Below are 57,671 nucleotides of genomic sequence, written 5' to 3'. Positions count from 1 at the left end.
AGCCAGTATAGCTCAGTTGGTAGAGCAGCGCACTCGTAACGCGAAGGTCGTAGGTTCGATTCCTATTACTGGCACCACAAAAATTCATTAGATCAATTATTTGTGACAATTCTGCGTCACTTATTCCAATTTCAACTTAAATTCCCTTAATTGTATCGTCATTCTTTGAATTAAGCATTTTATATTTATCGCAACCATCAACGTGATGATAAATATACTGAATGTGTTCTAATTACATGCAAAGAAACCACAAATATTTCTTATTAAAACAGAAATTTGTGCTAATGGTAAGCTGACTATTAAACCTAAAAGTTGTATTTGAATGCATCTGAAAAACTATTACTCATTTGGCTCAGTTTTTCTAAAATGAAAAATATTTAAACCAATTATAATCTGTCGCAATAGTACTGGGTAACAGTTATGAAATTGGTTTATTTGTGCGAGCATAGCGTTGCGCCAGTACAGCGCAAATCATCAATTGTAGCTGGTGAAAAATCATCAATGGTAAGAGCATTATACCTACCATATTGGCAGGAAACAGAACATTGGCCATAGGTACGCCATTGGCCAAGCTTTTTTTGGAGCCGCAAAACACAATTGTAATTTCGTCGGCTCGTTTAAAACCTAATAACCGTGCTACCAGTGTATTGATCGTAATCACCAGAAATAGAATCACTAGGCTCAGCATCACAATCATACCAATTGAACCCAGATTTACTTTGTGCCATAAGCCTTCAACCACTGCATCACTGAAAGCCACATACACCACCAGCAGAATGGAACTACGGTCTGTACGGTTAATCCATACTTTGTGCTGATGAATCCAATTGGCTAATAAAGGGCGTGCAAGGTGTCCGATTACAAAAGGTAGCATTAACTGCATCAAAATGGATTCTATCGCTGCTGCGGTATCAACGCTGTTGCCACTGGTTGGCATCATCAGTCCAACCAGAACAGGTGATAGAAAAACACCGAGGATACTTGAGGCAGAAGCACTGCAAACAGCAGCAGCCACATTTCCGCCAGCAACGGAGGTAAAGGCAATGGCGGATTGCACAGTGGCGGGTAGGGCGCATAAATATAGAAAGCCAAGATAAAGCTCGGGAGAAAGCCAGTTTGGTACCAGTATTCTTAGACATAGACCAATTAGCGGAAACAGGATAAATGTGCTGCAAAAGACCAATAGATGCAACCGCCAATGTTTGATTCCTTCAGTAACAGCCTGTCGAGACAGCTTGGCACCATGCATAAAAAAAAGTAGTGCAATAGCGATGGTAGTTAGATAGCTAAAAAAAGTTTTGACGCTGCCCTGACACGGAAGAATAGTAGCAGTACCGACAACCAATAGCATAGCCAGTAAAAACGGGTCTATATAAAATTTTTTAAGCAAATTGTTCATGGCAGCTCAGCGTTTGCGTTCGTAATTACAAAAGGCAATATTTTAACGAAAAGTCACTATCACATACAGCTGCTAGCTGAGTTAAAAAGCATTAATCCGATTACATAATTGCTTTTAATTACCTTTAAGATAATCACCAAATGTTCAAGGCAACCAATTTAGAAATAGATTTAAAACTTATGATAGACAAGATAATTGATGAAATAAATAAATTTTCAACAATGGTTTAATTTTGATGTGGATGAACAAAAACGCCAGCCTGTATTTGACTGGCGCGCTATATTATTGCTGAGGTCAGAAAAAAGAATTCAGTCCGAGAAAAATCAAAACCGACAGAATTGCTGCAGAAGGAAGGGTAATAACCCAGGCAAGTGCTATTGGTTTCATCAGCTTCCAGTTGGCATTATGGTTAACCAGTCCAATTCCAAGTACAGCACCGACTAAAATATGTGTACTGGATACCGGTAAGCCCATTAGCGTAGCCAGCATTACAATGGCTGCTGAAGATAGTTCGGCGGTAAATCCTGAAGCCGGATGCATTTTAGCAAGATTGGTGCCCACAGTTTGAATCACTTCTTTACCGATAAACCACAGGCCGACAATCAGGGCAACACCAAAAGTAATCATCACAGGTGCTGGAATCATGGCATTGGCATCCATAGCAATATCACCAGTTCTAATTATGTCCATAATGGCTGCAAACGGGCCTACTGCATTGGATATATCATTGGCTCCATGGCTGAAAGCAAAACCAGCAGCTGTAAATACTTGCATCCAACTAAACATTAAAAAAGTGGATTTGCTTAAATCTTTACGCTTCAGTGTTTTGGCATAAATAAATGTTGCCATCCAGATCAGGGCACCAATCATGATGATTAGCAAAAAATTGGTTACTACGGACAAGCCCAGATGCAGATTGGTTAATCCCTTGAATAACAGCATAGCTGTAATCATCATGCCACCGCAGGCAGAAATCAGAGGCACCCAGCTATGTAGAGCTTTAAACGCATCTATACTGTTTTTACGGCTTTCTATATCAGCTAGCTTTTTATAATAATCCGATTCTAGTTCATCTACGCTGTAGTCTGGATCACTATAATTTTCCGCATCGCGTGCAATGGCAGAAGAAATTTTGATTTTTTCTGTCTCACTCAGTTGTTCAAACCACGCTTTGTGCTTTTCCTTGTACGCTTTTTTTTCTTGTTTGATTTCTTTCAGAGCTATGTTCATACGCTCATTGTAATCAAGTACATGCTTTTTAATTTGGTTGAAAAGAATGAATGACAATGCTCCGCCAAGTACAGGAGAAATCACCCATGATAGACCGATTTCGCCCATTTTGTTCCACTGGATTAAATCTAGTGCACTGCTGTTACCGGTGACCAGATAGCCCAGACACAGTCCGGCACCAACCAGACCGCCAATTAGAGAGTGGGTAGTTGAAACCGGAAGTCCTTTTTTCGAAGCAATCAGTAACCAGATGGCTGCTGCCAGCAATGCAGCTAGCATTACATTTATACATTGTGACGGTGTCAAATGCATGGCACCAAGGTCTATAATACCGTGTCTGATGGTTTTAGTTACTTCGCCACCGGCAATGACGGCACCAGAAACTTCAAACACTGCAGCTATACCCAGAGCTTGTGGTATTGTAAGCGTACCGGCACCTACGCTGGTGCCAAAAGAATTGGCTACATCATTGCCACCGATATTGAAAGCCATAAATGCACCAAAGAGGGTAGCTACAATGAATAATAGCGGTGCATGATGATTGGTATAGCCTAGTCCCCAGTAAATGAAATAGGCAATGGTGCCAAGTAGCAATGCAGCAAAAGCGTAATTAACCCGTGTAATCAAGGGCGAACGTGCAAAAGATGTGTCTGCGGCCATAATGTATTTTAAAGTGGAAAATTCAGAGCCGGCACGTAAACAAGCTATCCGACGTGTGCCATGCTACGTAAAAAAGTGCCATTATAAAGATTTTTGTTTCAAAAGGAGTAAATTATGTTTACGAATCCGTTTTTACCCATTGCCGCTCCGCTTAAATTTTATGCAGTTGTTCCTTCTGCAGACTGGGTAGCCCGAATGGTGGATGCAGGCGCTAATACCGTGCAGCTACGCAATAAAAGCCAGATAGGTTCGTCATTGTACCGTGATATTGAACGAAGTGTGGCCTATGCAAAGGATTCACCTACACAATTATTTATCAACGATTATTGGTGGGAGGCGGTAGATTGTGGTGCCTACGGTGTACATCTTGGACAGGAAGATTTGGAAAGTGCTGATTTGGTGATGATACAGAGTGCCGGTTTACGGTTAGGAGTAAGCACTCATTCTTCTGAAGAGCTTGCTCTTGCACTTTCAGTAAAGCCAAGCTATGTAGCTTGTGGGGCAATATTTCCTACCAAAACTAAGACAATGCCTACACAGCCTCAGGGATTAGATAAACTTAGACAATACGTGCTTCAAGCCGGAAGTACTCCGACGGTAGCCATTGGTGGCATCGATCTGAGTAATGCGCCTGATGTTCTGGCCACAGGTGTTAGTTCTCTGGCAGTAGTGCGAGCAGTAACAGATGCGGTTGAACCAGAAAAGGTGGTAAAAGCTTTTCAGGCTCTTTGGAAAGAATAAAGAGCGGTACAATTTTTGTCAGTCTTACCCAATTGAAGAGAAAGATTATTATGAATAAATTGATTATGAAGCAGCATAAGTAGTGATAACGTAATCAGCTATACTTGTGAAGCTCAATCATAAACCTGCTTATCCTTTGCCGGCGCTCTTATTATGTCAAAACCATTTCTTAGCGAACCTGAAACATCTATCACAGAAACAGGTGTATTACTACTGAATCTTGGTACGCCCGAAGCACCAACACCTCAGGCTGTACGTCCCTATCTGCGTGAGTTTTTATCAGATCAGCGTGTGGTTGAGTTGCCACGTTTTTTATGGCAGCTGCTATTACGTGGCATTATCCTGCCTTTAAGGTCAAGGAAAAGTGCTCATGCTTATCAAACCATTTGGCAAGACAATGGTTCTCCGCTTCTAATTGGTACACAGTCGCTCACTCAAGCATTGTCTAAAGCTTTACCTGAAAGTGTGATCACCCGTTTTGCAATGACTTATGGTCAGCCATGTGTGGTGGATGTGGTGCAGGAAATGAAGAAGCAAGGTGTAGCAAATCTGCTGGTAGTACCCTTGTATCCACAATATGCAAGTTCAAGTAGTGGTGCGGCACTTGATCAGCTATGGCGTGTTTTACTTAAACAGCGTGTGCAGATGGCGGTACGAAGTATCACTAGTTTTTGTGCAGATACCAATTATATAAAGACCTTGGCAGCTCATATCCATACGCACTGGAAACAGTATGGACGCGGGGAATGTTTGTTGTTGAGTTTTCATGGTATTCCATTAGCTCAGCAACAGGCAGGTGATATTTATGTTGAGCATTGCCACACCACTACCCAGCATCTGGTTAGTGAGCTCGGATTGAAAGATAATGAATACCGACTGGCATTTCAGAGCCGGTTTGGTTATGCGCCATGGGTTGGTCCCAGTACTCAGGATTTATTCAACCAGCTACCACAGGCTGGAATAAAAAAACTTGATGTAGTATGTCCTGGATTTGTTACAGATTGTCTGGAAACACTAGAAGAGATTAATATTAGGGGTAAAGCTGATTTTCTGGCTCATGGGGGTGAACAATTTCATTATATTCCATGTATGAGCAGTGAAGATGAATGGGTAAAAATACTGATACCTTTAATCAATCAGAATCTGCAAGGCTGGCTGTAAGTTTCAGGTATCCAATAAAAAGCCATAGAATTTGAGTCTATGGCTTTTTGTTTATTTGTTTAAACTGCTTCGTTCTGCATCATAATTCGTGCGATCAAAGCCTTGTCTTTACCATGCATTTGTGGAATTTTCACTTCGAAACCATTTCCAGCAGCCACTTCTATCGGATACCCTTTACGTGTCATTTGTTCTAGCCGAATAATTTGATTACCGCTGGGGTGAATAATTTCCAACTGATCACCTACACTGAATTTATTTTTTACCTCAATCGTTGCCCACCCATCAGCGTCAATAGCCGTTACCTTGCCAACATATTGGCTTTGTTTGGATAAAGAGTGGCCGGATAAATAATTCTGATATTCCTGAGTCTGATGACGTTCCAAAAATCCAGTGGTATAACCACGATTTGCCAGCCCTTCAAGTTCGGCCAGCAGTGAGTAATCAAAAGGTTTTCCAGCAACTGCATCATCAATGGCACGCCGATATACTTGTGCAGCACGGGCTACATAATAAACCGATTTGGTGCGGCCTTCTACTTTCAGTGAATCTACACCGATCTCAGCTAGTTTCGCAACTTGTTCCACTGCGCGTAAATCTTTGGAATTCATGATATAGGTACCGTGCTCATCTTCCATAATCGGCATCATATCACCGGGTCGATTAGCCTCTTCGATTAAATATACTTTATTAGCTAAGGGGTGGCGTTGCTGCTCATTCGGGCCCAACAGGCTCTCATCTGCCAGAGATTGAGCTTGATTGAAATCAAAATCGCGTAATAACTGGGCGTCACCGCTGTCACTATCCGACGTATTATGTACTTTATAATCCCAGCGGCAGGCATTAGTGCAGGTACCCTGATTGGGATCACGATGGTTAAAGTATCCGGATAGCAGACAGCGGCCGGAATAGGCGATGCACAAAGCACCGTGCACAAATACTTCTAGCTCAATATCTGGACATTGCTGCCGGATTTCAGCAATCTCATTGATACTTAGCTCACGTGATAAAATAATACGTTCAATACCGATGCTTTGCCAAAACTGTACACCCCAAGCATTAGTCGTATTGGCCTGTACGGACAGATGCACCGGTATTTCCGGCCATTTTTCGCGCACTTTCATAATCAGCCCAGGGTCGGCCATAATCAGTGCGTCTGGCTGCATGGCAATAATTGGTTCCATATCAGCCAGATACGTTTTCAGTTTGGCATTGTGTGGCAGAATATTACTGGCCAGAAAAAATTTCTTGCCACGAGCGTGTGCTTCAGAAATTCCCTGCTCCAGTACTGGAAGATGGGCAAATTCATTATTGCGTGCACGTAGAGAATAGCGTGGCGTACCCGCATAGACTGCATCTGCGCCGTAATCAAACGCAGCACGCATCCGTTCCAGACCGCCAGCAGGTAATAATAATTCCGGTGCTTTCATGAGTGTGCAAACTTTCCTGATAGTTTTGAATGCTTTCAGGCAGCCGGCTGAAAAAAACCGGCTGCCTGAAAGTAAAATATCTATTTTTAAAGGAATTATCCGCTTTTTGGCGAATATGGTCAATTGTCATGCCATATCGGGCTATAATAATCAGCAAATCTATCCGATGTAACAACTACTCATGTCTGATAATCGTATCAATCATCAACCAGCTTTTTTGCTTTCATCACGTCCGTGGAGTGAAAGCAGTCTTCAAATAGAAATATTTTCACGAGACTATGGCAGAGTGGTGATGTTGGCTCGCAGTGCACGACGGCGCCAAAGTGAACTGCGCGGCGTGTTGGTACCATTTGTACCTTTGCAGATTTCTTGGTATGGCAATAATGAACTGAAAACTCTTCATCGTGCAGAATGGGTAGGTGGGTGGCCTCAGCCACAAAATCAAGCTTTGTTCAGTGCAATGTATGTGAATGAGTTAGTTTTGAAACTTACAGCACGCGAGGATTCTTTACCATCTATCTATCATGCCATGTACGCCGTTTTGCAAAGTATCTGCGGTGGTGAGCATCTGGCAGCTTTACGTTATTTTGAGTGGAGCCTTCTGCATACTTTAGGTGTGGCTCCGGATATCTCGCAGGACAATCTAGAACAAGCAATTGTCTGTCATGAACGTTACTGGTTGCGTGCTGAGCACGCACCGGTATTATTGATGCAGGCACAGCAGCTATCTGCTCAAGAGAAAGGCATTGTGGTCCATGGACATACTCTTAATGCGCTAACCAACCAGTCTCTGGCATCACAACCTGAATGGCATCAGGAAGCTCTTCGGCTGACTCGCATGCTACTTGATTTCCGTCTACCAGACGGTATCCTCAGTAGACAGATATTGAAACAGCTGCAGCAATTAACAGGTTAATAATCTTATTATTTAAGCATCTGATTGAATAAATTATTGCAGTTTATTGGACTAGTAACGGGCCTTTGAGAATTTGGAATGAATTGCTAGAATTTTAATAAGCAAAGAATTGGATTTTCTTTTTTAACATCTTTATTGATTCGAAAGCATATTATCTGAATTTTTATTTTGATACTGTGAGAATCTGATACTGATATTTACTCTATTTGTATAAAAAAATACAGCCCTTCTAGGCTGTATTTTTAATTTTGGTCGGAGTGAAAGGATTCGAACCTTCGACCCCTTGCACCCCATGCAAGTGCGCTACCAGACTGCGCCACACTCCGACTCTGTAAAGGAGGCGATTATAAAAGTAATCGTTTTACTTGGCAAGTACGCTATTCAGGTTGTCCATTATCTTCTCAATGTGCTGCCGTGTTTCTAGAGCATCAATGGCCGGATTACCTTCAGCATCCACCTGATTACGTGTAAATGGATCGATATAGGGAGTAAAGCTATCGCGCAATTGTCGAATTTTAATTACATCAGCACGGGTATAATGCTGGCCGCCATAGCCAATCACTACGCCGTGAATCTGCTGCCATGCAGTAAACTGCTCCTTACTAATGTCAGCAAGCTGGCACAGCTCTTCTAGGGTAAAGTACCGCTGTGCTGGAATGGGTAACAGTTGCTTAGGCTTGTTTTCCATTATAGTGATCAACCATGCCTTTCAATTTTTGTGATGCATGGAATGTTACCACGCGTCTAGCAGAAATAGGGACTTCTTCGCCGGTTTTGGGATTACGGCCAGGGCGCTGCGGTTTATCGCGCAGCTGGAAGTTACCAAAACCAGAGATTTTGATTTGTTCTCCTTGTTCTAGGGTACTGCGAATTTCTTCAAAAAACAATTCTACTATTTCTTTGGCATCGTGTTTGCTCATGCCGGCTACTTTTTCTACCAAAATATCTGCAAGTTCAGCTTTTGTCAGCGTCATATTAAAGTTTCTTTCATTAAAGAGGGCGATATTATCCACAAATTGATTTGTGTTATCAAGTAAGTAAAATTTTAATCGTTTAGGATGTCTGGGTAAAATTCTAAACGCGTAATTTTGCGTCAATTGTACCTGCTGTATCTATGAGTTTTGTTATTACTGAGTCTACTTCTTCATCGGTCAGTGTTTGCTCAGGGCTTTGCAGAATAATTTTTACAGCCAGACTTTTCATGTTTTCAGGGACACCTTTACCTCTATAAACGTCAAAAATAGCGATTTCCTGTATGGAAGAATGTTTAACACTGGTCAGAGTGTTAAGTAAGTGTTCAGCAGTTATTTGCTCTGGGAGGATAAAAGCCAGATCACGTCGTACGGGCTGAAATTTGGATACTGGTTGGTAAGTAATTCTGTCTTGCGATAATACAGCACTTAGATTTAGCTCAAATAGAATCGGTGATTGAGGTAAATCGTATTTTTGTGTCCAGCGTGGATGCAGTTCTCCGATAACACCGACTACTTTATCAGCAATGATGATTTTTGCCGTTCTGCCCGGATGCAGTGCCGGATGTTCTGCTGCGCGATATTCAACAGTATCAGCACTGATTAAACCGGCAATATCGTTTTTGACATCATAGAAATCCACATTACGTGTGGTTGCGGCCCATTGTTCTGGCAGGGCAGAACCATAAGCAAGACCAGCAATTTTTTTGGTCTGGACATATGCTTCATTCTGTTTGTGAAACACGCGTGCCACTTCGAATAATCTTACCCGGTTTTGTTTACGGTTTAGATTATTGTGCAGAATTTCTATCAAGCCACCAAACAAGGTAGAGCGCATGACACTTAGCTGACTGGCAATCGGGTTTTGCAGGCGAATCGGATTAGTATTGCCGGCTAAATCTTGTTCCCATGCTTCTTCTACAAAGGCGTAGCTGACAACTTCCTGATAGCCGTTATTGGCAAGCTGGTGGTAGACACTGAATAATGGTTTCTGTGTTTCCGGCAGGGCTACCATGTTCAGTTTGCCATTGGTATGGTTGTCTGGAATATTGTCATATCCGAAAACGCGGCCGATTTCTTCAATAAGATCTGCTTCAATTTCAATATCAAAGCGAAAGCTGGGTGATGTAACCGTGAAACCGTCTTCGCATATTTGTGGATTCAGGCCTAGATGTTGCAGAATAATTCCTATATTCTCTGCAGAAATATTTACTCCCAGTACTTTGGCTACTCTGTTGGTGCGTACTCGGACTTTTTTGGTGTCAGGCAGGTTTCCTGTTGCTTCAGTGATATTACCGATATCACCTCCGCAGATTTCTTGTATCAGGGCTGTGGCACGTTCGATGGCTTGTTGCTGTAAATTGAAATCCACACCTCGCTCAAAACGAAATGATGAGTCTGAACCAAAACCATACTGTCGAGCTTTGCCGGCAATGATGTCTGGAGTAAACCATGCACTTTCGATGACTACATTATGGGTATCGTTAGTAACTGAGCTTTCTATACCACCCATCAGCCCAGCAATGCTCAATACCTGTTTTTCATCAGCTACTACAAGTGTATTGCTGCAGAGGGTGACAGTTTTGTCATTAAGACAGGTAATAGTTTCACCATCATGAGCACGACGAATATTCAGCTTACCGGTAATTTTATCAGCATCAAACATGTGCATTGGCTGCCCAAGCTCTAGCATGACATAGTTGCCGATATCAACTAAAGCATTGATACTCCGCAATCCACTGCGTTCCAGTCGTTGTTTTAGCCATGCCGGTGTAGCTGATTGTGAATTAACGCCACGGATAACTCGGGTAAGAAAGCGGCCACAGTCTTGTGGTGCTTCGATGCTGGCTGGTTGGCTAGCTTCGATGTTTGCTTGGACAGGCACAATTTCAATCGGATGTAACTTAGACTGAGTTAATGCACCTACTTCACGTGCTATTCCTTTTATACTGAGGCAGTCTGCACGGTTAGGTGTGATTTTGAGGGTGAGCAGATGATCATCTAATTCCAGATAGTTGCGGATGTTTTCACCGATAGGTGCATCTGCAGGCAGAATCAGCAGACCATTAACTTCATCTGGCAGACCTAATTCTTTTGCTGAGCACAGCATTCCATTGGATACTTGACCGCGCATTTTGGTGGGTTTGATTTTAAAATCGCCTGGCAAAATGGCGCCTGGTAACGCGCAAGGTACTTTGATTCCTGGCTGTACATTGGGAGCACCACATACAATTTGTATCAGTTCGCCTGTGCCGGCATCTACTTGTGTGATATTGAGCCGGTCAGCATCAGGATGTTTAATGACTGATTTTACTTCAGCAATTACTACACCTGTGAAGGTGGGAGCAGCCAGTCTGGTTTCTTCTACTTCAAGTCCGGCCATGGTGAGTAAATGTGCCAGCTGGTCTGCTGACAGGTCTGGATTGACCCATGAATATAACCATTGTTGAGAAAATTGCATAATGCTTCCAGTATGTATTCTGTTGCAGTTTCATCCAAAAGTGTTGGGTTTGCTGGTCTGCAGTTGTTACAGGATTGTTTAATCTGTAAATTATGTAACTTCGCTTTTGGAATTCGTATTAGGTTAAGATGAATTATTCTAGTTTGTTATAGGGTGAATAATTTTTTAACCATAAAAATTCATCAGTCGTTCACTAGTGAGATGATTACGCTTTGATGTTAATCTTATATCAGTGGTAATGAATGTTGTTTTGTTTCGGCTATGCCTGAATTGGATAATTCAGGGATTGGCTTAAAACAAGTTCATTACTTTTAACAGACACTTTGTAGTTAATCCTGAAACTGTTTCAGAAAATTCAGGTCATTGTCGAAAAAAAGGCGCAAATCATTAATTCCGTAGCGCAGCATGGCAAATCTGTCCAGACCAATGCCAAAGGCAAAACCTGTATATTTTTCAGCATCTATATTGACGTTTTTTAATACATTTGGATGCACCATGCCGCATCCGCCGACTTCGAGCCAACCTCGCTCACCCATGATATCAATTTCAGCTGATGGTTCGGTAAATGGGAAAAATGAAGGGCGGAAACGTACCTGTAAATCATCACGTTCAAAAAAGCGACGGATAAAATCGGTAAATACCGCTTTAAGGTCGGCCATGGTCACACCTTCCTCAATCCACAATCCTTCTGCCTGATGAAACATTGGTGAGTGGGTGGCATCTGAGTCTACCCGATATACGCGTCCTGGAGCAATAATGCGAATCGGCGGCTCTTTTTTGTCCAGCATGTAGCGTATCTGAATAGGAGATGTATGGGTACGTAGTACGTTGCCATTTTCGACATAGAATGTGTCTTGCATGGCGCGAGCAGGATGGTTTGGTGGAATATTCAATGCCTGAAAATTATGAAAATCATCTTCGATTTCCGGCCCATCGGCTACGGTGAATCCCATGCTGTGAAACAGTTCTACAATCCGCTGTAAGGTTAAGGTTACGGGATGTAAACCACCTATATTTTCGCCGCGACCGGGCAGAGTCACATCCAGTGCTTCGGCCGCCAGCTGTTGTTGCAGTTTGGCTTCGTTCAGTGCATCACGTTGCTGGTTATAGGCAGACTGAAACTGATTTTTGCACTCATTTATGTGCGCACCGGTGGTTTTGCGTTCTTCCGGTGTCATTTTTCCTAGTGTTTTTAATAGGGCGTTGAGTTCACCTGTCTTGCCCAGATAACGGGCTTTTACCAATTCTAATGCAGGTAAATCAGTAGCTGATTGAACAGCAGCGATGCCTTCGGCAACGATGCGGTTGGCGTTTTCCATAACAAGATTCTTTACTTAAATATAAACCGAAGAGATGTGTAATGCTTTGTCTTGCTTTTAAAAATGCTGGAATTGTAAATAATACCGAATCTGAAGCGGACAAAACGAGGTATATAACACGCTATAATATATTTTTTGCTAAAAGCTTATTTTAACGCGAAATTCATGCGATAAACAATGTTAAGCCATCAGTTTAAATATAATTAAAAAGTTTGATAAAACAGGAATGAAAAAAAAGGAAACCGAAGTTTCCTTTTTTCCAGAATCTGCTTATCAGGCTAAAGCAGCTTTTGCCTGTGCGGCCAGCTGAGCAAACGCAGCTTGATCAAATACAGCCAGATCAGCCAGTACTTTGCGGTCGATAACAATAGCCGCCTTTTTCAGGCCATTCATGAATTTGCTGTAAGACAAACCGTTCTGACGTGCAGCGGCATTGATACGTACAATCCATAACTGGCGGAATTGACGTTTGCGTTGACGACGGTCACGATAGGCGTATTGACCGGCTTTCATTACTGCCTGTTTGGCAATACGATAGACGTTTTTACGACGGCCGCGGTAGCCTTTGGCTAGCGCTAAAACTTTTTTATGACGTGCACGAGCGGTAACACCACGTTTTACGCGAGGCATAGTTCAAACTCCTTAAGCGTAGGGTAACATTTTGTGGATAGAAGCCATATCGCGTTCATTCACCAAAGAGGTGCCACGCAATTGGCGTTTGTTTTTAGTGGTTTTTTTCGTCAGGATGTGACGTTTGAACGCATGAGCGCGTTTTACACCACCGTTACCCAATACTTTAAAGCGTTTTTTTGCGCTAGATTTGGATTTCATTTTCGGCATGGGAAAACTCCATTGTTGTTTGATCAGGCGAGGGGTGGCTGTATACAGCACTTTGACCCGCACACCACGGTTTTTGCCGCCTGAATATTCTTTGCGCACAGCGGCGATGCACAAGGACGAGGATTATAATATATCTGCGTCGTTAAGACAATATCGCTGTGGTATGCTTCTGCTGACACAGTCCTGTTGTGATTATTTAGGTTGCTTGAGTCAATATATGAAAAACCTCATTTCAGGTGAGTAAAATGAGGTTTTTATAAGACAGGCTGAGTTTAATAATTATTTCTTTTTCGGTGCGATTATCATCACCATTTGGCGACCTTCCATTTTTGGAAACTGCTCAACAGTGCCGATTTCAATCAAATCAGCTTGAATGCGTTTGAGTAGTTCTGCTCCTAAATGTTGATGAGCCATTTCACGTCCACGAAAGCGCAGCGTGACTTTTACTTTATCGCCATCTGTTAAAAAGCGAACAATGTTGCGCATTTTAATCTGATAGTCACCTTCATCAGTACCAGGGCGGAATTTGATTTCTTTTACCTGCACCTGTTTTTGCTTTTTGCGCTGTTCGTCGCGTTTTTTGGATTGTTCGTATTTGTATTTACCAAAATCCATTAATTTGCAGACGGGTGGTTTGGCGGTAGGGGCAATTTCCACCAGATCCACATCGTTCTCTTCAGCCAATTTCATGGCCTGCTGAGTAGATACTACACCCAACTGTTCGCCAGTTGGACCAATCAAACGCACTTCTTTAATGGTGATTTCACCGTTGATGCGTGCTTCGCGTTCTTGAGCGATGGTCGTACTCCTTATTCACGTTTAATGAAGAGACAAGGCTTCTTGTTTCAGCTGGCTAATGAATGTTTCAATATCCATCTGACCCAAATCTTCGCCGCCGCGTTTGCGTACGGCAACCTTGTTGTCCTGTTTTTCTTTCTCGCCTATAACCAGTTGATAGGGAAGGCGTTGCGTACTGTTATCTCGGATTTTGTATCCAATTTTCTCATTACGCAAGTCTAAATGCACGCGGAAGCCTTCTGCGGTTAATCGCGTGGCAAGTTGTTGACAATATTCTGTCTGTGCTTCAGTGATATTCATAATCACCATTTGTACCGGTGCTAACCAAAGCGGAAATGCGCCGGCATGATGTTCAATCAGAATACCAATAAAACGTTCTAATGAACCTAAAATGGCTCGATGTAGCATTACTGGTCGGGCGCGGCCGTTTTCTTCGGTGACATATTCAGCACCAAGACGTTCTGGTAATACAAAATCCAGCTGGATAGTGCCACATTGCCACGAACGGCCTAATGCGTCTTTAATGTGATATTCTACTTTCGGGCCGTAGAATGCGCCTTCACCGGGTAATTCTTCCCATGTTACGCCACAGGCAGTCAGAGCTTCGCGTAAACCCTGTTCCGCTTTGTCCCATATGGCATCAGAACCGGCACGTTTTTCAGGCCGAAGGGATAATTTAACCGATACATCATTGAATTCAAACTGGCGGTAAATGCGCATGACCAGTTCGTTAAATGCTTTGGCTTCACTGACTATCTGGTCTTCGGTACAGAAAATATGAGCGTCGTCTTGTGTAAAGCCACGTACGCGCATCAGGCCGTGTAGAGCGCCAGAAGGTTCATTTCGGTGACAAGAACCGAATTCGGCCAGACGCAAGGGAAGGTCGCGATAAGAGCGTAAACCCTGATTGAAAATTTGGATATGACCAGGACAGTTCATGGGTTTTACTGCGTAAACACGTTTTTCCGATTCGGTAATAAACATGTTTTCTTTGTAATTATCCCAGTGACCGGATTTTTCCCAAAGGCTGCGATCCATAATCATTGGGGTTTTGATTTCCTGATAGCCAGCAGCTGCTAGTTCACGACGCAGGTGTTGTTCGATTATCTGCCATAATGACCAGCCCTTTGGATGCCAGAATACCATACCCGGTGCTTCGTCCTGCAAATGGAATAAATCCATTTGTTTGGCCAGTTTGCGGTGGTCACGTTTTTCTGCTTCTTCAATACGCTGGATGTAGGCGTTCAAATCTTCCTTGGTAGCCCATGCGGTGCCGTAAATACGCTGTAACTGTTCGTTTTTAGCATCACCACGCCAATAGGCGCCTGAAAGTTTTGTGAGTTTGAAGTTTTTAAGAAAGCGGGTGTTGGGAACATGTGGGCCGCGACACATGTCTACATATTCCTGATGATAATATAGACCCATGGCTTTTTCATCAGGCATGTCTTCAATCAGGCGCAGTTTGTAATCTTCGTGCCGCTGAGTGAATACTTTGATAACTTCATCCCGCGGTGTAACTTTTTTGATTACGTCATAATTCTGTGCAATCAGTTCTTTCATGCGGGCTTCAATTGCTGCAATATCTTCGGGCGTAAAGGGACGTTCGTACCAGATGTCGTAATAAAATCCATCTTCGATTACAGGGCCGATAACCATTTTGGCTTCAGGGTACAGTTGCTTTACAGCATGGCCAACCAGATGAGCACAGGAGTGACGAATAATTTCGACACCTTCTTTGTCTTTGGCAGTAATGATGCTGACTTGAGCATCTTCTGTTACTTGATCACATGTATCTACCAATTTGCCATTAACTTTACCGGCAATGGCGGCTTTGGCTAAGCCTGTACCTATGGAAGCGGCAATGTCGGCAATGCTTAAAGGCGCTTCAAACTGACGAACTGAGCCGTCTGGCAAGGTAATGTTTAACATGCATACTCCACAAACAACAGACCGGTCTCGTTTGTTACGAGTGAGAATATCAGATGGCCGCTTTTGTTTATATTTATAAATTAATGGGATAATTTAATGCGTCAGTTCTGATGAACTTTCGCTTCAGTTAAGGAATTTATTTTAACGATTTGGTTTTTGCTTGGCAATGCTTGCCCGGCGAAATGTGTAGGTTTGGGCTATAATGGGAAATTCTGTCATATTTTTTGATATTAAATAAGTTATATGCTGAAATTTACTTTACAGCGTACGGATGGTTTTGCGCGCCGTGGTACGCTTGAATTGAATCATGGTACGGTGGAGACGCCGGTTTTTATGCCGGTGGGAACTTATGGTTCAGTAAAGGCAATGTCGCCACGTACTCTAGAAGAAATTAAGGCGCAGATTATTCTGGGTAATACGTTTCATCTTTGGCTGCGACCGGGTTTGGATGTTATCCGTGATTTTGGTGGTCTGCATGATTTTATAGGTTGGAAGCGGCCGATATTGACGGATTCAGGTGGTTTTCAGGTATTTTCGCTAGCGCAAATGCGGAAGCTAACAGAAGAAGGGTGTACTTTCCGAAGTCCTATTAATGGCGACAAGCTGTTTTTATCACCTGAAATATCCATGCAGATTCAGACGGTGCTGAATTCTGATATTGTGATGCAGCTGGATGAATGCCCTGATGGAAATGTGGATGCAAGAGAAGCAGAAAAATCTTTGCAGATGAGTTTGCGTTGGGCGGAGCGTAGTAAAAACGAATTTGAACGTCTGAATAATCCGAATGCTTTGTTTGGTATTGTGCAAGGCGGAATGTATGAAGACCTGCGTGAGCAGTCGCTTGCTGGTTTGGAAGAAATCGGTTTTCCTGGTCTCTCTGTAGGTGGTCTTTCGGTGGGAGAGCCAAAACCTGAGATGTATCGTATTTTACGTGCTATTGGACCTAAACTTCCGGCGAATAAACCACACTATCTGATGGGTGTGGGTACGCCAGAAGATTTAGTATATGGTGTGGCGTATGGTATTGATATGTTTGATTGTGTGATGCCAACACGAAATGCGCGTAATGGATGGCTGTTTACACGCTTTGGAGATGTGAAAATCCGTAATGCTATCTATCGCCATGACCAGCGCCCGCTGGATGAAAGCTGCGATTGTTACACTTGCCAGCATTTCAGTCGTGCTTATCTGCATCATTTGCAGCGTGTGGGTGAGATTCTGGGTGCTCAATTAAATACTATTCATAATTTACGCTATTATCAGATTCTGACTGCAGAAATGCGTCTGGCTATTGAAGCGGGTAAATTTAATGAATTTCAAATGCGTTTTCATGCTGATCGTGCCCGAGGTGTTTTGTAGGTTTATTTCTGTCGAGAGTGGTGCTGTTTTGTAAGTGTATATATTTTGTTGCTGATAGCTGAAATTTGTCAGCAATGTTTTGTGTTTTTATAGAATATAGTGGAGAAAGTTGTATGGGTGAAAAAGCCTGGTCGGGCCGTTTTCATGAGCCGGTTAGTGAGTTGGTAAAGCAGTACACTGCATCGATTACTTTTGATCAGCGTCTTGCTCAATGTGATATTGAGGGTTCTCTGGCACATGCGCAGATGTTGCAGCAGGCTGGTGTGCTTAGTGCGGAAGATTTGAACGCAATTCAGCAGGGTATGCGGGAAATTCTACATGAAATTGCTGCCGGTAAAATCAACTGGTCAGTTGATTTGGAAGATGTTCATATGAATGTGGAACATCTGCTTACGCAGAAAGTCGGTGATGCCGGTAAACGTCTACATACCGGTCGAAGTCGCAATGATCAGGTAGCGACGGATATCCGTTTATGGCTGCGTGAGGAAATTGACCGTATTGTGTTGCTTATCAATGATTTGCAGTCTGCGCTGGTTGATTTGGCTGAAAAAAATGCAGAGGTGGTGATGCCTGGCTTTACGCATATGCAGGTGGCTCAGCCTGTGAGCTTTGGTCATCATATGCTGGCGTATGTGGAGATGCTGGGACGAGACTGCGAGCGAATGCAAGATTGCCGCCATCGAGTTAATCGGATGCCTCTGGGTGCGGCCGCGCTGGCAGGGACAACTTTTCCGATAAATCGGGAAGTGACAGCGCGATTACTGGGCTTTGAGGCTATATGTCAAAATTCTTTGGATGCGGTATCAGATCGGGATTTTGCTATTGAGTTTACTGCAGCCGCATCGATTCTTATGATGCATCTTTCAAGGCTGAGTGAAGAACTGATATATTGGATGAGTCCGTGCTTCGGCTTTATTGATATTGCCGACCGTTTCTGTACAGGGTCGAGCATTATGCCGCAAAAGAAAAATCCGGATGTACCGGAACTTGTGCGCGGAAAAAGTGCGCGGGTGGTCGGACATTTGATGGGGCTGATCACCTTGATGAAATCGCAGCCATTGGCTTATAACAAAGATAATCAAGAAGACAAGGAACCTCTTTTTGATACGGTAGATACGTTGGTTGACACACTGAGGATTTATGCCGATATGATGCGTGGTGTGAGTGTGAAGCCTAAAAATCTTCGAGCAGCGGTTTTACAGGGTTTTGCTACGGCAACTGATCTAGCTGATTATTTGGTGAAAAAGGGTTTACCATTTCGTGACAGTCATGAGGTGGTGGCACGTGCTGTACGTCTTGCTGAAGAACAGCAAAAAGAATTAAGCGAATTACCTCTGGATGTGCTGCAGTCTTTCTCTGGTTTGATTGAGGAAGATGTTTATCAGGTATTATCGCCGGAAGGCAGTTTGAATGCTCGTAATCATATAGGTGGTACGGCACCTGAGCAGGTTCGGGCACAGGTGGCTCGCTGGCGTAAGTGTTTACAGAGTAGTTAGTTCTAATTGTATGGGCTGATATGTCTTATTGAAAAAAACAGGCAGATTTTTCTGTCTGTTTTTTTATATCCGGAAAAAAAATTATACTATTTTTATGTCATATTTTTATGATTATGAGCAATTGTCGGTTTTTAATCTATCGTGATTGATGAGTGCCATTTTATGATGTATGCGAAAATCAGAAATAAGGGGACAAGGTGTGTATTGATGTCATTGTTTAATGCAGTCAGAAGCTATAAGTAAATGATGTTTCAGGTAATTTGCTGTTTATTAGGTATTTATTAAATATAATTACAGATAGGTTTGTTTGTAATTAATTATATGGTGATAAATCATATTTGATTTTAGCCATACATGAAATTTATGATTTGCTGGTATAGTTTGCGTATATCATTTACAATAATTAACGTATTTAAATTTTTTTGAATTTTGTTTTCAAGGGAAAACTATGCAATTACAAATGACTAAATTAATTTTGGCGCTTACTGTGGGCGGATTGTTATCTGCATGTGGGTATTCTAAGATAGAACAATCTCCTGATAAGATGGTTCGCGCTGGTATGCAGCGGATGATGAAGGAGGACAATCAGTACAATTTTTCGGGCACGCTTAAACTAGATGTACCAAATCAGGTTAATGCAGATATAGCTGATAAAAATTCTGATGTAATTGAACATAACGCAAGTGATGCCTTTGACGTGGATTTAGATTCGAATTCGGATGAAGAATCAGAAGCTGCAGATGAAAGAGATTTCTATAAGAAGCAAATGAAGTCGTTAAATAGGGTACTAAATTTATTGAGTAAATCTTTTACCATTCCTTTCACCGGTGCAGTGGATATGCCGAAAGGACGTGTGGAAGTTATTCCGGAATTGCGCTATGAAAACAAAAATGCTTTAGTTTCTTATAAATTTCCAACCTATATTGATTTTAATAATTTCGCAGTGTATGTGGATGCCTCTGCGATAACTAATATCTCAGATATTATGAATGAGCAATCAAATCCTACTCGAGTAGTGGGGGACAGATATTTGCAAGTAGCCGTACCACAAGAACGACTGGTGCATTTACCGGTTGAAGATTTGCTTAAAAGCCTACCTAAATCTGTAGATGATGGTTATGCTGCTATGGATGCAAATGCATTTACAAAGGTTGATTTAGATGAATTCGGTAAAAATCTGGAAGCTAAATATCAGGTTAGGCTGAATTCAAACTATGCAATGAGTTTGAAGTATGATATAGCTATGCTGAAAAGCATTTCTGAAAGTTTGAAGCAGGCTGCTGCTAAAGCCGGATCGGATAGTAAATATCAACCACAGGATTATGCGGTTTTACAAAATGTTGTTGATGGTTTGACGGCTATCTATACTGGTGATGATAATGGCAGGCTTGGTGTACCAGCTGCTTATTTTATTCAGCAGTTGAAAAATAACTCTTCACCGATTATATATAATTTTTATCTGGATTCTAAGGGACGTATTACTGGGATGAGAACTGAAATGGAAATCCCTTTGGAAAAAGTTAAAGAATTTAAGCAAGCAATTAAAATGGACTATCGGATCAAGTTTGACTATACCGGAAGTCCGAAATTTACGATGCAGCCTACGCCACAGAATTCTGTGAATATTGGATCTGGCTTAGGTTTATTTTAATATTATTTGGTGTTTATATTATTAGTTCGAATACAGTGTGGCCAGTATGCAATGCGTGCTGGCTATTTTATTGGATGATGCATTATGTGTCCGTTTGGGATCAGCATAAAAAAATGTTGGAGTAAGCAGGTTAAATAAAAGATTTTAATAGTTAGCTTCTAATTATTTTTTGATGTCATTATGATGTATTAGATAAACTGATTCCGGCGCTTTCAGATTAGGCAACTAGTTGACTGATTGGTAAGATATTTATATAAAATAAAATTTTCACTTGAATATAAATTGTTTTAGCCACGTGGGTGGTGCTCATGTACCAGTTGTTTCAGGCGTTCATTGGCAACGTGAGTATAGATTTGGGTGGTCCCTATGTCTGCATGTCCCAGCAGAAGTTGGACGACGCGCAAATCGGCTCCGTGGTTAACCAGATGTGTGGCAAAGGCATGGCGTAATCCATGCGGACTAAGGTGATGAATACCGGCAGCGCTTGCATATTTGGTTACAATCATCCAAGCAAGCTGGCGGCTGATGGCGGTTTTTTTCTGGCTGACAAATACGGCATCACATGCTTTTCTTTTAAGTAAGGCAGGTCTGGCATGTGTAAAGTAGTTTTGTAGCCAGTCTGTGGCTTCTTCGCCAAGAGGTACCATGCGTTGCTTGTTGCCTTTACCGATGGTGCTAAGTAAGCCGTTTTGTAAATCAATTTCGTTTATGTGCAGGTTGACAGCTTCGCTGACACGTAATCCGGTGGCGTACATTAGTTCGAGTAAAGCTTTATCGCGCAAACCATGTATCGATTCAGTATCTGGAGCTGCCAGCAAGGCATCTATCTGGCTTTCAGATATGATATCGGGCAGATGCTGCCCTTTTTTCGGCATCTGAAGTTGCTCTGTGGGTAAATCCTGCCGCCGATTGTATTCTTGCATCCAATTAAACAGTCGTTTGCATGCTGATAAGGCGCGCGCTTGTGATGATGGCTTTTCTGTATCTATAAATAGGGCAGTGGCCAGTGATAACGCGTCTACGTTGGACCAGTTCAGTTGCTGTGCATGTAAGCGTTGGGCTATTTTGCTTAGATCGCGTCGGTAGCTTTCGAGAGTGTTAAAAGCCAGTTGTTCGCTCAGCCATAAATGCTCTAGTAATGATTCAATTGGTTCGAGCAATTCTGCTGGTAAGGCTTGGGTTACCATGTGGCATTTTCATGGGTAAGTAGCCAGCGTTTGATACCCAGTTCGAAACTATCGTTGCTCAGACTGAATCCACCTAGACCAGTAGCTGAAATTACTCGGTGACAGGGAATGATAATAGGTAAAGGATTTTTACCACAAGCTTGCCCCACAGCTCTGGGGGCGCTGCCCAATTGGCGCGCTATGTCGCCGTAGGTGACTACCTGCCCATATGGTATGGAGGCGATAACCTGCCACACGCGCTGCTGAAATTCAGTACCTGCGGATGAGGGTGAAAGATTGAAATTGTGCAGGGTGCCGGCAAAGTAAGCGTCAAGCTGTTGTGCCCAGAAACCGGTTAATTCGGGCATTTTTTCTGTTGTGTCTTTTTGCCAGCGTATGCCCTGTATGTTATTCAGCGGGTGGCAATCTACAATTAGCATGCAGCAAGGGGCATTGTAGAGGTAACTAGACATGATTTTGTAATGTATCTAAAACGGTCTGAGCATGGCCGGCAGCTTTGACTTTGCGCCATTCCTGCACAATGTTGCCATTTTTATCTAGAATGAAGGTGCTTCTTTCTATACCGAATACTTTTTTGCCATACATGTTTTTTTCTTTGAGTACGTCAAACTGTCGGCATACATTTTCTTCGCAATCGGATAACAAGGTGACGTTGAGTTGATATTTGCAAATGAAGTTGTGATGACTTTTTTCTGTATCGCGGGATATGCCCACTACGCTGTAGCCAAGTTGTTTAAATTGAGGTAGTAAGGCGCTGAATTCCTGTGCCTCGGTTGTACAGCCTGGGGTGTTGTCTTTGGGATAAAAATAGACAACGGCGGGTAGGTGTTCGGCAATGTTGAAGCTGTTGTCTTCAGCGTCTGGCAGAGTGAAAAGCATTGATTCTGACATATTATATTTTCCTTTGTATGGATTTTTATGTTGTTAATTTAGTCACGGATAAAAGCGGTAATCAGCGGTTTATCGCCAATCAGGCGGCTGCAATGTCCGTGAATGTTTGTATCAAATGAGACACCTGTTGGTAGGGTGTCTGCAGAATAGAAATATTCACCAGGTCCGAAGCGGCGGGTTGTACCATCACGCAAGCCGATTTCCATGATGCCCTGTAGTACAAATAGCCATTGCGGTTTGCCGGTACAGTGAAAGTCGCTGGCAAAGCCAACCGGACTTTGGCGTAATTGTAGACCTTCCGCATTCATCCATGTGGATAAGCGGCTTTTTTCATTGCCTTCGCTTAATTCGATTTTTTCTTCTTTAAAACGGGCAAAGCCGTCTTTGTCGGTAAAGAGAATAATTTTGTTTAGTGTGGTCATGTTTATTTGTTGAATAATGGCTAAAAAATTAGTGCAGGGTATTGTACCACTGCACTGATGGAAAATTTAATCAGTCAGGCTGGTTTATCAGCCTATTACGCCAAGGCTATCGTCTTTGGATGGGGTTTGGTTGTGTTTTGGTATCAGCCACAGGGTTGCTATGATGTCTAACAGATAGATGGACGCTAGTAAGCACAAGGCGGCATAGAAAGACCATTCTTTTACAAAAAAACCTATAACAAGTGGTCCAAAACCGCCAACTCCGCGACCAAGGTTGAAGAGGACGTTCTGAGCTGTAGCGCGCACATGCGGTGGGAAATTATCGGATATGAGGGCACCATAACCACCAATCATGCCATTAACAAATAGTCCCATGATGGCCCCACAGATTAGCAGGGCGGTAGGATCCTGTAATTGGGCATACTGCGCCACCATAATAAAGGCACCTATTTGGTAAATCAGAAAAATTTTCCAGCGTGCAAAATGGTCGGCGAGAAATCCAAATAGCCAGATGCCGATAATCATTCCGATTACGGTGACTGCTGTCCAATTACCGGATGCAGTGAGGCTGAAGCCCAGTTTGTTGGCCAGATAGCTGGGCATCCATATCATTAAACCGTAGTAGCCGAAATTTTGTACTGCACAGAGAATGAAGATGCCAAGGCTGGTTTTGGCCGTCTGACGGTCTTTGATCAGTAAACACAGGCGATTTGAAAAAGACAGCTCACCTTTTGCTTTGTGTTCACGGGTAAATTGCTCTGGTTCGCTGGTATCGTGACGGATGAAGTAAGAGGCCACAGCCGGAAACAATCCGACTAAGAACATACCGCGCCAGCCAATAATGCTGAGCAAAAATGGGGTAATGAATGCGGCAGCCAGTACGCCGAGCTGCCAGCCTATGCCGACAAATGCTGAGGCACGATTGCGCTTTGCTGCTGGCCAGACTTCTGCAATCATGGCCATGCCGATACCGAATTCCCCGCCTAGGCCCATGCCAGCTAGTGCTCGGTATATCAGCAGATCATAGTAGCCCTGTGCAATGGCGCATAGGCCAGTGAATACGGCAAACATAAGAATGGTCAGTGAGAGCATGCGCACACGGCCGAATCGGTCGCTTAGGTGACCAAATACAATGCCGCCAACAACTGAGCCAATTAGGGTCCATGTGACGAGAGAACCGGCCTGAGAAGCGTTGAGACCAAGGTCTGTGCTAATGGCACTGAGCATAAAACCCAGTATCAATAGGTCGAAACCATCCATGGCGTAGCCACTAATGGCGGCGACCATGGCTTTAGCGGGAGTTAATTTTTTTCTTGATTGATTCATAGGGGCTTAATGTCGGGAATCTAAAATGTTAATAATAGGTTTTACTGTGGTTGCAAGCTGTGTAAATTCGCCGGTCTGTGCCAGCGTTGGTGTAGTTGGATAATATTCACGGTCAAAAGCTGTATCGCCACCATGTGGCAGTTTTTGTCCTTGTTGCAACGCTACGAAGTTAAATAACTGAGTGTCTGCCAAATGAGAGGGTATGACGTTCTGCAAGGCGGAAAACATGGATTCAATCCGTCCGGGAAATGTTTTATCCCACTGTTGCAGCATATCTTTAATTACCTGTCTTTGCAGATTGGGCTGAGAGCCACAAAGATTGCATGGAATAATGGGGAAATTCTGGATTTGTGCAAAGCGAATGAGGTCTTTTTCTTTAACATAAGCCAGAGGACGGATGATGATGTGCTCGCCATTATCTGATAACAGTTTGGGAGGCATGGCTTTAAGCTTGCCACCATAGAACATATTAAGAAACAGGGTTTCCAAAATGTCGTCGCGATGGTGACCTAAAGCGATTTTGGTACAGCCATTTTCTTTTGCTACTCGGTACAGAATGCCGCGCCGTAAACGGCTGCACAGCCCGCAGGTGGTTTTACCTTCATTGATCACGCGTTTGACAACACTATATGTATCTTCTTCAATGATTTTAAACGGGACATTCAGACTGCTTAGATAATTCGGCAAAATATGCGCTGGAAAGCCTGGTTGCTTCTGATCCAGATTAACGGCCAGAATCTCAAACCGTACAGGAGCGGATTTTTGTAATCGCAGCAGGATATCCAGCAATGCATAGCTATCCTTGCCACCTGAGAGGCAAACCATGATTTTGTCGCCGTCTGCAATCATCTGAAAATCATTGATAGCAGCACCAACCTGATGACGGAGCCGTTTGACCAGCTTGTTGTTTTCGTATTCGTGTTTTGGTGTATGGGACATGGATGCAGCAATAATTTAAACAAATAGCTGCCATTGTACAATAATTAAAGGCCGACTGATGTGACTCGGCCGGCCGTTTGTAAACTTTACAAGAATTAAATAGATGTTTTAATTTCTTTGGGATGGTTCTTTATCAAGCTCAAATACTTGATGTAGCACGCGCGTAGCCAGCTCCAGATATTTTTCATCAATTAACACGGATACTTTGATTTCAGAAGTAGATATCATTTGGATATTGATGTTTTCTTTCGCTAATGTGCGGAACATGGTGGAGGCAATGCCTACATGTGAACGCATGCCCATGCCAACAATGGAAACTTTGCATACGGTATCATCGCCGCAAACTTCGCGGGCACCGATAGTTTTCTGCACTTCATGCAGAATATCCAATGTATTTTGATAATCGCTACGTGGTACGGTGAAAGAGAAATCTGTGGTGCCTGCAGAACCTACATTCTGGATAATCATGTCTACTTCAATATTGGCATCGGCTACGGCACCGAGTATCTGAGAAGCCATTCCCGGTGTATCCGGCACACCACGCACATTAATTCGAGCCTGATTTTTATCAAAAGCAATACCGGATACTGCCGCATGTTCCATCATATCTTGATCCTCTTCAAACGTTATTAAAGTACCTTTGCCACTGTTTTCCAAACTGCTTAAGACGCGCAGCCGCACTTTGTATTTGCCGGCAAATTCTACCGAACGGATTTGCAAAACCTTGCTCCCCAAACTAGCCAGTTCTAGCATTTCTTCAAATGAAATGGTTTCTAGACGCCGTGCTTCTGGTACGACCCGCGGGTCGGTTGTGTAGACGCCGTCTACATCGGTATATATCTGGCATTCGTCTGCTTTCAATGCTGCGGCCAGAGCCACAGCTGAGGTATCAGAACCGCCTCTGCCTAGCGTAGTGATGTCGTTGTTCGCGTTTACACCCTGAAAGCCTGCTATGATGACAACCTTACCTGCATTCAGATCGCTACGAATGCGAATTTCGTCAATTGCATCGATTCTGGCTTTGGTGTGAGCGCAATCGGTTTTTACCGCTACCTGCCAGCCGGTATAGCTTTTGGCATCTACTCCAATGCTGTGTAAAGCCATGGCTAGAAGGCCGATCGTAACTTGCTCTCCGGTTGAAAGTACAACATCCATTTCGCGTGGATTGGGTTTTTCCTGTATTTCATGAGCCAGTGCAACTAGGCGATTGGTTTCGCCACTCATTGCGGAAACCACTACGACAACATCATCACCATTGGCTTTGGCCTGTGCTACCCGACGCGCTACGTTTTTAATGCGTTCTACTGAACCTACTGAGGTACCGCCGTATTTCTGTACGATTAACGCCATAATACTGCTTGCTTTCTGAGTTGTTTTATTGTCAAAAAAGGAGAGACTGTGTAAACACTATCTGCTTATTTATCCAGTCAGGGCGTTCTTTGTAGCATTTTTATCATGTAAAAACAAGCCGCTGAATCAGTATTTTGTCAGATTCAAGCGGCTTGTTTTAAATTATCTTTAAATTTAGATAATAGTTAGTGGTATTTGTTTGAATTACTTGGCTTTTAATGCGTCCTGCTGAGCAGCAAGAATAGAACGGATGCCTTTTTGTGCCAGATTGATTAGTTGACTCAACTGCTGGATACTAAATGTGGCACCCTCTGCGGTACCCTGAATTTCCACTAATTGCTCTGATGCAGTCATAACAATGTTGATGTCAGCATCGCAGTTTGAATCTTCTGGATAATCCAGATCAAGTAACAATGTGTTGTCAAGCATACCAACAGAAATAGCGGCAACTGCTTCACGGATGGGATTTTCTATGATGATGCCTTGGGTAAGCAGTTTGCTTACAGCCAGAGACATCGCGACGAAAGCACCACTTATGCTGGCGGTCCGGGTACCTCCATCAGCCTGAATTACATCACAATCAATCAATATTTGGCGGCTGCCCAGCTTTTTCATGTCTACTACTGCCCGTAAGGAACGGCCAATCAGGCGCTGGATTTCCTGTGTTCGACCAGTCTGTTTACCAGCTACTGCTTCACGGCGCATGCGCCCGTTGGCAGAAGCGGGCAGCATGCCATATTCTGCAGTCACCCAGCCACGTCCGCTTTCTTTCAAAAAAGGAGGTACATTTTCATCGATGGTGGCTGTGCAGATAACTTTGGTATTACCGCAGCTGATAAGTACGGAACCATCAGCATGAGGCAAAAAATGCGGAACAATCGTCAGTTGGCGCGGTTCATCGTTTGCACGGTTGGTGCGGTTAGGTACTGTATTGGTTTTCATGCTGGCTGGAGAGGAAGGGGTAGTAAAGTAAACATTATATTACTTGTATGCTGTTCATCATACTAATTAGGTCTTTTATGAATTAAGCGGATTTCGTTATACTTGATTATATTGCCAGTTTGAATATTATCAGGCAGGAATAAACGGTTTAAGGAAAATAATATGTTATACAGTATGACTGGCTATGCAAACGGTTCAGGACAATTTGGTAGTCGTCAAATCAACATTGAGCTTAGGGCTGTAAATCATCGTTATCTAGACATTCAGTTTAAAGTACCAGAGGAATTACGTCCTTTTGAAGGACAGATGCGTGAATTAATCAGTGCGGAAGTGGCTCGTGGGAAACTGGAATGCCGCATACAGATTCAGACATTACCTAATCAGAATACAGAAAGTCTGCCTATCAATCATCAATTGGTAGAGCAGCTGGCTGCATTTAATCATCAGTTGCGTCGCCAGCATAAGGATTTGGGTAAGTTAACAGTGGCCGATATTCTTCATTTCCCTGGTGTGCTTATGGCCACTTCAGAGGATGATGATGTCTTATTAAATGGTGTGCAGACATTGCTCAAGCAAGTATTATCCGAACTTAAGGCTGCAAGGGCTCGAGAAGGAGAGAAACTGCAACAGCATCTGTTGAACAGGCTAAATGATATGAGCGATATTGTGGCCGCAATACAGCAGCTGTTTCCTCAATTGTTGCAGGATTATATGAATAAGTCCGAAACACGCTTACGCGAAGCTGTGGCACAGGTAGATGCGGAACGTCTGAAACAAGAATTTGTACTGTTTATGCAAAAGGCTGATGTGGATGAAGAGCTAAATCGGCTGAATACACATATCGCAGAAACAAGACGTCTTCTGCAGGAGCATAATGGTAGTGTAGGTAAGCGTCTAGACTTTCTGATGCAGGAACTTAACCGTGAAGCGAATACGCTGGGTAGTAAAGCCATTGCCATTGAATGTACTCAGGCTTCAGTAGGGCTGAAAGTGCTGATTGAACAAATGCGTGAACAGGTACAGAATGTAGAATAGTTATAGCATTGTAAAATTAAAAACCAGAAATATCTGTATATATATACAGGTATTTCTGGTTTATGTTATTGCGTATTTGTTTGAAGATGCTGTTAGAAAGACAAATTAACCATTCGATTGGCAGCCTCAATGCATTCTTCTACACTGGAAACCAATGCAATGCGGACATAACCGGCACCGGCATTGCCATAAGGAGTATTGCGTGCAAGATAGCGACCAGGTAATACTCTGATTGCTGCTTTTTGCCATAAATTTTGTGTAAAGGCTAAATCATCACAGTCGGGTACGGATAGCCACAAATAAAAAGAAGCATCGGGTTTATGGATAGCGAATTTGCGTTGTAGAATCGGAATGACTTTATCGAATTTTTCTCGGTACAGTTGTCGGTTTTCGATTACATGCTGTTCATCACTCCATGCAGCAATACTGGCGTACTGTACCGGTAGACTCATGGCGCTACCATGATAGGTACGGTAAAGTAAAAAACTGGACAAGAGTTTGCTGTCGCCAGCTACAAAGCCCGAACGCAATCCTGGTGCATTAGAGCGTTTGGATAGGCTGGTGAACATAATTAAATTATCAAATGTTCGTCCCGATAGGGTTGCAGCCTGCAAAGCTCCTAAGGGTTTATTGTTATCATCAAAGTAAATTTCTGAATAACATTCATCTGACGCTATAACAAAGCCATATTTGTCTTGTAAGGCAAATAATTTCTGCCATTCTTCTAGATTCATGACGGCACCGCTTGGATTGCCTGGTGAACAAACGAATACCAACTGCACTTTCGACCATGTGTTGCTATCAATTTCCTCCCATTGGGGCACAAAGTGTGGTGCCCGACAATTGACATATTCTACTCGTGCGCCAGCCAGTAAAGCAGCTCCTTCATATATCTGATAAAACGGATTAGGGCTAATTACGACTGGTTTATACTCGCTGCTTGTATTTATAATTGTTTGGGTAAAAGCAAATAATGCCTCTCTACTACCTAAAACTGGCAGCACTTCACTTTCAGCATTGACACTTAAACCATCATATCGGCGGTTTAGCCACTGGGCGCAGGCTTCTTTTAATTCAGGTATCCCCGCCGTAAGGGGATATACAGCAAGTCCGTCCAGATGTTGCTGCAATGCGTCCGTAAGCACTGCAGGTGTGGGGTGCTTTGGTTCGCCGATATGTAAAGATATAGGTTGTAGATTGGGTGGCGGTTCTAATCCATCCGTTAATTTACGCAGGCGGGCAAAAGGATAGGGTTGTAATAATTCTAGTTTTGGATTCATAGTGGTATATGCATCAAATTTTCTATACTTTGATACTACCACCAATCTGTTTACCGCAGCAGTAAGTTGTAATTTTTATTACTGCGCTTATTCAGTTGCTGGCAGACTTAAGCGTATTAAGTATGTATAAAGCTAATGAATAAATAAAAAGCCACATATTAAGTGGCTTAATGAACAAAATGAACACTCAGGCAGATTTTTGTTCAGCCTGTATATGTCCGGTTAATAAATAGTCAATGGTTTCTTTAACAGTACGCATAGCATTGCCAAAAGGTAAAGGATCTTTACCGCGGAAAAACAAACCTTTGTCAGTTTCACCGCGCCAAGCTGCAGCCAACTTCAGGTCAATACAGAATTGGCCGACTTTTTCCAGTCCATCACGTAGACCACATACAGATAAACAATTAATACCTTGTGTACAGCGTCGTGGATCTGCTTTGGCATTGGCCTGTAAAACGCTTTCTCGTTTCAAGTAGCTGTCTAGAAACTTGGTTTTGACACCGCGCGCTGGTAAACCGGCAACAGACATGAACTCAACTATTTGTTCACCTTCAGCACCAGCCAGTGTTTTTTTGAAATTGATATGTGCATCACCTTCCTGCGTAACGGCAAAGGCTGTACCTATTTGTACTGCGGCGGCACCCCATTCTTTCAGGGCGGTGGAGATTTTCTGAAAGTTGGCCATCCCACCAGCGATGATTAAAGGAATTTTTTCCCGCTCTAAATCCAGTTTTTTAAATAATTCAAATGTTTCGGTTAAAACTCGTTTGAATTCAAAGCGTTCATCATTGACTCCGGCTACTGTGGCAGCTCCAAGATGACCGGCTGCATGTGCTGGGTGCTCAATTACAATTGCATCCGGAAGCCGGTTTTTTTTCATCCAGCGTTTGATGACAATGGCGATACCACGGGATTCGGACAAAATCGGCAAAAGAGCAACGTCAGGAAAATTTTCGGTCATATCAGGTAAATCTAATGGCAAGCCTGCACCCATTACGATTGCATGAGCACCGGATTCACAGGCTTGCTGTACCATTGCCTGATGGTCTTTTACCGCTTTCATGACATTTACTGCAATCATGCCACGTCCTTCTGACTGTGCCAAGGCAGCTTTGATTTCTCGGTCTAAAGCAATCCGGTTGAGGGAATCGTATTTTTCCTGGGTGGGATTTTCTTTAGATTGTTCCAGTAAATCGGGATGTAGATGACGCAAATCTACACTTGCAATGGTACCAACACCATTTTCACGTGCTACGGCACTGGCCAGTTTGGACGCGGAAATACCTACGCCCATCCCTCCCTGTACTATCGGAATGAGATGATGATTGCGAATAATGAGTGGTGCAAAGTCCTGCATGCTGCTTCCTGTCTCTTGATGCCCGATGAGTGTCATTACAACTAAAGTGTTATAATTGCGGCTGAAAAAGCGGACAGGCGTCTGTTTCTCAGCTGGTTTTTACAAATTAGTGTATCTACTCTATTCTTGCGCAAAGCTACTGTCAAGAAAATAAAAGTCGGCAAGGGCGTTTAAATCAGGCTTTGTAAGCTCTTTTGTGGGTTTTGTACGACAAGGTTAGGTATTGTAATGATAATCAGTTAAGCCTTTTTGCTTAGAGAAATTATTACCAACTCATGTTATATTTCCGTAGTAGGGATGAATCAGTTAATCACACAGGGTATCAATGAATGATGGCATGTAATGCACAGCGGCGTGCCGTTTTAGGCGCGCTGATTCTGTTTCTTTCGGCCTGTGGTACTGGAAAACGAAAAGGAGTTCAGATTGCCAGTCAGCACCATCTGGCTCCTATCCGGATTACTAAAATCAGCCACCGGGCAGGCAGCCAGGAATTAATGCTGCAAAGCCTGAGTCTGATAGGCACCCCGTACCGATATGGTGGTAGTACCCGTGATAATGGTTTTGATTGTAGTGGTATGGTGCAATATGTTTACCAGCAAGCTTTGCAAGTAAGGCTACCCCGTACTGCTCGAGATATAGCCGCTGTTTCTGCTCCAATTCGTACGCGCGATCTGCAGGTCGGGGATTTGGTTTTTTTCAATACTTCGGGTCAGACGTATTCTCATATGGGGTTGTATATCGGTAACGGTGAATTTATTCATGCTCCTTCCAGTAACGGTGTGATTCGTACGGCCAGACTGGATCAACCCTATTTCAGCCAGCGTTTTACAGGTGCACGAACGCTGTTTGCCCGTTAATCAAAAAAAAGAATGAACTTTCTTTTTCAAACTGAGTAAATAAAATAAACAGGACAACAACATGAGTGAGCAAGATTTAGTATTGGTACTTAATTGCGGCAGTTCTTCCGTGAAAGCTGCAGTAATGGATGTGGCCGAAAAAGAAGTTTTAATGAGCTGTCTGGCTGAAAAAGTAGGCAATACTGATGCTTTCATTACTTTCAAAATAAATGGTGAAAAACACAAACACGCTTTGACAGGTAGTCATGACCATGTAGCTGCTGTTATGGCTTTGCTGGAACAGCTGAAAGATTTAGGACTATACGATCGCGTAAAAGCGATTGGTCACCGTGTGGTTCATGGTGGTGAACGTTTTACGCAGTCTACAGTGATTACTCCTGAAGTAATGCGAGATATCGAAGCCTGTATTGTGTTGGCTCCATTACACAATCCGGCTCATATTCTGGGTATTCAGGCTGCTCAGCAGGCATTTCCGGACTTACCGCAGGTAGCGGTGTTTGATACTGCATTTCATCAGACTATGCCTCCGCATGCCTATCACTATGCTGTTCCATCTACCCTATATACTCGTTATGGTGTGCGCCGTTATGGTGCTCATGGTACCAGCTATCGCTATGTGGCACAGGAAACCGCTGCTTTTTTAAAGCGTGATATCAATGAAATGAGTATGGTTATTGCTCATCTGGGCAATGGTGCATCCATTACAGCTGTGAAAAACGGCCGTTCACAGGATACCAGCATGGGTCTGACTCCGCTGGAAGGGCTCGTAATGGGTACCCGTTGTGGTGACCTTGATCCAAGTATTTTTTCATTCTTAGCTGCTAATGCCAAAATGAGCATCGAACAGATTACTGAAATGCTGAACAAGGAAAGCGGATTGCTCGGTTTATCTAATCTGTCCAATGATTGCCGCATGCTGGAAGAAGCAGCCGCTAATGGACATAAAGGGGCAGAGCTGGCTTTGGATGTTTTTGCTTACCGCTTAGCTAAATATGTAGGCGGCATGATGGTTGCTTGTGGCAGTCTTGATGCGCTGGTCTTTACTGGAGGTATTGGTGAAAACTCTACCATGATGCGTGAAAAAGTAGTGAATTATCTGAATGTGTTTGGTCTGATTCTGGATCATGATGCCAATATGGAAGCTTGCTTTGGTACGCCAGGTGTAATCAGCACAGCAGATAGTAAAGCATCTGTGATGGTGATTCCAACCAATGAAGAGCTGATGATTGCTCAGGATACTGCTCGTCTAACTGGTATGCACCTATAACAATTTATATTTGTTTGGGATGGACACACATCTCAGTTTGTAAAGTAAAACTGGCTCTGTATTTTTACTTAGCCGGTTTTATTTTTAAATTATATGTTTGCTTATTTAAAATAATTTTTCGGAAAAATAAAAAGGAATCCCTTGGAGGATTCCTTTTATTGAATATTAAATTGGTTTTAAAGATTTAGATTTAATTTCCCCAGTATGATGAAATGATTGCCTGCTGATTGAATAGCATCTTTTGTTCATCTATTGATGGGATGTTTTGCGAATCAGAACTAAAGGATGACATGGCATTCACTAATTGCTTAATTTGTGAGGCAAATATTTCTTTACCATCAGCTGTGGTGATGCTGTATTGGCGACAGTAATCAGTGAGATACCAGTTTTTAACTGTCACCTGATCTTTAGTGCCTAGATGGCTGATAATTAAATCATTGCCGTTATGACTAAACCACAATTCATTACTTTTATAGTCTTTGAAAGCCAGAATATCACCTTGTTGGGAATTTGCAGCCATATCGCTGACTACATCTTGTCCGTGGCCGGCATTGAAAACATACATATCTCTTTCAAAATTGCCACCATAGAGATAATCATTACCTACACCTCCATTCAGTATATCGTAGCCTTCTTCACCAAAGAGTGAATCATTCCCTCCACCGCCTAGAAGGATATCATTGCCACTACCGCCAATAATATTGTCATCACCTTCTTCTCCGTAAATTGTGTCATTACCTTCATTCCCATAGAGAATATCGTTGCCTTTACCTCCGTAAATAACATCATTGCCTTTTCGGCCATTGATGATGTCGTTGCTGTCCCATCCATTGAGCACATCATCTGCATTAGTACCTTCAATTATGAATGTCATTTTAGCAATATCATCGACGGTGAATGTTTTATCTTCGAAAATAAAGTTGAATGCACGGGTATAGGGGTTTTCGCGGTTGAAAAAATCAGCCAGAGTAACAGAATCATTACTTCCATAAGCCTTAATAATTAAATTATTTCCTGTGCGGCTAAATACAGCATTCGAAGATAATGCTTTTTCAAATTTTATATCGTTAAACTGGCATTTTTCTGTTGATTGGCTTTTGTCATATATAGTATCCTGTCCATGACCAGTCTGGAAGATATACAGGTCTTTGCCTTCTTCACCTGAAAGAATGTCATTACCAGTACCGCCAATTAGTACATCATAGCCATTGCCACCTATCAGGATATCGTTACCGCTACCGCCGACAAGAATATCGTCACCATTACCGCCATCAAGGTAATCATCTCCATCACCACCATTCAGAATATCGTTGCCATCTTCTCCATAGAGTTTGTCATTACCGGCATCACCATTCAGTATGTCGTTACCACTTCCCCCATAAAGGATATCATTTCCCGCTTTACCGTTGATGATGTCGTTACCTTCCCACCCATGTAATACATCATCACCGTCGGTACCGTTTGTCGAAATGTTTATATTATTGATGATATCTGCTGGCAAAGTTATGTCGGCAAAAACAAAATTGTAAGCACGATAGCCGGTATTACTTTGACTAAAAAAATTGCTTAAAGTAACAGAATCATTGCCACCATAAGCTCTAATGATAAGATCATTGCCTGAGCGGCTAAAAATCACATTTTGAATAAAGGCATTTTCAAATACAACATCGTTGTATTGCTCTTTATCCGTACTTGAACCTAAATCATTGATGATATCCTGACCATGGCCGGCCTGAAAGATATATCGGTCTTTTTCCCAGTCTCCACCACTTAGAATGTCATTTCCTGCTCCACCATCCAAAATGTCATAACCATGCCCTCCTATTAAGATATCATTGCCATTTCCACCTATAAGTATGTCGTTACCATTGCCACCATCAAGATAATCGTCACCGGCTCCACCGCTTAAATAGTCGTTACCATTTTCTCCATAGAGTTTATCGTTTCCATCGTCTCCATTAAGAATATCGTTGCCATTACCGCCATAAATAATATCATTTCCCAATCCGCCGTTAATGATATCGTTGCTGTCCCAGCCCTTAAGTATATCGTCTCCATTGGTGCCATCGATTGTGAAAGTCATAGCAGCAATATCATTGATACTTAATGTTTTATCAGAAAAGACAAAATTAAACGAGCGGCTGTATTGATTATCTGAATTAAAGAAATCTGTGAGGGTAACAGAATCCTTATCACCATATGCTTTAATAATCAGATTATTACCTGAGCGGCTGAATTTGGTATCAGTAGAACAAGCATTTTCGAAAATAACATCGTTAAACTGGGTTTTGTCAGTGTCTGTACTATTATCCTGAATGGTATCTTGTCCATGACCGGCCTGGAAAATATAGAAATCCTTACCATTTCCTCCATCCAGAAAATCATTACCGCTGCCACCATTAAGTACGTCTTGACCGTTTCCACCATATAGATGATCATTTCCATCGCCACCATTGAGAGTGTCGTTATCTTCTTCGCCATACAGCCAGTCATCACCGGCATCTCCATAGAGTATATCGTCACCCTTTCCGCCGTAAATCGTGTCATTTCCCAGCCAGCCACTGATAATGTCTTTACTGTCCCAGCCTGCAATAATGTCATCAATCCAAGTACCGTTTATCACAAAGGTCATTTGTGCAATGTCTTCAACAGTAAGTGTTTTGTCTTCGAATATAAAATTAAAGGCACGCTTTTGCGGACTATCGGGGCAGAAATAATCGGTTAAAGTCACTGAATCATTGCCACCATAAGCTTCAATAATTAAATTATTTCCCGAGCGGCTGAATAGGGCATTTTTTACGTAAGCCTTTTCAAATTTAACATCATTAATACTGCTTACATCTGTTTGGCTGCTTTTATCGTTAATTACATCCCGCCCATGGCCGGCTTGAAAAATATAGAGGTCTTTGCCATCTCCTCCAGCCAGTATATCGTTACCAGTACCGCCGATAAGAACATTGTAGCCATCATCACTTCCTATCAGGATATCGTTACCATTTCCACCAACCAGCATGTTGTCTCCATGCTCACCTTCCAGATAGTCGTCACCATCACCACCATTGAGGATATCGTTGCCATAGCCACCGTATAGATGATCATTTCCAGAGTCACCGTTCAGGGTATCATTGCCGTTGCCACCATAGATGGTGTCGTTACCAGCTCCACCATTAATAATGTCGTTGCTTTCCCAACCATAAAGTACATCATCATTATTGGTGCCATTAAGCATAAAAGTCATGGCGGCTATGTCATTCCTGCTTAAAGTTTTGTCGGCAAAGACAAAGTTGAATGCGCGGCTGTAAGCGTTATTGGGGTTGAAGTAATCAGGCAATATTACATAATCTGCCGGTCCGTAAGCTTTGATGATTAAATCGTTACCAGAACGGCTGAATGTGGCATTGCTTGCACAGGCTCGAGTAAAAATTAGATCATTGTATTGGGCTTTGTCATATTCGTTGCCTTTGTCTCTTACGATGCTTTGTCCGTGACCTGGCTGAAAAAAATAGCGATCTTTAGCCCAGTCGTTCCCAGTTTGGATATTTTTAACAGTTTTATTCATTCTTTTGCTCATTTTGTAGGTTGAAAGAAGTGATAAAGAGAAATTTGATAAAAGTGATGCCAATTTTAATTTCAATATTTAAGTTAAATTTCTTTGAATTGTTCACTTATGTTAACCAAAAAATTATGTAAAGTTTTTTTATGGCACTCTTGATAATTTCTGCAAACTATAATTTTTCATAAGCTCTATATTTTATCTCTGTAGTAAATGATAAATTAATGAATATATCCCATAAATTAACATAGTTAACATAAGTTCTGCAAATGGGATTTTTTAATAGTTTAATGATTTTATTATTCAAATATTTTTTTTCTGGATAGAATGTTTATGAAATTTTTGCTATAAAAAACTAATATAAAATATTGTTTATAATTTAATATTTAAAAGGATAATTAAGGGATTGGGCAGATTAGTTTCCCAATGAATACATCTAGTTTCATGTTTATCCCTTGGCTTTTATAGTGTGTGTATTTTTTGGTAGAAGTGTGCATGGACTGGTTTATGCGAAGATAAGCTTATGAACGCATAGGGCAGGTCACCGTAAAAAATAATAAAGTTATTTAAAACAATGGTGACAGATTTGAAGGATTTTGTATTTCATATAAAAACAGGCCTCATATAATGATGATGCCTGTTTCTTGCAAATCTTCTCTTCTTTAAATTTCTCTAATTGAAATAAGCTATCTTGGTAAGAAATCGCTTAGAAAAATTAGCTATGCTGAAAAGTAAATGATAGATCTGTTTTTGAACTTTGAACCTCACCAATAATTATATTTTTTGTACTAAACTATGTATATCCGCTAAAGTAACAGTTTTATCTTTAAACACGAAGTTTTCAATGGCATAATTATCACTGGTGAAGAAATCTTTCACTTGCACCGAATCATTGTCGTTGTAGTCAAAAATAATCAAATTATTGTTATCTCTGCGGAATTTTACATCTGCGAAATTAACATCGGTAAATTGAATAGTATCGGCAGTACCTTGAATATCATTAATGATATCTTGGCCATGGCCTTTGGCAAAAACGTAAGTATCGTTACCATAGCCACCTTCCATATAATCATTGCCTGTACCACCGATTAAAGTATCATTACCATCCTTGCCGTACAGTTTATCGTTGCCATCGCCACCATCAAGAAGATCATTACTATTGTCTGTAGTAATTTTGTCATCACCTTCTCCTGCATAGACAAGAAAACGACCATTATTAAGCGAGATATCATCATTACCGCTGGTACCAAACAATTTCATACCATTTTTACGAAAATCAGCGAGGGTGATGGATTGATCTTTAAACACGAAGTTTTCAATGGCATAGTTATCACTGGTGAAGAAATCTTTCACTTGCACCGAATCGTTATTGTTGTAGCCAAAAATAATCAAATCATTGTTATCTCTGCGGAATTTTACATCTTCGAAATCGACATCGGTAAATTGAATAGTATCGGCAGCACCTTGAATCTCATTAATGATATCTTGGCCATGACCTTTGGCAAAAACGTAAGTATCGTTACCATAGCCACCCTCCATATAATCATTACCTGTACCACCGATTAAAGTATCATTACCATCATTGCCGTACAGTTTATCGTTGCCGTCGCCACCATCAAGAAGATCATTACTATTTCCTGTAGTAATTTTGTCATCACCTTCTCCTGCATAGACAAGAAAACGACCATTATTAAGTGAGATATTATCATTACCGTTGGTACCAAAAAATTTCATACCATTTTTACGAAAATCAGCGAGGGTGATGGATTGATCTTTAAACACGAAGTTTTCAATGGCATAGTTATCACTGGTGAAGAAATCTTTCACTTGCACCGAATCGTTATTGTTGTAGCCAAAAATAATCAAATCATTGTTATCTCTGCGGAATTTTACATCTTCGAAATCGACATCGGTAAATTGAATAGTATCGGCAGCACCTTGAATCTCATTAATGATATCTTGGCCATGACCTTTGGCAAAAACGTAAGTATCGTTACCATAGCCACCCTCCATATAATCATTACCTGTACCACCGATTAAAGTATCATTACCATCCTTGCCGTACAGTTTATCGTTGCCATCGCCACCATCAAGAAGATCATTACTATTGTCTGTAGTAATTTTGTCATCACCTTCTCCTGCATAGACAAGAAAACGACCATTATTAAGCGAGATATCATCATTACCGCTGGTACCAAACAATTTCATACCATTTTTACGAAAATCAGTGAGGGTGATGGATTGATCTTTAAACACGAAGTTTTCAATGGCATAGTTATCACTGGTGAAGAAATCTTTCACTTGCACCGAATCGTTATTGTTGTAGCCAAAAATTATCAAATCATTGTTATCTCTGCGGAATTTTACATCTTCGAAATCGACATCGGTAAATTGAATAGTATCGGCAGTACCTTGAATCTCATTAATGATATCTTGGCCATGACCTTTGGCAAAAACGTAAGTGTCGTTACCATAGCCACCCTCCATATAATCATTACCTGTACCACCGATTAAAGTATCATTACCGCCATTGCCGTAAAGTTTATCGTTTCCTTTACCTCCGTTAATAAGGCTATTCCCTCTCCATCCGGTAATGATATTATCATTATCATCACCATTCTGGGTAAATGTAATTTTATTAATGATATCCTGAGGATTAAGCGTAACATCTTCAAAGATAAATTTAAAAGAACGATATTGGTCAGGACCATTGTTAAAGTATTTAGGCAGGGTAAGTGAATCGTTTTCACCATAGGCTTTGATGATTAAATCATCACCGGAACGGCTGAAATAAGTTTCTGAGAAATTGGCACCTTTAAAAACAACTTCATTGGTATCGGAATCATTTCCGGTATCATTAATGATGTCGTGACCATGGCCTGCTTCGAATTCATATCGGTCTTTTTCATAGTTGCCACCGTTGAGAGTGTCATTGCCGGTACCGCCAATAAGGATATCGTAGCCGGCACCGCCATTTAGAATGTCATCGCCAGCGCCACCGTAAAGGATATCATTGCCTATGTCACCGTTGAGCGTATCATTACCCTCTTCACCGTAGAGGATATCATTGCCATCTTTGCCGTAAAGGGTATCATTTCCTTTACCACCGCGGATAATATCATTAGTCCGCCATCCGGTAATGATATTATCATCATCATCACCATTCTGGGTAAATGTAATTTTATTAATGATATCCTGAGGGTTAAGGGTAATATCTTCAAAGATAAATTTGAATGAACGATATTGGTCAGGACCATTGTTAAAGTATTTAGGTAGGGTAATTGAATCGTCCTCACCATAGGCTTTGATGATTAAATCATCGCCGGAACGGCTGAAATAAGTTTCTGAGAAATTGGCACCTTTAAAAACAACTTCATTGGTATCGGAATCATTTCCGGTATCATTAATGATGTCGTGACCATGGCCTGCTTCGAATTCATATCGGTCTTTTTCATAGTTGCCACCGTTGAGAGTGTCATTGCCGGTACCACCAATAAGGATATCGTAGCCGGCACCGCCATTTAGAATGTCATCGCCAGCGCCACCGTAAAGGATATCATTGCCTATGTCACCGTTGAGCGTATCATTACCCTCTTCACCGTAGAGGATATCATTGCCATCTTTGCCGTAAAGGGTATCATTTCCTTTACCACCGCGGATAATATCATTAGTCCGCCATCCGGTAATGATATTATCATCATCATCACCATTCTGGGTAAATGTAATTTTATTAATGATATCCTGAGGGTTAAGGGTAATATCTTCAAAGATAAATTTGAATGAACGATATTGGTCAGGACCATTGTTAAAGTATTTAGGTAGGGTAATTGAATCGTCCTCACCATAGGCTTTGATGATTAAATCATCGCCGGAACGGCTGAAATAAGTTTCTGAGAAATTGGTACCTTTAAAAACAACTTCATTGGTATCGGAATCATTTCCGGTATCATTAATGATGTCGTGACCATGGCCTGCTTCGAATTCATATCGGTCTTTTTCATAGTTGCCACCGCTAAGAGTATCATTGCCGGTACCGCCAATAAGGATATCGTAGCCAGTACCGCCATTTAAGGTATCGTCGCCAGCGCCACCATACAGGATATCGTTGTCGGCACCGCCGTTGAGAGTATCATTACCATCACCACCGCTTAAATAATCATTACCGTTTTCACCATAGAGTGTGTCGTTGCCTTTACCGCCAAAAATATTATCTACACCGTTACCACCATACAATTGGTCATTACCTGCACCGCCTGCAATGATATCGTTGCCATTCCAGCCTTTTAGGATATCGTTACCAGAAGTACCACCTAAGGTAAACGACATAGCAGTAATATCATCGTAACTTAAAGTTTTATCTTTAAATATAAAATTGAAGGCGTTGTTGTAATTACTGTTTGGATCGAAATAGTCTTTGAAAGTAACGGAATCGTCGTTACCATATGCTAGGATGATTAAATCCATATTAGAACGGATGAATTCAGCGTTTATGGAGCTAGCTTGTTCAAATACGATATCGTTATACTCTTGTTTGTCGTATTGATAACCGTTGTCGATGATAATATCCTGTCCATGTCCTTTTTGAAAGATATATTGGTCTTTATGGAAATTTCCGCCATAAAGGGTATCGTTGCCTAGTCCTCCAATCAGGGTGTCGTAACCACTATCGCCTTTAAGAATATCGTCCCCCTCACTTCCGACTAGGATATCGTCTCCATTGCCTCCACTTAAAGTATCGTTTCCATCGCCTCCGATTAAGAGATCATTTCCTTCGTTTCCGCTTAGTTTATCGTTACCACTTTCACCATAAATAATGTCGTTGTTATTGGTACCATTAAGTACATCATCTTTTTCGGTACCGTTCAAGGTGGTGACTAAATCAGTTATATCTTCAGGATTGAATGTTTTATCGTTGAAGATAAAAGTAAAACGGCATTTATTGGTTTGGTCGGTGTTAAAAAAATCTGTCAGGGTAACTGAATCTTCGTTATTTTTATTTTTTATGATGAAATCATTTTTATAATGATAAAAAATAATATCTGTAACATTGGTATTTTCGAATAGTATTTTAATATGCTGATAATTGTTATTGTTACTTATCTGGCTGTTGATAGTGTTTTGTCCATGTCCAGCTGGAAATATGTATTGATATGAGTTATCGTTATTTTCACTTGGCATTTCATTATCTGTTTGTATCATTATTGTAGTCCTTTGAGTAGATTTTAATAAATTTGGGTTGCTTATTTTTTTCTTTCTTATTGTTCTGAATAAGGTTTTATTTTTATGTAAAATATATTTTATAGTATGTAACTATTTTATTTTTTTAGTTTTAAATTAATTTAACTTTATAATTGTATAGGTTCTGAATAGTATATTTAATTTGACATTTGTATGCTGTTTTTTATAGATTTGGCTATGATGTCCTTTCAATTATTAGTATTCCAATGTAATAATTATAAAGATTTTTATTGAACTCTATTTGGTATTTCGTAGTAATAAATTAATGAATTTATGCACTTAATTTTTAGTGCACAATGAATTTTATAATCACAAAATTTTTGTACATATTGGAACTGAGGTTGTAATTGTTTTAATGAAAATTTTCCTCTTTATATTCAAATTTTATGTTAATTAAATGATTTTCAGAGTTTTTATTTATTTATACCAGATTGAATTAATTTGTTTTTCTAACAATTGAATTGTAAATTTTAATCAAATATGTATATTTTAGGTAGATATATAATTATTTTATACTGAAGGGAAGTTTATTTCAATTAATTTTTTTATCATAATGATTTTAAATGTTTTTTGGTATTTATGTTTGTATACTTTGAATTTACATAATTAAATTAGTAAGAATGGTTTCAGAATATAGTTTTACTCTGATGTTATTTTAATCATTATGAATAAAATTTTTTTATGATTAATAGTATGCAATTTTCTATTTTAAAGGCGATTTTGTGATTGTAATATCAGGTTTGAGTTTATTTGGTTAGTTTGAGTATCTGTTCTCCAAATTCTCTTACTTTTTTCCAGTCTGTATATTCGATATGCGCATTAAGATTGGTTTCGCCTTTGTTTAGTTTCATTACTAAGCGCATCATATATCGATCAATAAGATTGTATCTGGCATAGTGCAATTCTCCGGCGAAAATGCCGATTGTTTGAGGCTGCCAAGGGCTTTTGGCGAAGAATTTGCGCGTATAAGTATGGGTTTGCGGTGTGTTGCGATGTGGTTTGTTGGCCAATATGCTGACGCTGTAAAAGGCACTAGGGGTGCTGTTGAGGATGTGCTGATTTTGAATAATCCAGGGTGCCAATGCAGCTGCATAGTGTCCATAGCGAATAGAGGCTCCAATAATTATTTTATCATATTCTCCTGACTGAAGAATGGGAGCATCTGCGAGATTTACTATGTCTACTGTAATACCAGCTGCTGTCCACTGCGCTTCCAGTTTCTGGGCTATTTTCTTGGTGTAGCCGAAGCGGCTGCTATAAATGAGCAGATATTTCATAGTGGATATTTGGTGGTTGATTTAGATAAATCATATCACGCCTAATGGATTTTGCTCAGGCTTTTGTTGCTGAAAAATTTATTTTTACTATAAGGGATATGCTTTTTTAGTGGCTGGAGGCTGGTACAATGGCGGCTGTTTTGGGAGATTTTTATGAAAGCCAGTCAGTTTTATATTTCGACTTTGAAAGAAGCTCCGGCAGAAGCGGAGCTGGCCAGCCATAAACTTATGTTGCGGACAGGGATGATTCGTCGTTTAGCCAGTGGTCTGTATACTTGGATGCCAATGGGTTTACGGGTGTTGCGCAAGGTAGAACGTATTGTGCGTGAGGAAATGAATCGCGCCGGTTCGATTGAGCTGCTGATGCCGGTGGTGCAACCTGCGGAGTTATGGCAGGAAAGTGGGCGCTGGTCGTTTTATGGTAAGGAATTGTTGCGAATTACAGACCGCCATGAACGTGAGTTCTGTCTGGGACCGACCTGTGAAGAGGTCATTACGGATATTGTGCGCAGTGAGATTCGTAGTTATAAGCAGCTGCCAATGAATTTTTATCATATCCAGACTAAATTCCGTGATGAGGTGCGGCCACGTTTCGGGGTAATGCGTGCGCGTGAGTTTGTGATGAAAGATGCTTATTCTTTTCATACGACATTTGAATCATTGCAACAATCGTATCAGGATATGTTTAATGCGTATTGCAGGGTGTTTGACCGGCTGGGTCTGGATTATCGACCAGTTGCGGCTGATACAGGCAGTATTGGTGGTACGGGGTCGCATGAATTTCAGGTACTGGCGGAAAGCGGTGAGGATGTAATTGCGTATAGTGATGGGTCTGATTATGCGGCTAATGTTGAGCTGGCTGCTACTTTGCCGCTAAGTGGTGAACGTCATAGTGCTGCTGAAGAGTTGTCTAAGGTGCATACGCCGAATGTGCGCAGTATTGATGAATTAGTGGCTTTTTTGAATGTGCCGGTAGAACAGACGCTGAAGTCGCTGGTGGTTGAGGGCGAAGAAGAGGGTACAGTGGTGCTTTTGCTTGTTCGTGGCGATCATCATCTGAATGAAATTAAGGCTGAGAAGCTGGCCGGTGTGAAAGCACCGTTGACGATGGCATCGGTGGCTGCAATTGAGAAAGCTTTTAATGGTGCCCATGGTGGTTCGTTGGGACCAGTGGGTTTTAATGGTAAGGTCTATGCTGATTTTGCTACGGCAAAAGCAGCTGATTGGGTAATCGGGGCCAATGAGGATGATCATCATTATACCGGATTTAATTTTGGCCGCGATGCGGCAGAACCGGAATTTGTGGATTTACGTGAGGTGATTGCTGGTGACCCGAGCCCGTGTGGTCAGGGTAGTCTGAAGCTGGCTCGAGGTATTGAGGTAGGGCATGTATTTCAGCTGAGAACTAAATACTCAGAGGCGATGCAGGCTACAGTACTGGACCAGAACGGCAAGAATGTTGTGCTGGAGATGGGGTGTTACGGTATCGGTATTACACGGGTAGTAGCGGCTGCTATTGAACAGAATAATGATGAGCGCGGTATTATCTGGACGGAAGCGATGGCGCCGTTTACGGTGGTGATAGTGCCGATGAATTATCGTAAATCTGATACGGTGAAGGCTGCTGCAGATGATTTATACGCACAATTGCAGCAGGCCGGTGTAGATGTGTTGCTGGATGATCGTGATGAACGCTCTGGGGTGCTGCTACATGATTCAGAACTGATAGGTATCCCGCATCGTGTTGTGATTGGTGACCGCGGTCTAAAAGCCGGCAAGGTGGAGTATCAGGCTCGCAGAGAAGCTGAACCAACTGAATTGGATATGAATAATGTGGTGGGATATATCTGTTCTTTGTTGAAGCAAGATTGAGTTTCAAATGTTAATTCAAAAAGCCAGACATAATTTGTCTGGCTTTTTGAATTCAGGATTGGGATAGTTTTTTTAATTTTTGTTTATGGATAACTGCTACGAAATGGTCTAATAATTCTGGATGTTTCAGGTACAGAAATACTGTCGACAAAAAACCAGATTAAAAAATCTGGTTTTTTGTATTAACTGAGTAATTCGGGCGGGATGACACATACCGGTATTGGGTTGATTTTGTGCTGCATGGCGCGATGATAGCGATCGTAGATGGCAAAAACTTCGCGCTCGCGACCGCTGAAATCATCTATGGTGTGGTTGGAGTAAACACCCATTGCCCATTCCAGCTCAGGGTAGGTGGCGCCAATTTGTTCTTCATCGGTTTTGTCTGCATCCCACAAGCCGTCTGTGGGCGGGGCGTCGATTATTTTTTGATCGATATTCAGTTCTTTGGCCAGTTCATATACTTGTGTTTTTAGTAAGTCGGCGATAGGGCTGAGGTCTACGCCGCCGTCGCCGTATTTGGTAAAGAAGCCGACGCCAAAATCTTCTACTTTATTGCCGGTACCGACTACGAGTAGACCACGCTTTTGAGCGTAATAGTAAAGGGCAATCATTCGCAGACGGCTGCGGGCATTGGCTAGTGCTAGCTGAGTTTGCTCATCTTTGTTGTCGCCGATGTCAACGGCCATGGTGAATGAATCGAAAGTACGGGTGAGATCGACCCAGTGTTCTTCAATGTTGTTGAAGCGGCTTTTAAGCTGGCGAATGTGTTCCTGCGCGCGCGCTATTTGGTTTACTTTCTGGTGAATGGGCAATTCTAGTACCAGTGTGGGTAGGCCGGTTTGGGCTGCAAGTGTGGAAACCACGGCGGAATCGATACCGCCGGAGACGCCGACGACGAAACCTTTGCATTTGGCCTGAGCGGCGTAGTCGCGTAACCATTTTACGATGTATTCGATGATGGCTTTGGTTTGCATGGTATGCGTCCTCTGGCTATTTTTGATAGGGTTAATATACTTCTTTAAGTAGTGGCTTGCAAAGTGTATGCATAAAATAGTCTGTACGGATTGGGTTGAATAATTTTTAGGGTATTGCCCAAAAGCTCTGTAGTATGAACGATATTTGCTCAAAGATAGATTATGTTGATTTTGATGTCATTAATTTATTTGTTGTTTACTTTTCCCTGAATCTTGGACGGTAGTGTGTTTTATTTATATCAGTTCGGTGGCACCTTTTAAAACGTTTCGAAGCAAAATCAGGGAGTAGAAAAAATTGAACGCAATAATGCAAACGTAACTTAAAATTAATATTTATGTAATTTAAAAGGTTTGATATGGCTTTTTCTGAATCTGAGCGACAGCAATTGCTAGAACTAAAATTTGTGGGTAGCAAAATTGTTGACAGACTCGAGCAAATGCAGCTCGATTCTTTTGATAAATTACGCAAGGTTACTCCAGATGAAATCCTTAACCAAGGGGTATTGTTAACAGGCTCAGTTTGTTGGAAAAATAGTCCTCAAGCTCAAACCGCTATCAATAATATTTTGCATTTAGTGAAACAAAACAATAATGGGTAAATATGGTAATTTAATTGGAGTTTGTCATTTGTTTTTATGATTAGTGCCTAACATCAGCATTTTCTTGGGTATTTTTTAACTAAAAAAAGCCAGTTTTAGTTTGAATTCTACTGATAATGATTGAACTGCTTGGAATTAATTTCATTAAGACATTTAAGCATACTTAATTCGTTAAATGAATAAAATGATTTATATTTGTCAAGTACTTGAATTCGTTGAATACATTTTTTCTTAATCTGTTCATTATATGTAAATTAGTGATATTACCAATTATGCCGAATGCTTATTGGGTGGGCAGTATAGGGTATATTAGGTTAGAATAGGTATGGTTTCTTAATGTCTTGTGATGGGGATACGGTTTCTATGCAGGAGAAGGTGCCGACAGAAATCCGTTTGTGCCAGAATCGGCAGGTGCTGCGACTGGATTATACTGGACAGACGTTTGAACTGATGGCTGAGTATCTACGTGTATATTCGCCTAGTGCAGAGGTGCGAGGTCATGGTGCGGGTCAAGAGGTATTGCAAACTTGTAAACGCTACGTGACGATAGCCGGTTTACAGCAGGTGGGTAATTATGCTTTGCGTATTGCTTTTTCTGATGGGCATGACACTGGGCTGTATGATTGGGCTTATTTGTATGATTTGGCGATACGTCAGCCTGAGCTTTGGGCTGCTTATGAACAAAAATTATTGCTGGCTGGTGCCAGCCGTGAACCTACCTAATTGAAGCTGCGGCTGGGCTGATGTGGATGGCTGGCTGATTTTATTTGGGCAATGTTTAATTCTGAAAGTGTGGTATGAGCGATCACAAAACTCATTTTGGTTATCAGACTGTTGATGAAGATGAAAAGGCGGGACGCGTTGCCGGTGTATTCCATTCGGTAGCCAAAAACTATGATGTGATGAATGATGTGATGTCTGGTGGTCTGCATCGGGTTTGGAAACATTTTACGATTACCACAGCTCCTTTACGTAAAGGAGATAAGGTGCTGGATATTGCCGGTGGTTCGGGTGATTTGTCGCGTGGTTGGGCCAAACGGGTAGGACACAGTGGTGAGGTCTGGCTGACGGATATCAATTCTTCGATGTTGACAGTGGGGCGTGACCGGCTGCTGAATGAGGGAATGGCTTTGCCAGTGGCATTGTGTGATGCAGAAAAGCTGCCGTTTCCGGATAATTATTTTAATTTGGTATCGGTGTCGTTTGGTTTGCGAAATATGACGCATAAGGATGTTGCACTGGCAGAAATGTATCGAGTGTTGCAGCCTGGTGGAACGCTGTTGGTGCTCGAATTCTCTCATGTATTTAAGCCGCTTAAGCCGGTATATGATTTGTACTCTTTTAAGATGCTGCCACTGATGGGTAAGTTGATTGCGAAAGACGCAGACAGTTATCAGTATTTGGCTGAATCTATTCGTATGCATCCGGATCAGGAGACATTGAAGCAGATGATGCTGGATGCTGGTTTTGATAGTGTGAGTTACCATAATTTAACGGCAGGGGTGGTGGCTTTGCATAAAGGTGTTAAGTTTTAGTTTGTTGGTTGACACTATGTTCAGGCTGCCATATGGTGGCCTGATTTATTTTGTTGGTGATGGATTTAAATATGAATACTATAGAAGATTTACAACCGCAGCCGGTATGGCAATGGTTTGCTCGTTTGTGTGCGGTGCCTCGTCCTACATTTCATGAGCAGGCGGTGCGGGACATGTTGGTGCAGGCTGCACATGAGCGGGGTCTGAACACGGATATTGATGCTAAGGGTAATCTACGTATTCAGAAACCTGCGACAGTAGGTATGGAAAACTATGCACCGGTGGCACTTCAGGCACATATGGATATGGTGGCGCAGAAAGGTGCGGGATCGCTGCATGATTTTAAGCGTGATCCGATACAGATGCAGATTAAGGATGGTTGGATGTGGGCCAACGATACTACGCTGGGTGCAGATAATGGTATTGGTCTGGCTATGGGGCTAGCGGTGCTGTTTGCTGATGATGTGGCACATCCTGATATTACGCTGATTGTGACGGTGGAAGAAGAAATCGGTATGGGTGGTGCGGAAGCGCTGAGTGCTGATTGGTTGCAGATGCCGTATCTGATTAATTTGGATACGGAAGAGGCGGGTGAGATTTTTATTGGCTGTGCCGGTGGAAGAGATGCCAGTATAACCTTGCCGCTAGATTGGCAGTCTAATCAGGCTTCTGCTTGTAGGATACGTGTGTCTGGTTTACGTGGCGGCCATTCTGGCGTAGATATTGATAAAAATCATGCTAATGCTAACGTTTTGCTCGCTCGTGTGCTGGCTGAAATCTATGCGCAGGTACCATTTGCTCTGGGCTCGTGGCAGGGTGGTGAGTTGCGAAATGTGATTACGCGCGAGGCGGAAGCGGTGATTGTGCTGGATGAAGCTAGGGCAAAAGCGTTGCTGGAGCCGATTGCAGCGGTCATTACAGATGAGTGGGCGGAAGAAACGCAGTTATGTATTGAGGTGCTGGCTGCGGAAAATATTCTTCAGGCAGCTTCTCTTGAGAGTACGCAGCAGGCGCTGGATTTGTTGATGGCGGTTCCCAACGGGGTAATGCGTATGAGTCCGGACTTTGAGGGGGTTGTGGAAACATCTTCGAATATGGGAGAAGTCAGAACGGGTGCGGATGGTTTGCTGATTCACTGTCTGATGCGTTCGTTGCTGGAAACGCCAAAAGATGAATTCAGCCTGCGTTTGCAAGCTTTGGCACGTATGGCTGGAGCAAAGCTAGGACTGACGGCTGATTATCCTGGCTGGGCACCAAATCCCGATTCGGCTTTGCTGAAACTGACTAGTGATATTTTTAAGCGCCATTATGGTAAGAAACCGCCATTGCAAATTATTCATGCGGGGTTGGAATGCGGTATTCTGAGTGGAAAAGCGCCGCATCTGGATATGGTATCTTTCGGCCCAACGATCTGTGCGGCGCACTCGCCTAAGGAACGGGTAGAGATTACGGCAGTGGCAGAATGCTGGGCTATTCTGCTGGATTTATTAAAAGCGATACCTCAGCAACATTAAATTATTTTCTGGATGTAGAAAGGCATGGTGATTCCATGCCTTTTGTTAATTTTTTGCTGCTATTAATGACAAACAGGGCTATAGTAGGATTTTATTTAACGGTGCGAACCGGTGGTTTTTGGGTTGCGCTGTTTTGTATGATATTGGCTGCTGTTTTCTCAGCGGAATGAGCTGCCGGAGCAGAAAGTGAGTATTTATGGATTTACAACATCAAAGCCGTCGTGGATTTTTGCGTGCTAGTGCAGCTTTTGCCGGTGCTGGTTTGTTGCAGGCATGTGGCAGTACTCAGAAACCTTCTGTTACACCGGTGTCTGCTTCTAAAGTGCTGAAACCATCTAATGGTAATCTGAATTCTATGCGTATTTTTGCGTGTTCCGGTTTTGGAGAAAGTACCAGCCGCAGTGATTTGGCGGCACAACGTCTGGCTACTGCTGGTTTTGCGGTTTCTAATCAGCAGGCATACGTGCGCCGTTATCAGCGTTTTGCCGGCAGTGATGCTGAACGTGCGGCTGATTTGCAGGATGTGGCCGCTGGCCGTGTGCAAGTTCCTAAAGTGTTGATGGGATTGCGCGGGGGCTATGGGGCGATGCGTATTCTGCCTTTGGTTAATTGGCCGACTTTGGGTGCCCGTATGCGAGAACAGGGTACGCTGCTGTTTGGTTATAGTGATGTGACGGCAGTACAGTTGGCGCTTTTGGCACAGGGGCAGATGTGCAGTTTTGCCGGCCCGATGCTGTATAGTGAGTTTGGTAAGCCACAGATGAGTGAATTCACCATTCGTTCGTTTATAGATAATAGCTGCAATCCGTCGATGTCGGTTGTGGTACCTGCGATGCAGAATTATCAGGTTCGAGCTGAAGGCGTGTTGTGGGGCGGTAATCTGAGTGTGCTGTCTGCGCTGGTGGGTTCCCCTTATATGCCTCAGGTTGAGGGCGGGATTCTGTTTATTGAGGATGTAGGGGAACAGCCTTATCGGATTGAACGAATGCTTCAAACTTTATATCTGAGTGGCATTTTGAAGCGGCAGCAGGCGATTGTGCTGGGCAATTTTCGTATGGGTGCGATACGGGATGTATATGACAGTAGCTATACATTTAATGCGGTGGTACAGACGATGGCGCGTTTGACGCGGATACCCGTGTTAACTGGATTTCCGTTTGGACATACAACTGATAAGGTTACATTCCCGCTAGGGGCACGAGCTAGTCTGCATTCGACCAGTGACGGGGGGTACCAGATTGATTTTAGAGACTATCCGGTATTGAATGCATCGGTACTAGCGTTGAATACGCTGATTCCACAGCCGCCTGCTGCAGAGGGGCTGCTGAATGGAATAATTGGCGCGCCGGTGTCTGAATCTCCTTCATCTGAAACTGAAGATGTGATGTAAGGGTTTTGGCCGGCATTAAATACCGGCTTTTTAATTCGCTCTATTGAGCAAGCCATTTGATAACGGCCTGATTGGTAGCAGGTACTTGAAGCTGTTTGAGGGTATATTGGTTTAGTGATGCGTAAAATGCCTGTTGTGCCTGATTGAACAACTTGGGCAAAAAGCAGAATTCTGTCATGGAGCAGGGGGGCTGCTGGCAGTTGATTAATGTGGTTATTTCGGATGAGGCTTCTTCTAGAGCTTGTACGATTGAGCCTAGTTTAAGCTGTTGGCTGCCGGCAGCCAGTCTGATGCCGCCGTTTCTGCCTTTGAAGGATTCTATCCATCCTGCCTGTGCCATGAAATAGACGATTTTTACCAGATGGTTTCTGGAGACATTAAGCTGTTTGGCTAGGTTTTCTACGGTGGAAAGTTCGGATTCGGGCAGGTATTGCAGGGATAATAAGACGCGCAAACCTAAATCGGTGAAACGGTTTAATTGCATGGCAGACTGTTGGGTTGTTGATGTAATGATTTTGCCCGTTTTCAGCTGCCATGAAAAGTTCAATGTTTAAAAACTGCCGGTTTATCAGGCTGCAAGCTGGCTAAATCCACCTGTGCCAAAAAGTTCCATAAAGATTTGATTCTGGGGGATGTGCAGTTTGCGCAAAGCCTGATATTGGCTATGCATGAATGCTTTGGGTCCGCACAGATAATAGTCGGCATCGCTGGGTAGGAGGCTATTATTCAATTCGGAAAGCTCAAGTCGCCCTTTTTTGTCTGCCATCAGTTCGGTACCAGGATTTTCACAAGCCAGATAGCTATGTAGATTGGGCATGCTTTGCTGCAAGCCGATGATGTGTTGGTGCATGGCTAGTACGTCGCTGTTGCGGCAGGCATGGATAAAGCTGATATGTTGTTGGTTTTTGTTTGCGGCAAGGGTATTGAGTATGGCAATCATAGGAGTAATACCAACACCGGCGCTGATGAGTACGATGCTTTTATCGGTATGGTGTAATAGGAAGGTACCAGTGGGATGGGTGACTTCTATTTCATCTCCGATATGATATTGTTGATGAAGGGTATTGGAAACATAACCTGCTTCATGCTGCTGGTCGGCAGCTTCTTTTTTTATACTGATGCGAAAATAGTCTGGATGGTTGCTGTCTGACAAAGAATACTGACGAGGTTGTTTGATTCCTAACTGGGGCACCATGACGCGGACGGATATATATTGTCCGGGTTGATAGGTGGGTAGTGGTGTATTGTCTGCAGGTTGTAGATAAAAAGATGTGATTTCGCTACTTTCTGGCTGTTTGTCTACAATTTTAAATTTTTTCCAACCATTCCAGCCGCCATAATTCTTTTCCTGCAGCTGGTAAAGATTAGCTTCGGTTTTTATGAGAATATCGGCTAGTTGCTGATAGGCGGCTGTCCATGCTGCTATCAATTCGCTATCCATAGGTACGTTTAATACTTCGCTGATGGAATGTAATAGGTTTGTGCCGACTATTGGATATTGTTCTGGCTGTATGTCGAGGCTGACATGGCGGTGCGCTATTTGGCTGACGGCGTCGCCAAGATTTTGCAATTTGGTGATGTTTTGTGCATAGGCGAGTATGGCTTTGGCAAGTGCCTGCGGCTGTGCATCGTTGCGCTGATTGCCGAGATTGAATGTTTCTTTTAGCTCCGGATGGTTGCTAAGCATTCTATTGTAAAAATAGCGGGTTAGTTCTACGCCGTGTTGCTGGAGTGTGGGTATGGTGGCCTGAATTAGTTCGATTTGTTTGTCAGTTAATTGCATAAGTGCTCTCCTGATTGTTTTAATATGTATATAAAATACATATTTTATGTTAGGCGGCTTGCGTTGTGATGTCAATGCAGTTGAAGATATTTGTGATATTTGCTGCGGCTATCCGTTAGTGGCTAATGTGTGGTTGTAATGAAATTAGGGCATGGTTTGGCTGCTTGAGTTAAACTGTGAGCTGTTTTGGCTGTGGTGTTATGGCCATGGTGTTTATGTCCGGCTGTGAGTTTTTGGCCGGTGCGTTGGGCAGGATATCTGAGGAATGCTAAGTTTATGATGATTCATCCGAATTTTGACCCGGTGCTGGTGCATCTGGGACCGCTGGCGATTCGCTGGTATGCGTTAAGTTATATTGTTGGTTTTTGTTTGTTTATCTGGCTTGGACGACGGCGCATACGAAGCGGACAAACGGTATTTACTAATGAGCTGCTGGATGATTTTATTACCTGGGGTGTTTTTGGGGTGATATTGGGCGGCCGTTTGGGCTATGTGCTGTTTTATCAGCCGGCATTCTATCTGAGCCATCCATTGGAAATACTGAAAGTCTGGCAGGGTGGGATGTCTTTTCACGGCGGATTTGTGGGTGTGCTGGTGGCAATGTTGCTGTTTGCGCGCCGTCACCACTTGCGGTTCTGGGGGGTAGCGGATTTTGTGGCGCCACTGGTGCCGCTGGGACTGGCCTGCGGGCGTATTGGTAATTTTATTAATGGCGAACTATGGGGACGGGTAACCAGTGTGGATGCTTTTTGGGCGATGGGTTTTCCGCATGCGCGAGAAGAAGATATGGCGCTGGTGATGCAGGATCCACAGAAATGGCTGCCGGTATGGGAAAAGTTTCAGATGTTGCCACGTCATCCTTCGCAACTCTACGAGTTTTTGCTGGAAGGTATTGTGCTGTTTGTGATTATGTGGCTGTTTGTGAAAAAGCCTCGTCCTCTGGGACAGACATCGATGTTATTTTTGCTGGGCTATGGAGTGTTTCGTTTTATTGTTGAGTTTGCGAGAGAACCGGATGATTTTTTAGGGTTGCTAGCGATGCATATGTCGATGGGGCAATGGTTGAGTCTGCCGATGATTGTGATTGGTGCCTTTGGTTTTGTATATGCCGGCAAAAGGGCGAAATAGGTTATCAGGATAAAATTTTAAAGCCGCAATCAATTATGGTTGCGGCTTGAGTTTTTTGGAAGCTGGCAGAAGAGACAAAGATTTAGATATTGTCCTTTTGTGCCAGTATGCGCCGGTTGCCTCCCAGCTCGGCGGCAGAAACGATTCCGGCGGCTTCCAGTGCTTCCATTAGGTTGGCGGCACGGTTGTAGCCGATGCGTAAATGGCGCTGGAGGGATGAAATTGAGGTTTTTCGGGTTTCAAGTACAAACGCCACGGCCTGATCGAATAATTCGTCGCTGTTGGCATTTGGGTTAACCTGATTGACGTTGGTTTGTGCGGCTTCTCCAGAAAGTATGCCTTCTACGTATTGGGTAGGTGCCTGCTGCTTGATAAAATTAACAACGGCATGTACTTCTTCATCGGATACAAAGGCACCATGTAGCCGTGTAGGCTCAGCCTGCCCCGGAGGTAAAAACAGCATGTCTCCTTTGCCTAAGAGGTTTTCAGCACCCATCTGGTCGAGAATGGTACGGCTATCGATTTTACTGGATACCTGAAAGGATAGGCGGGTGGGGATATTGGCTTTTATCAGTCCGGTAATGACATCGACGCTAGGCCGTTGGGTGGCCAATATCAGGTGAATGCCGGCTGCGCGGGCTTTTTGTGCCAGACGGGCAATCTGCTGCTCGACTTTTTTTCCTTCAACCATCATTAGATCAGCCAGTTCGTCAATTACCACAACTATATACGGCAGTTTGTTTAGTGGTTCTGGTTCATCTGGATTGGTGCTGAATGGATTAACAAGTGGTGTGCCGCTGGTTTTGGCTACGGCTACTTTGTCGTTGAAGCCACGGATATTGCGTACGCCAACGTGTGCCAGTAGACGATAACGTTTTTCCATTTCAGTTACACACCAGTTCAGTGCCTGTGCCGCTTCTTTCATGTCGGTAACGACAGGTGCAAGTAAATGCGGGATACCGTCGTATACGCTCAGTTCAAGCATTTTGGGGTCTACCATGATAAAGCGGACTTCATCTGGCTGTGCCTTGTACAGAATCGACAATATCATACAGTTAACGCCGACTGATTTACCGGAACCAGTAGTACCGGCTACTAGTAAATGTGGCATTTTGGCCAAACTGGCGATAACAGGTGCGCCTGCGATGTCTTTGCCCATGGCCATGGTCAGTTTATCGCTGGCGTCGTGAAATATTCTAGCGCCTAAAATTTCTGCCAGTAGAACGTTCTGGCGCTGTTCGTTTGGCAGTTCGATACCCATGGTGGTTTTACCAGCAATGGTTTCCACGACTCTTACGCTCTGAACGGAAAGTGAGCGCGCAAGATCTTTGTTGAGATTGACTATCTGGCTGCCTTTTACGCCTTGTGCTGGTTCGATTTCATAGCGGGTGATGACAGGGCCGGTGGTAGCGCTTGTAACGTCTACTTCTACTCCGAATTCTTTTAGTTTGGATTCGATGTGTGCGGCAGTTTGTTGCAGCTCTTCATTGTTGATGGCTGTTGGCTGGCTGGTGGGTTTGGTCAAAAGATTGATTTCCGGTAGCTGTATCAATCCCTGTGTTTTTGTGCTGCCGGCGGGACTGTTAACTGCTGGTTCGGGTATGGTTAGTTCCTGAGCTGTGGGGGCTTCGCTGCGCACGACTACGTTTTTGCGATTGCTACTGGCCACAACCGGTGTATCGATATTTTTGGCAGTGATGGTTTTGGCTTGTTTAACCATGCGCTGTACAGTTTTGTTATTGGGGAATTCGGTAATCAGGCGTTGCGGGCGGCGCAGCAGTTTGCACCATATCCATTCAAATTGCGCCCCGATTTTTTCGATTACCGTTAGCCATGAAACTTGTATTAGTAGCGATAGGCCAATCAGCATCATGAAAATACTGATTACCAGTCCGCCGGTTAGGCCGAAAAATTGTTGCAGTAGATGGCTCAATACCTGTCCGATTAAACCGCCGGCGCCGATGGGCAGGGCTTCTTCTAACAGGTTTGCCAGTACTAAGTTTTCCAGTGTGGGGCTGAAAATCAGTAAGATAATCAGGCCGGTTATGGCTAGCCAACTGCTGTATGGCTTGCTGTTATCGCTGGTGTTGAGTGAACGGGCATTTAGGGGGCGGAAACTCTGATACAAGGCAATTAGTGCTGCAATGATGCACCACCAGACTGAAAAGCCAAAAATGTAATAGCCGATGTCAGCCAACCATGCTCCAGTAAGGCCGGCTAGATTATGGATTTTGTCGAGCTGGACGATGCCGCGCGACCATGCAGGATCGGCCATGTTGAAGCTGGCTAAAGACAGCATGACAAAAATCGTTACCATTAGTGCCAGTAACCAGAATATGTCGTTAATTAAATTCATTAACCAAGGCTGTTTTGGTTTGCTGGCTTTGGTTGATTTTACTTTTTGCGCGGGCTGTTTGCGGGAAACAGATTTTTTTGGTGTTGTTGCCATAAATATTGCGACTGTAGCGGTATTCTTATCTTAAATTAACTGGTTATTATAAAGTCTGTTGGACGGAATACTGGTGCTGGTAACAGGATTTAACGGTTTTTTGCTGATGGTTAAGCCCAGTAGCCGCAGCCAGGAATGCGCGCACCGGCAGCACCGGTGGCGAAGTGAGTGGCTACCGGCTGGCGCTGATACCAGCACGAGGCAAGCCATGCAAAAGCGGCTGCTTCAACCAGTTGTGCTGGAAGTTGTAATGCATCAGTGGTATGCAGGGTGATGTGGTGCCGGCTGAGTAATTGTCTCAATGTTTGCATGAGCAGCATGTTTTGGCTGCCGCCGCCACAGACGTATACGCATTCGGTGTGGGGTGCAGCGCTGATGATGGCGCTGACAGCTGTTTGTGCGGTGAGTTCCAGTAAGGTACGCAATACATCTGCCGGATTTTCTCTACCACTGAGGTAGTGGCTGAGCCAATTCAGGCTGAATAAATCACGGCCGGTGCTTTTGGGATAAGGCTGGGCAAAATAAGCATCGCTAAGCATGGATTGCAGCAGTGACACAATAATTTGCCCATTACTGGCAAGTGTACCGTTGTGATCATATTGTTGTTGCCAGTGTAATTGTACCCATGCATCCATCAGCATATTGGCAGGCCCTGTGTCGAAGCCGAAAGCCGGCCGGCTAGGAGGTAGGACGCTGATGTTGGCTATGCCGCCTAAATTCAGTACTACGCGTGATTGCTGTGTACTGGCAAACACAGCTTGATGAAAGGCTGGAACTAGTGGTGCTCCCTGACCGCCTGCGGCTAAATCGCGGCTACGGAAATCTCCAACTGTGGTAATACCTGTCAGCTCGGCCAGCAGTGCCCAATCCATCAACTGAATACTGTAGTGCTGTTGTGGTGCATGGCGTATGGTTTGGCCATGACAGCCGAGTGCGGTGATGGCTTCTGGCTTTATTTGAGCGTGGCTGAGAACGGCACTGACGGCCTGTGCATTGAGCTGAGCCAGTTGCTGTGCTAGTAGTGCGGCCTGTGCAAGCTCGTTGTGGGCGGGGATTTGTAAAGCAAGTAAATGTTGTTTCAGTTCATCGGGATAAGCAATGAAGGCATGAGCACTGACGCCCCGCCATTTGGTACCGCTGAGTGTGGC

At 42.8% G+C, this 57,671-nt stretch carries 46 protein-coding genes and 2 tRNA genes (1 of these 48 cut by a window edge); 18 read left to right on the top strand and 30 right to left on the bottom strand.

Features of this window, described 5'->3' with window-relative positions; all coding sequences use genetic code 11:
- Position 1 precedes the first annotated feature (1 nt).
- Positions 2 to 77, top strand: a tRNA-Thr gene (locus ABU615_RS02940).
- Positions 78 to 418: 341 nt separating this feature from the next.
- On the opposite strand, the gene ABU615_RS02935 is transcribed toward ABU615_RS02940, so the two are convergent.
- Together ABU615_RS02935 and ABU615_RS02930 are read right to left on the bottom strand one after the other, a co-directional pair.
- The gene (locus ABU615_RS02935) at positions 419 to 1,399 is read right to left on the bottom strand and encodes a bile acid:sodium symporter family protein (RefSeq protein ID WP_100141273.1); all 981 of its coding nucleotides are present in this window, start codon (positions 1,397 to 1,399) and stop codon (positions 419 to 421) included.
- A 294-nt stretch (positions 1,400 to 1,693) separates the two neighbouring features.
- The gene (locus tag ABU615_RS02930; RefSeq protein WP_370389181.1) at positions 1,694 to 3,289 is read right to left on the bottom strand and encodes an inorganic phosphate transporter; all 1,596 of its coding nucleotides are present in this window, start codon (positions 3,287 to 3,289) and stop codon (positions 1,694 to 1,696) included.
- Between the two features lie 114 nt (positions 3,290 to 3,403).
- On the opposite strand from ABU615_RS02930, the gene thiE reads away from it, so the two are divergent.
- Entirely contained in the window at positions 3,404 to 4,030 is a 627-nt protein-coding gene (gene thiE / locus ABU615_RS02925; RefSeq protein WP_367487687.1) for a thiamine phosphate synthase, read from the top strand.
- A gap of 153 nt (positions 4,031 to 4,183) precedes the next feature.
- Positions 4,184 to 5,191, top strand: a complete 1,008-nt coding sequence (hemH, locus tag ABU615_RS02920) for a ferrochelatase (protein ID WP_370389180.1) — start codon at positions 4,184 to 4,186, stop codon at positions 5,189 to 5,191.
- A gap of 59 nt (positions 5,192 to 5,250) precedes the next feature.
- On the opposite strand, the gene yegQ is transcribed toward hemH, so the two are convergent.
- Positions 5,251 to 6,618: a tRNA 5-hydroxyuridine modification protein YegQ gene (gene yegQ / locus ABU615_RS02915; protein WP_370389179.1), complete on the bottom strand. Its 1,368-nt coding sequence runs from the start codon at positions 6,616 to 6,618 to the stop codon at positions 5,251 to 5,253.
- On the opposite strand from yegQ, the gene ABU615_RS02910 reads away from it, so the two are divergent.
- Together ABU615_RS02910 and recO are read left to right on the top strand one after the other, a co-directional pair.
- On the top strand, positions 6,617 to 6,790 hold the full coding sequence (locus ABU615_RS02910; RefSeq protein WP_180295848.1) for a hypothetical protein: 174 nt from the start codon (positions 6,617 to 6,619) through the stop codon (positions 6,788 to 6,790). The genes yegQ and ABU615_RS02910 overlap by 2 nt on opposite strands.
- 9 nt (positions 6,791 to 6,799) lie before the next feature.
- The gene (recO, locus tag ABU615_RS02905; RefSeq protein ID WP_267391928.1) at positions 6,800 to 7,534 is read left to right on the top strand and encodes a DNA repair protein RecO; all 735 of its coding nucleotides are present in this window, start codon (positions 6,800 to 6,802) and stop codon (positions 7,532 to 7,534) included.
- A gap of 249 nt (positions 7,535 to 7,783) precedes the next feature.
- Here the strand turns inward: recO and ABU615_RS02900 are convergent.
- The 9 genes from ABU615_RS02900 to thrS form a co-directional block, all read right to left on the bottom strand.
- Positions 7,784 to 7,860 (bottom strand) — tRNA-Pro (locus ABU615_RS02900).
- 35 nt (positions 7,861 to 7,895) lie between these two features.
- Positions 7,896 to 8,222: a hypothetical protein gene (locus ABU615_RS02895; RefSeq protein ID WP_100141267.1), complete on the bottom strand. Its 327-nt coding sequence runs from the start codon at positions 8,220 to 8,222 to the stop codon at positions 7,896 to 7,898.
- On the bottom strand, positions 8,206 to 8,508 hold the full coding sequence (locus ABU615_RS02890) for an integration host factor subunit alpha (RefSeq protein WP_100141266.1): 303 nt from the start codon (positions 8,506 to 8,508) through the stop codon (positions 8,206 to 8,208). The genes ABU615_RS02895 and ABU615_RS02890 overlap by 17 nt, the downstream gene beginning before the upstream one ends.
- A 100-nt stretch (positions 8,509 to 8,608) precedes the next feature.
- On the bottom strand, positions 8,609 to 10,966 hold the full coding sequence (gene pheT / locus ABU615_RS02885) for a phenylalanine--tRNA ligase subunit beta (protein ID WP_370389178.1): 2,358 nt from the start codon (positions 10,964 to 10,966) through the stop codon (positions 8,609 to 8,611).
- Between the two features lie 329 nt (positions 10,967 to 11,295).
- Positions 11,296 to 12,285 carry a phenylalanine--tRNA ligase subunit alpha gene (pheS, locus tag ABU615_RS02880; protein WP_100141264.1) on the bottom strand — a complete coding sequence of 330 codons (990 nt, stop codon included), beginning with the start codon at positions 12,283 to 12,285 and terminating at the stop codon, positions 11,296 to 11,298.
- Between the two features lie 273 nt (positions 12,286 to 12,558).
- Positions 12,559 to 12,915: a 50S ribosomal protein L20 gene (rplT, locus tag ABU615_RS02875; RefSeq protein ID WP_025330521.1), complete on the bottom strand. Its 357-nt coding sequence runs from the start codon at positions 12,913 to 12,915 to the stop codon at positions 12,559 to 12,561.
- Between the two features lie 12 nt (positions 12,916 to 12,927).
- Positions 12,928 to 13,125 (bottom strand): 50S ribosomal protein L35, encoded by a 198-nt coding sequence (gene rpmI, locus ABU615_RS02870; RefSeq protein ID WP_037405875.1) that lies wholly within the window; start codon positions 13,123 to 13,125, stop codon positions 12,928 to 12,930.
- Positions 13,126 to 13,404: 279 nt separating this feature from the next.
- Entirely contained in the window at positions 13,405 to 13,923 is a 519-nt protein-coding gene (gene infC, locus ABU615_RS02865; RefSeq protein ID WP_100141263.1) for a translation initiation factor IF-3, read from the bottom strand.
- 21 nt (positions 13,924 to 13,944) lie between these two features.
- Entirely contained in the window at positions 13,945 to 15,852 is a 1,908-nt protein-coding gene (gene thrS / locus ABU615_RS02860; RefSeq protein ID WP_370386997.1) for a threonine--tRNA ligase, read from the bottom strand.
- Between the two features lie 243 nt (positions 15,853 to 16,095).
- Between thrS and tgt the strand changes: the two genes are divergently transcribed.
- The 3 genes from tgt to ABU615_RS02845 all read left to right on the top strand — a co-directional run bounded on the left by tgt (position 16,096) and on the right by ABU615_RS02845 (position 20,358).
- Complete coding sequence (tgt, locus tag ABU615_RS02855; protein ID WP_100156751.1) at positions 16,096 to 17,211, top strand: tRNA guanosine(34) transglycosylase Tgt; 1,116 nt, start codon at positions 16,096 to 16,098, stop codon at positions 17,209 to 17,211.
- 113 nt (positions 17,212 to 17,324) lie between these two features.
- Positions 17,325 to 18,707: an argininosuccinate lyase gene (gene argH, locus ABU615_RS02850; RefSeq protein ID WP_370389177.1), complete on the top strand. Its 1,383-nt coding sequence runs from the start codon at positions 17,325 to 17,327 to the stop codon at positions 18,705 to 18,707.
- A 448-nt stretch (positions 18,708 to 19,155) separates the two neighbouring features.
- Positions 19,156 to 20,358 carry a hypothetical protein gene (locus ABU615_RS02845; protein WP_370389176.1) on the top strand — a complete coding sequence of 401 codons (1,203 nt, stop codon included), beginning with the start codon at positions 19,156 to 19,158 and terminating at the stop codon, positions 20,356 to 20,358.
- Between the two features lie 287 nt (positions 20,359 to 20,645).
- On the opposite strand, the gene xerD is transcribed toward ABU615_RS02845, so the two are convergent.
- From xerD to rph, 8 genes are all read right to left on the bottom strand, one after another.
- Positions 20,646 to 21,545 (bottom strand): site-specific tyrosine recombinase XerD, encoded by a 900-nt coding sequence (xerD, locus tag ABU615_RS02840; protein ID WP_370389175.1) that lies wholly within the window; start codon positions 21,543 to 21,545, stop codon positions 20,646 to 20,648.
- Positions 21,539 to 21,964, bottom strand: coding sequence for a methylated-DNA--[protein]-cysteine S-methyltransferase (locus ABU615_RS02835; RefSeq protein WP_370389174.1), 426 nt, complete (start codon positions 21,962 to 21,964; stop codon positions 21,539 to 21,541). The genes xerD and ABU615_RS02835 overlap by 7 nt, the downstream gene beginning before the upstream one ends.
- 25 nt (positions 21,965 to 21,989) lie before the next feature.
- Positions 21,990 to 22,436, bottom strand: coding sequence for a peroxiredoxin (locus ABU615_RS02830; protein ID WP_370387369.1), 447 nt, complete (start codon positions 22,434 to 22,436; stop codon positions 21,990 to 21,992).
- Positions 22,437 to 22,474: 38 nt separating this feature from the next.
- On the bottom strand, positions 22,475 to 22,858 hold the full coding sequence (locus ABU615_RS02825; protein WP_367487699.1) for a hypothetical protein: 384 nt from the start codon (positions 22,856 to 22,858) through the stop codon (positions 22,475 to 22,477).
- Positions 22,859 to 22,945: 87 nt separating this feature from the next.
- Positions 22,946 to 24,184: an MFS transporter gene (locus ABU615_RS02820; protein ID WP_370389173.1), complete on the bottom strand. Its 1,239-nt coding sequence runs from the start codon at positions 24,182 to 24,184 to the stop codon at positions 22,946 to 22,948.
- 6 nt (positions 24,185 to 24,190) lie between these two features.
- Positions 24,191 to 25,123, bottom strand: coding sequence for a tRNA 2-thiocytidine(32) synthetase TtcA (gene ttcA, locus ABU615_RS02815; RefSeq protein ID WP_370387367.1), 933 nt, complete (start codon positions 25,121 to 25,123; stop codon positions 24,191 to 24,193).
- A 108-nt stretch (positions 25,124 to 25,231) separates the two neighbouring features.
- Positions 25,232 to 26,473, bottom strand: coding sequence for an aspartate kinase (locus ABU615_RS02810; protein ID WP_370387004.1), 1,242 nt, complete (start codon positions 26,471 to 26,473; stop codon positions 25,232 to 25,234).
- Positions 26,474 to 26,677: 204 nt separating this feature from the next.
- Complete coding sequence (gene rph, locus ABU615_RS02805) at positions 26,678 to 27,415, bottom strand: ribonuclease PH (protein ID WP_370389172.1); 738 nt, start codon at positions 27,413 to 27,415, stop codon at positions 26,678 to 26,680.
- 162 nt (positions 27,416 to 27,577) lie between these two features.
- Between rph and ABU615_RS02800 the strand changes: the two genes are divergently transcribed.
- Positions 27,578 to 28,450, top strand: coding sequence for a YicC/YloC family endoribonuclease (locus tag ABU615_RS02800; RefSeq protein ID WP_367487708.1), 873 nt, complete (start codon positions 27,578 to 27,580; stop codon positions 28,448 to 28,450).
- 92 nt (positions 28,451 to 28,542) lie between these two features.
- On the opposite strand, the gene dapC is transcribed toward ABU615_RS02800, so the two are convergent.
- Positions 28,543 to 29,730, bottom strand: a complete 1,188-nt coding sequence (gene dapC / locus ABU615_RS02795; RefSeq protein ID WP_370389171.1) for a succinyldiaminopimelate transaminase — start codon at positions 29,728 to 29,730, stop codon at positions 28,543 to 28,545.
- 187 nt (positions 29,731 to 29,917) lie between these two features.
- Positions 29,918 to 31,087 carry an NAD(P)H-dependent flavin oxidoreductase gene (locus ABU615_RS02790; RefSeq protein ID WP_370389170.1) on the bottom strand — a complete coding sequence of 390 codons (1,170 nt, stop codon included), beginning with the start codon at positions 31,085 to 31,087 and terminating at the stop codon, positions 29,918 to 29,920.
- A gap of 329 nt (positions 31,088 to 31,416) precedes the next feature.
- Here ABU615_RS02790 and ABU615_RS02785 point away from each other — a divergent pair, with 329 nt between their 5' ends.
- A complete protein-coding gene (locus ABU615_RS02785) occupies positions 31,417 to 31,944 on the top strand; it encodes a C40 family peptidase (protein WP_367644512.1) in 528 nt (175 codons plus the stop codon).
- Between the two features lie 61 nt (positions 31,945 to 32,005).
- Entirely contained in the window at positions 32,006 to 33,211 is a 1,206-nt protein-coding gene (locus ABU615_RS02780) for an acetate kinase (protein WP_370389169.1), read from the top strand.
- 190 nt (positions 33,212 to 33,401) lie between these two features.
- Here the strand turns inward: ABU615_RS02780 and ABU615_RS02775 are convergent, their stop codons facing one another.
- The 3 genes from ABU615_RS02775 to hemG form a co-directional block, all read right to left on the bottom strand.
- A complete protein-coding gene (locus tag ABU615_RS02775) occupies positions 33,402 to 36,770 on the bottom strand; it encodes a calcium-binding protein (protein WP_370389168.1) in 3,369 nt (1,122 codons plus the stop codon).
- 768 nt (positions 36,771 to 37,538) lie between these two features.
- The gene (locus ABU615_RS02770; RefSeq protein WP_370389167.1) at positions 37,539 to 41,963 is read right to left on the bottom strand and encodes a calcium-binding protein; all 4,425 of its coding nucleotides are present in this window, start codon (positions 41,961 to 41,963) and stop codon (positions 37,539 to 37,541) included.
- 785 nt (positions 41,964 to 42,748) lie between these two features.
- Complete coding sequence (gene hemG / locus ABU615_RS02765; RefSeq protein WP_367487737.1) at positions 42,749 to 43,279, bottom strand: menaquinone-dependent protoporphyrinogen IX dehydrogenase; 531 nt, start codon at positions 43,277 to 43,279, stop codon at positions 42,749 to 42,751.
- 153 nt (positions 43,280 to 43,432) lie between these two features.
- Here hemG and ABU615_RS02760 point away from each other — a divergent pair, with 153 nt between their 5' ends.
- Entirely contained in the window at positions 43,433 to 45,151 is a 1,719-nt protein-coding gene (locus ABU615_RS02760) for a proline--tRNA ligase (RefSeq protein ID WP_370389166.1), read from the top strand.
- A gap of 182 nt (positions 45,152 to 45,333) precedes the next feature.
- Here ABU615_RS02760 and nadE read toward each other — a convergent pair whose 3' ends face one another.
- On the bottom strand, positions 45,334 to 46,125 hold the full coding sequence (nadE, locus tag ABU615_RS02755) for an NAD(+) synthase (protein WP_367487740.1): 792 nt from the start codon (positions 46,123 to 46,125) through the stop codon (positions 45,334 to 45,336).
- Positions 46,126 to 46,481: 356 nt separating this feature from the next.
- Between nadE and ABU615_RS02750 the strand changes: the two genes are divergently transcribed.
- The 5 genes from ABU615_RS02750 (at position 46,482) to ABU615_RS02730 (ending at position 51,163) form a co-directional block, all read left to right on the top strand.
- On the top strand, positions 46,482 to 46,724 hold the full coding sequence (locus ABU615_RS02750; RefSeq protein ID WP_367487743.1) for a recombinase RecA: 243 nt from the start codon (positions 46,482 to 46,484) through the stop codon (positions 46,722 to 46,724).
- A 336-nt stretch (positions 46,725 to 47,060) separates the two neighbouring features.
- A complete protein-coding gene (locus tag ABU615_RS02745; RefSeq protein WP_367487746.1) occupies positions 47,061 to 47,447 on the top strand; it encodes a gamma-butyrobetaine hydroxylase-like domain-containing protein in 387 nt (128 codons plus the stop codon).
- Between the two features lie 74 nt (positions 47,448 to 47,521).
- Positions 47,522 to 48,259, top strand: a complete 738-nt coding sequence (gene ubiE / locus ABU615_RS02740; protein WP_267389944.1) for a bifunctional demethylmenaquinone methyltransferase/2-methoxy-6-polyprenyl-1,4-benzoquinol methylase UbiE — start codon at positions 47,522 to 47,524, stop codon at positions 48,257 to 48,259.
- Between the two features lie 71 nt (positions 48,260 to 48,330).
- A complete protein-coding gene (locus ABU615_RS02735; RefSeq protein ID WP_370389165.1) occupies positions 48,331 to 49,773 on the top strand; it encodes an aminoacyl-histidine dipeptidase in 1,443 nt (480 codons plus the stop codon).
- Between the two features lie 196 nt (positions 49,774 to 49,969).
- A complete protein-coding gene (locus ABU615_RS02730) occupies positions 49,970 to 51,163 on the top strand; it encodes an LD-carboxypeptidase (RefSeq protein WP_370389164.1) in 1,194 nt (397 codons plus the stop codon).
- Positions 51,164 to 51,203: 40 nt separating this feature from the next.
- Here the strand turns inward: ABU615_RS02730 and ABU615_RS02725 are convergent, their stop codons facing one another.
- Positions 51,204 to 51,647 (bottom strand): Rrf2 family transcriptional regulator, encoded by a 444-nt coding sequence (locus tag ABU615_RS02725; RefSeq protein ID WP_370389163.1) that lies wholly within the window; start codon positions 51,645 to 51,647, stop codon positions 51,204 to 51,206.
- 84 nt (positions 51,648 to 51,731) lie between these two features.
- Complete coding sequence (hmpA, locus tag ABU615_RS02720; protein ID WP_370388120.1) at positions 51,732 to 52,946, bottom strand: NO-inducible flavohemoprotein; 1,215 nt, start codon at positions 52,944 to 52,946, stop codon at positions 51,732 to 51,734.
- Positions 52,947 to 53,222: 276 nt separating this feature from the next.
- Here hmpA and lgt point away from each other — a divergent pair, with 276 nt between their 5' ends.
- A complete protein-coding gene (lgt, locus tag ABU615_RS02715) occupies positions 53,223 to 54,074 on the top strand; it encodes a prolipoprotein diacylglyceryl transferase (RefSeq protein ID WP_370388119.1) in 852 nt (283 codons plus the stop codon).
- Between the two features lie 82 nt (positions 54,075 to 54,156).
- Here the strand turns inward: lgt and ABU615_RS02710 are convergent, their stop codons facing one another.
- Positions 54,157 to 56,523 (bottom strand): DNA translocase FtsK, encoded by a 2,367-nt coding sequence (locus ABU615_RS02710; RefSeq protein ID WP_370389162.1) that lies wholly within the window; start codon positions 56,521 to 56,523, stop codon positions 54,157 to 54,159.
- A 110-nt stretch (positions 56,524 to 56,633) separates the two neighbouring features.
- A protein-coding gene (locus ABU615_RS02705) for an anhydro-N-acetylmuramic acid kinase (RefSeq protein ID WP_370389161.1) crosses the window boundary here: on the bottom strand, positions 56,634 to 57,671 show its 3' portion. It continues 69 nt past the right edge of the window; the window shows 1,038 of its 1,107 coding nt (coding positions 70-1,107); the start codon falls outside the window, past its right edge; it ends in the stop codon at positions 56,634 to 56,636.

Origin of the sequence: Snodgrassella alvi, from assembly GCF_040741455.2 — a bacterium.
Taxonomy (GTDB): domain Bacteria; phylum Pseudomonadota; class Gammaproteobacteria; order Burkholderiales; family Neisseriaceae; genus Snodgrassella; species Snodgrassella alvi_E.
This window is presented reverse-complemented; position numbering and strand designations above follow the sequence as displayed.

Excerpts from the sequence above, each read along its gene's own strand:
- ABU615_RS02935 (WP_100141273.1), bottom strand. The coding sequence starts at position 1,399 with ATGAACAATTTGCTTAAAAAATTTTATATAGACCCGTTTTTACTGGCT.
- ABU615_RS02930 (WP_370389181.1), bottom strand. The coding sequence starts at position 3,289 with ATGGCCGCAGACACATCTTTTGCACGTTCGCCCTTGATTACACGGGTT.
- thiE (WP_367487687.1), top strand. The coding sequence starts at position 3,404 with ATGTTTACGAATCCGTTTTTACCCATTGCCGCTCCGCTTAAATTTTAT.
- hemH (WP_370389180.1), top strand. The coding sequence starts at position 4,184 with ATGTCAAAACCATTTCTTAGCGAACCTGAAACATCTATCACAGAAACA.
- ABU615_RS02910 (WP_180295848.1), top strand. The coding sequence starts at position 6,617 with ATGAGTGTGCAAACTTTCCTGATAGTTTTGAATGCTTTCAGGCAGCCG.
- yegQ (WP_370389179.1), bottom strand. The coding sequence starts at position 6,618 with ATGAAAGCACCGGAATTATTATTACCTGCTGGCGGTCTGGAACGGATG.
- recO (WP_267391928.1), top strand. The coding sequence starts at position 6,800 with ATGTCTGATAATCGTATCAATCATCAACCAGCTTTTTTGCTTTCATCA.
- ABU615_RS02895 (WP_100141267.1), bottom strand. The coding sequence starts at position 8,222 with ATGGAAAACAAGCCTAAGCAACTGTTACCCATTCCAGCACAGCGGTAC.
- ABU615_RS02890 (WP_100141266.1), bottom strand. The coding sequence starts at position 8,508 with ATGACGCTGACAAAAGCTGAACTTGCAGATATTTTGGTAGAAAAAGTA.
- pheT (WP_370389178.1), bottom strand. The coding sequence starts at position 10,966 with ATGCAATTTTCTCAACAATGGTTATATTCATGGGTCAATCCAGACCTG.
- pheS (WP_100141264.1), bottom strand. The coding sequence starts at position 12,285 with ATGGAAAACGCCAACCGCATCGTTGCCGAAGGCATCGCTGCTGTTCAA.
- rplT (WP_025330521.1), bottom strand. The coding sequence starts at position 12,915 with ATGCCTCGCGTAAAACGTGGTGTTACCGCTCGTGCACGTCATAAAAAA.
- rpmI (WP_037405875.1), bottom strand. The coding sequence starts at position 13,125 with ATGCCGAAAATGAAATCCAAATCTAGCGCAAAAAAACGCTTTAAAGTA.
- thrS (WP_370386997.1), bottom strand. The coding sequence starts at position 15,852 with ATGTTAAACATTACCTTGCCAGACGGCTCAGTTCGTCAGTTTGAAGCG.
- tgt (WP_100156751.1), top strand. The coding sequence starts at position 16,096 with ATGCTGAAATTTACTTTACAGCGTACGGATGGTTTTGCGCGCCGTGGT.
- argH (WP_370389177.1), top strand. The coding sequence starts at position 17,325 with ATGGGTGAAAAAGCCTGGTCGGGCCGTTTTCATGAGCCGGTTAGTGAG.
- ABU615_RS02845 (WP_370389176.1), top strand. The coding sequence starts at position 19,156 with ATGCAATTACAAATGACTAAATTAATTTTGGCGCTTACTGTGGGCGGA.
- xerD (WP_370389175.1), bottom strand. The coding sequence starts at position 21,545 with ATGGTAACCCAAGCCTTACCAGCAGAATTGCTCGAACCAATTGAATCA.
- ABU615_RS02835 (WP_370389174.1), bottom strand. The coding sequence starts at position 21,964 with ATGCTAATTGTAGATTGCCACCCGCTGAATAACATACAGGGCATACGC.
- ABU615_RS02830 (WP_370387369.1), bottom strand. The coding sequence starts at position 22,436 with ATGTCAGAATCAATGCTTTTCACTCTGCCAGACGCTGAAGACAACAGC.
- ABU615_RS02825 (WP_367487699.1), bottom strand. The coding sequence starts at position 22,858 with ATGACCACACTAAACAAAATTATTCTCTTTACCGACAAAGACGGCTTT.
- ABU615_RS02820 (WP_370389173.1), bottom strand. The coding sequence starts at position 24,184 with ATGAATCAATCAAGAAAAAAATTAACTCCCGCTAAAGCCATGGTCGCC.
- ttcA (WP_370387367.1), bottom strand. The coding sequence starts at position 25,123 with ATGTCCCATACACCAAAACACGAATACGAAAACAACAAGCTGGTCAAA.
- ABU615_RS02810 (WP_370387004.1), bottom strand. The coding sequence starts at position 26,473 with ATGGCGTTAATCGTACAGAAATACGGCGGTACCTCAGTAGGTTCAGTA.
- rph (WP_370389172.1), bottom strand. The coding sequence starts at position 27,415 with ATGAAAACCAATACAGTACCTAACCGCACCAACCGTGCAAACGATGAA.
- ABU615_RS02800 (WP_367487708.1), top strand. The coding sequence starts at position 27,578 with ATGTTATACAGTATGACTGGCTATGCAAACGGTTCAGGACAATTTGGT.
- dapC (WP_370389171.1), bottom strand. The coding sequence starts at position 29,730 with ATGAATCCAAAACTAGAATTATTACAACCCTATCCTTTTGCCCGCCTG.
- ABU615_RS02790 (WP_370389170.1), bottom strand. The coding sequence starts at position 31,087 with ATGCAGGACTTTGCACCACTCATTATTCGCAATCATCATCTCATTCCG.
- ABU615_RS02785 (WP_367644512.1), top strand. The coding sequence starts at position 31,417 with ATGATGGCATGTAATGCACAGCGGCGTGCCGTTTTAGGCGCGCTGATT.
- ABU615_RS02780 (WP_370389169.1), top strand. The coding sequence starts at position 32,006 with ATGAGTGAGCAAGATTTAGTATTGGTACTTAATTGCGGCAGTTCTTCC.
- ABU615_RS02775 (WP_370389168.1), bottom strand. The coding sequence starts at position 36,770 with ATGAATAAAACTGTTAAAAATATCCAAACTGGGAACGACTGGGCTAAA.
- ABU615_RS02770 (WP_370389167.1), bottom strand. The coding sequence starts at position 41,963 with ATGATACAAACAGATAATGAAATGCCAAGTGAAAATAACGATAACTCA.
- hemG (WP_367487737.1), bottom strand. The coding sequence starts at position 43,279 with ATGAAATATCTGCTCATTTATAGCAGCCGCTTCGGCTACACCAAGAAA.
- ABU615_RS02760 (WP_370389166.1), top strand. The coding sequence starts at position 43,433 with ATGAAAGCCAGTCAGTTTTATATTTCGACTTTGAAAGAAGCTCCGGCA.
- nadE (WP_367487740.1), bottom strand. The coding sequence starts at position 46,125 with ATGCAAACCAAAGCCATCATCGAATACATCGTAAAATGGTTACGCGAC.
- ABU615_RS02750 (WP_367487743.1), top strand. The coding sequence starts at position 46,482 with ATGGCTTTTTCTGAATCTGAGCGACAGCAATTGCTAGAACTAAAATTT.
- ABU615_RS02745 (WP_367487746.1), top strand. The coding sequence starts at position 47,061 with ATGTCTTGTGATGGGGATACGGTTTCTATGCAGGAGAAGGTGCCGACA.
- ubiE (WP_267389944.1), top strand. The coding sequence starts at position 47,522 with ATGAGCGATCACAAAACTCATTTTGGTTATCAGACTGTTGATGAAGAT.
- ABU615_RS02735 (WP_370389165.1), top strand. The coding sequence starts at position 48,331 with ATGAATACTATAGAAGATTTACAACCGCAGCCGGTATGGCAATGGTTT.
- ABU615_RS02730 (WP_370389164.1), top strand. The coding sequence starts at position 49,970 with ATGGATTTACAACATCAAAGCCGTCGTGGATTTTTGCGTGCTAGTGCA.
- ABU615_RS02725 (WP_370389163.1), bottom strand. The coding sequence starts at position 51,647 with ATGCAATTAAACCGTTTCACCGATTTAGGTTTGCGCGTCTTATTATCC.
- hmpA (WP_370388120.1), bottom strand. The coding sequence starts at position 52,946 with ATGCAATTAACTGACAAACAAATCGAACTAATTCAGGCCACCATACCC.
- lgt (WP_370388119.1), top strand. The coding sequence starts at position 53,223 with ATGATGATTCATCCGAATTTTGACCCGGTGCTGGTGCATCTGGGACCG.
- ABU615_RS02710 (WP_370389162.1), bottom strand. The coding sequence starts at position 56,523 with ATGGCAACAACACCAAAAAAATCTGTTTCCCGCAAACAGCCCGCGCAA.